Consider the following 56,387-nt stretch of genomic DNA (forward strand, 5'->3'; position numbering starts at 1 on the left):
ATCACACTGGTCTCCGCCCTGGCGCTGCGCGAACGCGGGCGCCGCTACGAACTACCCGAGGAGCGCCCCATTGTCGGATAGGCAGGCCAACCGGGTGGTCGTGATCGGCCTCGGCCGATTCGGCAGCTCGCTCGCGCTGGAACTCGTCAGCCACGGCACCGAGGTCATGGCGATCGACCAGGACCCCAAGCTGGTCCAGCGCCACGCCGACGACCTCACGCACGTCGTGGTCGCCGACAGCACCGACGCCGAGGTGATGCGGCAGCTGGGCGTGGACGAGTTCCAGCTCGCCGTGGTCGGCATCGGCACGAACCTGGAGGCGAGCATCCTGACGACCGCCGTCCTGGTGGACTTCGGCGTCACGACCATCTGGGCCAAGGCGATCAGCCGCGAGCACGGACGCATCCTGGAGCGCATCGGCGCGCACCACGTCGTCCTGCCGGAGCACGAGATGGGCGAACGCGTGGCCCACCTCGTCAACGGTCGCATGCTCGACTTCATCGAGTTCGAGGACGACTACGCGATCATCAAGACCCGCGCGCCGAAGGAGGCCGTCGGTCACACGTTGGGTGAGAGCAGGTTGCGCAAGAAGTACGGCGTGACCGTGGTCGGCGTGAAGCGTCCTGGCGAGGGCTTCACCTATGCCACCGCGGAGACCTTGGTGCACTCCGGCGACGTGCTCATCGTGGCGGGCCGGACGGCGGAGGTGGAACGGCTCGCGGAGCTCTCCTAGTCCCCGAGCCGGGCCGGTTCCTCCGCGCTCGGCGTGAGTTCCGCCGCCTGGGCCGACGCGGTGATCGAGGCCGGGCGGCTCGCTCCCGGAATCGGGATCACGGCTCGCGGACTCCGTTGCCCGCATCACCGCCGACTGTGTCCCGCGGGCACACCGGCTGACTCAGCCGGGGAGAGGTTCGCCGGATTCCCTGTCCAGGCCGGGTTCGTCCGGACCTGACTCCTCCGGTTCGCTGGTGCGCACGTCGGCGGGTGCCACGTGTTCGTCGGCCTCGCTCAGCAGGGAACGGATCGCGGAGTTGAGCGCCGCCAGCAACGGCACCGCGAGCAGCGCGCCCGCGATGCCCGCGACGAGGAGTCCGGACGCGATGGCGAGCACCACTGCGAGTGGGTGCAGCTTCACCGCCCGTCCCAGCAGGAACGGTTGCAGGACATGGCTTTCCAGCTGGTTCACGGCGATGACGATGATCAGGAGGATCGCGGCGGTCACCGGGCCGTTCGCGACGAGGGCGATGAGCACGGCCACACCACCCGCCACGACGGCACCGAAGATCGGGACGAACGCGCCGATGAACACCAGTGCTGCCAACGGAACCGCCAGCGGGACGCGCAGCACGGCCAGTCCGATGCCGATGCCGAGCGCGTCCACCACGGCGACCGCTCCGGTGGCGCGGACGTAACTGACGAGTGCCGCGAGACTGCGCCTGCCCGCGACGTCGACCCGCCTGCGGGGCCCGCCGGGCACGACGCGGATGAGGAACTGCCAGATCTTCGGGCCGTCGTAGAGGAAGAACGCGAGCGCGAACAGCACCAGCAGCATCTCGACGAGGGTCTCGCCGACCGTCGCGGCGGTGGTGATGGCGCTGGAGGTGATGCCGGACTGGTTGTCCTGCAAGGTCTTCACGATCCGGTCGACGAAGTCGCGCAGCTGTGACTCACTGAGCTGCAACGGGCCGTTGACGAGCCAGCCGGACACCGCGTCGATGCTGCGGGCGAGCTGTGCCGCCAGGTCCGGCAGGCCGTTGACGAAGGTCATCACGACGAACGTGAGCAGCCCGCCGAGCACGGCCAGTCCGCCGATGAGCACCACCACGGTGGCGACACCTCGGGGAAACCGGTGCCGCATCAGGAAACCGACGGCGGGAGCGAGCAACGCGGCCAGCAGCAACGCGATCGCCAGCGGCACGACGAGTGACGCCAGCCTGCCGAAGATGACGCCGATCACGTACAGCGAGGCCACCACGACGAGAAAGCGCCAGCCCAGCGCCGCGCTCACGCGCAGGCCGAGGGGAACCGAGTCCCGCGTGGGTGGGATGTCGCCGCGGTCGATGCTCACGACGTTCGTACCTCCGGTGTCGGTCTCCGACGCCGGGGTCCGGGGTCATCGGTGAGATGCGCGTTTCGTGCCCGCACACCTCTGCCCGGGATTCCCCGCCGACAGGGCCGCAAACGTGGCGTGGCCGATGGTTGAGGTTCTCCGTCAGGGGCACCCGATGGTCGACGTCCCATCTGAGATTCGGGTGGAGGAGAGGAAGACATGGGCACCGACGACAAGATCGACGCCAAGGCCGACCAGGTCAAGGGCAAGGTCAAGGAGGGCGTCGGCGACGCCACCGGCGACCGGGAGCTTCAGGGCGAGGGCAAGGTGGACCAGGCGAAGGGCCACCTCAAGGAGGCGGCGGAGAAGGTGAAGGACGCCTTCAAGAAGGACTGACCGGCCTTCTGCCCTTCGATGGGAGCGTGCATCCCCCGGTGCGCGCTCCCATCGGCGTCTCGCCAGGTCGATCGTCTCCAGCTCGATCGTCTCCAGGTCGATCGTCTCCAGGTCGATCGTCTCCAGGTCGATCGTCTCCAGGTCGATCGTCTCCAGGTCGATCATCCCCAGCTCGATCCTCCACTGTGGAGCGTGGCGGGAGAGCCGTCACCAGCGGGGTCGTGGTTTGTCGACCCTCGTCAGCCCGGCGGCCTCCGGTGACCGTTCGTTGACCAGGCGGGCGACGTCGGACAGCAGCTTGCCGGTGTTGCGCGCGTAGTTCCGCATGAGCGAGAAGGCGTCCGCGACGTCGATCTCCAGGCGTTCGGTCAGCACGCCCTTGGCCTGCTCGATCACGACGCGGTTGCTCAGCGCCGCCTGGAGTCGCTCGGCGACCGCCTGACTCTGTTCGGTCGCGCTCACCTGGAGCAGGCTGATGGTCGCCACGTTCGCGAAGGACTGCGCCAGCGCCGTGGCGTCGGCGGGCAGTGCTCCTGGTGACATGCGGAACAGGTTCAGCGAACCGATGACCGCGTCCCGCGATCGCATCGGCACCGCGTCGACCGCGGCGAACCCCTGCTCCACGGCCGCGGAGGTGAACCGCGGCCACCGCGGCGGTTGCGCGAGCAGATCAGGGCATCGCACCGTTCGTCCGGAGCGGACGCATTCCTCGGACGGGCCGTCTTCGCTCTGCAGCAGCAAGTTCTCCAGCGGCCGCATGAGGTGGTTGGACGTCGCCATCAGCTTGAGCGCGCCCTGATCGTCGGCCAGCAGGATTCCCGCCGCGTCCACGGGCAGCAGCTCGACGCTGCGCTCGGCCAGGACGTGCAGGAATTCGATGGTGTCGAACCGGTCCACGAGTGCGTCGGCCAGTTCGGCGAACGTCTGTGCCACCCGCTGGTCCGACACGCCAGGTCACCTCTCGCTCGTTGTTGTGGCAGCCGCGAGGTCTGGGCGGTTCGCTTCAGACTAGCGCCGTGACGGCAGGCCGCACACGTTTCCGAAATTCAGCCTCCGAACGGCCGAGCCCCTCTGACGTGCACCTAGCAGCGCAGACGGGGAATTGCCGCTTCCGGAAATGGTGAGTTCCTAATCGGTGGAACGCGCCCAAAAGAGTGTAGTATTAATTTGTCGAGAACATTTCGCACCTGGGCGTTCAAGCTCCTGTCGTGCTCGATGAAACGTGAACCGGTCGTTTCGACCGAAGTCGGGAGTTCCCGCATGACTGAATCCACCTACACGTCCGCCTACGACCGCAGGCTCAAGATGGTGGAGGACGTGCTGACCGACCGCACGAAGCTCGGCGGCAAGGACGCGCGGGCTGTGGCGGTGCAGGTGTTGCGCGCGCTGGACCACATCCCGGAGCGGGTGCGGTGACCTGGCGCCACAGCGGCGGGGCGCCGGCCTGGCGATGAGCGGGCCGGAGGCTACGAACGGGCGGACGTCAGCGCGGTCATGTCGATCGTGCCGGCGATGACGTCCTCCGCCACCTTGCTCAGGTGAAGGCGGTTGTTCCTCGAGTACTGCCGCAGGGTGTGGAAGGCCGCGCTCATGTCGACCTGCAGCCGTTCGGCGAGCACCCCTTTCGCCTGTTCGATCAGGACCCTGCTGTGCAACGCGTGCTGCAACTGGTCGGCGAGCAGGTCGCGGTGACTGATGACCTGCGCCTGGAGCAGGCCGATGGTGGCGACGTCCGCCATGGCCCGCGCCACCCTGACCCGCGTCTCGCTGAGCGCGTCTTCGCCGACGGTGAACAGGTTCAGTGCCCCGATGGTCTGTTCGCGCAGCCGCATCGGCAGTGCGTGCACCGCGCCGAAACCCGCGGCCGCCGCCACCGAGGAGAACTCCGGCCACCGCTGGGGTGGTTCGGTGAAGCCGGTGACCGTCACCGGCCGGCTGGTCAGATAGCACTCCATGCACGGCCCCTGCCGGTGCTGGAGTTCGAAGAGTTCCAGCAGCCGGGCGCGGTCGCTGGAGGCACCGACCACCTGGAGCTCACCGAAGTGGTCGACGAGCAGGATGCCTGCCGCGTCCACCCCCAGGGTGTCGACGCAGCGGTTGGCGAGCAGATGCATGAACTCGACCGGGTCGAAGTCGGCGACCAGGGTGTCGGCCAGTTCGACGAACGTCTCCGCCAGGTTCTCCACGGACATGACAGTCACCTCTGTTGGTTCTCGTCGGGGCCGGCACGATCAACGGAGATCGAACCGGTCGTCCGGACTCAGTCTCAGACGCCGGGTGACGACGTCGCGGGCGACCTCGACGACCGGCTTGTCGTGCGCGAACGAGTGCGCGCGCAGTCGCACCAGCGCCTCGTCCATGCTCACTCCCAATTGGACGGACAACATCCCGGTGGCCTGGTGCACCTCGGCACGCCGGAGCGGCATTCCCTCCGGCGGAGGACCTTCGGCGTGGACGCGGGTCAGCTCGTCCAGCACCAGCGACATGACGATGTCGGTCACGACGTGCGCGTCGGCCACCTGTTCTGAAGTCAACGGTCCTGGGCTCGTCCTGTGCAGCACGAGCGCGCCCAGGTGGATCGCGCCGCTGCGCAACGGGAACGCGAACACCGCCCGCGCCCCGGTGGCGCGGGCGGACAGCGCGAACAGCGGCCACCTCTGATGGTTGTCCCAGGAGTCCAGGTCTCTAACCAGGACAGGGACACCGGACCGCAGGGAGTGCTCGCACGGCCCCTCACCGAGCACGAACCGCATGCTCTCGAGGAGCGTGCCGATCTGGTTCGTGGCGTAGCTGTACGCGTTCCGGCCGGTGCCGCGCCTCAAGGTCAACTGAGCTCCGCTCACCCCGAGCAACGCCACGCTCGCTTCGCACGCCGCCTCGCTGGGCGTCGCGACACCGCGATAGGCCGCGTGGTCGGTGAGACGCGCCAGCACCTCGGCATGGCGCTCACCGCTCACGGCGCGTCCACGGGTGTTGTGCGCGCCTCTATCCGCTCGGCGAGGTCGAGCGCGCCGGGGTGGGCGTGATGTCCGCGTGCCTGGACGGCGAGCGGGCGGAAGCGGTCGCGCACGCGGGCCGAACCCACGGCGGCGGCCGCGTCGAGTGCTCGCAGCCCGGTGCCGACCCCGACGTCGACGTCTCCCTCGATCAACTGGTCGGTGGACAGCAGGACCAGGCTGAGGATCCGGCTGCGGACCATGTCCTCGTCGTAGCCGTTGACCGCCGTGTGGAGCAACGGAACCGCAGTTCGCGCGTGGTGCCGCCCCGCGGTGCCCGCCAGGGTCGTGTGCACCGCTCCCGCCATGGCCGACAGATCGGACTCGGTGAAGAACCTCGCCCACCCGGCCACATCGGCGCGGTTCGCGGCGGTGAACTGGTCACGACCGCGGTCGAGCAACGTGAGTGCGCCGTACTCGTCGCCCTTGCTCGCGCACGCCCACGCCGAGTTGACCGAAATGAGGCCTGCGGCGAGCCGGTCGCCGGATCGGGAGGCCGCGAGCCGGCCGAGGTCGAAGTACCGCAGCGCCTCGTCCAGGTGCCCGTGGTGCAGGTAGACCCGCCCGAGGCGATAGCAGACGTTGGCGATCAACCCGTCGTCACCGGCGATCCCGGCCAGCGCGAGCGCGTGCGAGAAGTGGTTGTGCGCGTTGGTGACCAGTCCGGCGTCGAAGCAGACCCACCCGGCCAGGTTCCGCAGGTCGGCCATGGCGACGTGCAGCCGTTGCCGCACCTGCACGGACGCGGGAGCGGTGAGCAACGGGAGGTTGTCGCGGATCCGCCGCCGCACCCGGTCCAGGCAGGGCTCACCGCCGTGGCGGTAGTCCAGTTCGCGCAACGCGCGGATTTCCTCTTCCAGACGCGTGACGTCGCCGAGACCGATCATGACAGGCAGCACCCCAGACCAGTGTGGTGGAAGTGGCACCGCCAGGGGCCGGGGCGGGTGTCGCTTTCTCACCTGACTCGGGCCAGGCGCACCGTTGATCTTAGTGCGCGGCGATCCCGAGTTACGCCGCCGTTCGGACGTCGCCGGACGCCTTGAGCTTGCGCGCCATCCGCTCCGGCCGAGGCCAGCGGACGGCGGTGGCCCAGCCGAAGATCTCGAACACCCGGATCAGCCGCGCGGAGATGTCGATCTGACCGCGGCGAACGCCGTGCCGTGCGCAGGTGGGGTCGGCGTGGTGGGAGTTGTGCCAGGACTCGCCCATGGACACGATCGCGAGCGGCCAGAAGTTGGCGGACTTGTCGCGCGCCTCGAACGGCCGGTCGCCGATCATGTGGCAGATGGAGTTGACCGACCACGTGATGTGGTGCAGCACGGCTACCCGCACGAGACTCGCCCAGAAGAACGCGGTGAGCGCACCCCACCAGCTCCAGCTGATCAGCCCGCCCGCCACGGCGGGCGCGAGGAGCGTGGTGGCCGTCAGCACGGGGAACAGGCGGTTGACGCGCTGGATGTCGGGATCGGCGAGCAGGTCGGGCGCGAAGCGGGCGGCGTTGGTCAGTTCGCGGCGGAACATCCAGCCCATGTGCGCGTGCCAGAAGCCCTTGGCCAGTGCGCCGATCGACGTGCCGAACAACCAGGGGGAGTGCGGATCACCCTCGCGGTCGGCGAAGGCGTGGTGCCGGCGGTGGTCGGCGACCCAGCCGATGATCGGACCCTGCATCGACATGCTGCCGGCCACCGCCAGTGAGATCCGCAGCGCGCGGTTGGCCTTGAACGCGCCGTGGGTGAAGTAGCGGTGGAACCCGATCGTCACGCCGAGGCACGTCAGGCTGTAGAAGAAGACGGCGAGACCGACGTCGGTCCAGCCCAGGCCCCAGCCCCATGCGAGCGGGACCGCGGCGGCCACCGCCAGCGCCGGCACCACGGTGAAGAGCTTGATCAGGAATCTCTCGAACGGGGAGTTCTCACCCGCCAGCAGCGGCTGTGGTGCGGCCTGCACGCTGGACGGTGTGGTGCTCGATGTCGTGCTCACGTCGCGAACCTCCGGGACGGCGATCTCGTCGGTGCCGCCGGGGTCTCGGGCGAACGGGAATGGCCGGCGCGGGCAACGATGCCGAAGCGCCGGCACCTGGTGTCTACCCGGAGTCGCGGTGGCGAAACCCCGCTGAGCCGGTGCGCTGCTACAAAGGTCGTGCGGCGCGCAGCCACAGGTCGAGGTTGAGGGCGAAGTCGATGCCGGAACGGGTGGCGTGGTCGGTGACGGGCCGCTCGAGGCGGTGTCGCAGCCGCGCGGGCTCCAGCAGCGTCCACACCGGAGCCGACGGGGTGGCGAGCAGGTCGTGCGCCTGCGCGGAGATCTTGCGGTGGTACGCCGGGTCGTGCGTGATCGGATAGGGCGCCTTGGTGCGGCCGATCACGCTCGCGGGCAGCAGAGGGGCCACCGCGGCCCGCAGCAGCGACTTCTCGCGGCCGTCCGAGGTGTGGTGCGTCCACGGCGCGTTGAACGCGTACTCGACGAGCCGATGGTCGCAGAACGGCACGCGCACCTCCAGCCCCACGGCCATGCTGAGCCTGTCCTTGCGGTCCAGCAGGTGTGGCAGCCAGCGGGTGAGATGCAGGTACATCACCTCGCGCATCCTGCCCCCGCTCTCTCCCGCGAGCCGGGGCACCTCGGCGAGGGCCTGGCGGTAGAGCGCCTCGCGGTGCGCGGCGATCCCGAGCTCGGTCGTGACGTCGTCGCGCAGCAACGCCCGGTAGGTGCCGCTGTGCCCGGTGAAGTACCGCCACGGGTAGTCGTGGGCGCCGACGCGCTCGGTCTCGTGGAACCACGGGTAGCCACCGAAGACCTCGTCCGCGCTCTCGCCGGAGATCACCACGGTGGTGTGCTCGCGCACTGCCCGGAACAGCAGGTAGAGCGAGACGTCCAGGTCGCCGAGCGCGGGCGCGTCCTTGGCGGACACCACGGCCTGCCGGTGCTGCGGATCGGTCAGGTCGGCGGCGCCGAGAACGATGTCGCGGTGGGTGGTACCGCAGTGCGCCACGACATCTCGCACGAACGGACCGTCCGGAGTGGACCGCAGGCCGGTGCCGGTGAAGTGGTCGCCCGCGAAGTCGACGGAGAACGTCCGCAACGGCGGCATTCCACCCCGTCGCGACGCGCGCTGGCCGAGCGCGACGAGTGCGCTGGAGTCCAGTCCGCCGGAGAGCAGGGCGCCGAGCGGGACGTCGGCCTGGATGTGGCGCGTGGTGATGTCGTCCAGAAGATCGGCGACGTTCGCGACCGTCTCGCCGAGGTCGTCGTGGTGCGGACGTGCTTCCAGCTGCCAGTAGCGCTGCTCGTGCACCCCGTTCGCGTCGAGGATCACGACGGTGCCCGGCCGGACCTCGTGCACGCCCTGGAAGAGGCTCGTTCCCGGAGTGTGCACGGACGCGAGGAAGTCACGCAGCCCGTCGGCGCTCGCGGAAGGGGTGACGAGACCGCTGGCGAACAGGCTCTTGGGCTCGGAGGCGAAGAGCAGACCGGCGCCGTGCCGCGTGTAGTGCAGGGGTTTGACGCCGAGCCGGTCGCGGACCAGGACGAGCCGGCCGCGCAGGTGGTCCCAGACGGCGAAGGCGTACATGCCGTTGAGGCGGGAGGCCGCGTCCGTGCCCCACTCCAGGTAGGCGTGGAGGACGACCTCGGTGTCGGTGCCGGTGCGGAACTTGTGACCGCGCCGCTCCAGTTCGTCGCGCAGTTCGCGGTGGTTGTAGACCTCACCGCTGTAGGTCAGCGCCACGACCGGTTCGTCGCCGTCGTCGGTGAAGACCATGGGCTGCTGTCCGTGTGCCGGGTCCAGCACGGCTAACCGGCGGTGACCGAGCACCGCGTGCGAGCCGGCCCAGACGCCGTCTCCGTCAGGTCCGCGTGACGCCATGGCGTCGTTCATCCGCTGGACGCGTAAGCGCATCCCGGGGGAGGGGTGGACGAGATCGGCCCAGCCTGCGATGCCGCACATCGGCTCACGGTTCTTTCGATCGGTGATCAGGAACGGGCCAATGAGAGCAGCAAGATCGACTGGTGGTCCAATTAGGACACCCGAAGTGATGACGGAGAGATCTTGATGAACACCTGCGAGCCGATCGCGATCGTCGGCATGGGCTGCCGCTTCCCCGGCGCGGACAGTCCCCGGCGGCTCTGGGAGCTGGTGCTCGGCGAGGTCGACGCGGTGACCACCGGCCGGTCCGACGGCGACGCGCCGGAGTTCGCTCCGGAGGACTACTTCGTCACCGAACGGGAGAACGCCACCCTCGACCCGCAGCACCGGGTGCTGCTGGCGTGCGCGCGCGACGCGCTGGCCGACGCCGGGCTGTGCGACGAGGCGATCGCGGGCCAGGACGTCGGCGTGTTCATGGGGCAGAGCACCGGTGAGCACTGGGATCGCCTGCGCGGTGAGACCACTGTGGACATGTACGCGATCGCGACGGCCGCCGCACGGGGCATGGCGTCCGGCCGCGTCAGCTACGCCTGGGACCTGCGCGGTCCCTGCGCCACCGTCGACGCGGCCTGCTCGTCCGGCACGCTCGCCGTCCACCTGGCCTGCCAGAGCCTGCGCACCGGCGAGTGCGACACGGCATTGGCCGGCGGTGTCAGCCTCGTGCTCGGCACCGACCACACCGACGGCTACTCCGCCGCCGGAATGCTGTCCTCCTCGGGCCGCTGCCGCTTCGGGCACGAGGACGCCGACGGTTTCGTGCGCGCCGACGGAGCCGGAGTCGTCGTCCTCAAACGGCTTTCGCGAGCGCAGGCGGACGGCGACACGATCCACGCGCTCATCCTCGGCAGCGCTCAGGCCAGCAAGGGCCGCACCGCCAAGGCGATCATCGCGCCGTCCGTGGAGGGCTACGTGCAGGTGATCACCCGCGCCGCGGTCGTCGCGGGCGTCACCCCGGCCGCCATCGGCTACGTCGAGGCGCACGGCAACGCCGCTCCGGCGGGCGATCGGCTGGAACTGCAGGCCATCGGTGCCACCATCGGCGTGCACCGCGACGAACCGTGCCTCGTCGGTTCGGTCAAGACCAACATCGGCCACCCGGAGGCCGCGGGCGGGATGGCGGGGCTGATGAAGGCGGCGTTCGCGGTGCGGGAGCGCACGGTCCCCGCCAGCCTGCACAGCGATCGGCCCACGTCGCAGATCGACTGGCCGGGCCTCAACATCGCGCCGGTGCCCAGCGTGACACCGTGGCCGGGCACCGGACCGGCGATCGCCGGAGTCAGCAGCTACGGCCTGTCGGGCACGTTCGTGCACCTCCTCGTCGGCGAACCACCGTCACCGCTCCATGGCGTCGACCAGAGCGCTCACTGACGTCGTCGCCAGGCCGATGGTCGCGTCGCTCGCGCCGTACGGGATCACCAGGGTGTCGTCGTACAGCAGGCCGCCGCACGAGTAGACGACGTTGGGCACGTAGCCGTCGCGTTCGGTGGAACTGGGCACCAGCAACGGTTCCGGCAGTGTGGCCAGCACCTTCCAGGGCTCGTCGAGGTCGAGCAGCATCGCGCCCATCGAGTAGAGCCGCATCGGGCCGACGCCGTGCGTCAGCACCAGCCAGCCCTCGGGTGTCTCGATCGGTGAACCGCAGTTGCCGACCTGGACGAGGTCCCAGTCCCTGGCCGGCACCGCCACCGGCCGCGGATCGTTCCACGTCCTGATGTCGTCGGTGGTCGTCACGGCCGTGCTCTCGCCGTCTCCGCGGGACAACGCCGCGAACCTGCCGCCGATCCGCCGGGGGAACAGCGCCATGCCCTTGTTGCGTGCCGCGGAACCGGTCGTCTGCGACACCCTGAAGGTGCGGAAGTCGTTGGTCTGCAACAGTTGTGGCGCGACGTCGACCCCGTCGTACGCGGTGTAGGTGGCGTAGTACGTCTGATCGCCGTCGTCGTCGGTGAAGAGGACGAACCTCGCGTCCTCCATGCCGTGGCGTTCGGACGGGCCGATCGGCCAGAGCACCCGCCCGCTCACCACCGAGTCCTCCGGGAACTCGGTGGTGTAGTTGCACGCGGCGATCCACCTGACGAGCTCGACGGTCCGGTGGGCCGCCTGCCTGGCGACCAGCTTCGGGTGCAGGCCTGCCAGCAGTTCGTCCAGTTCGGCACCGGTGAACTTCGCGGGCAGCCACCGGTTCAGCACGGCGGAGACCTCGTCGTCGTGGCCGCGATCGGCCAGCTTGCCCTGGAAGAGGCTCTTCTCGTAGATCGAGTCCCGGTGCAGGCCGGTGCTGATGATGCCCGGCTGCGGATCCACGGTGAGCACACCGCCGGGACCGGCCAGCCCGGTCCGGAAGCCGATCGAGGACAGGTGTCCCTCGCCGATGCCGCGGACGCTCAGCACGAACCGCACTTGTCCCGGCGCCGTCCCGCTCTGGTCCGGGTGCGCGACCATGGACGGGTTGCACAGCGCGGCGCCCTCCACGGCGTACTCGTGGGTGAAGTACGCGCCGATCAGCAACCGGCGGGACTCGGACAGGCCGGCGTCCGCGGACAACCGGTGGCTCACGCTCTCGAAGTTGTCCGCGAACGTCACGCGGACGTCCCGGTGCCGTCCCGCGAACAGGCGGACGGTGCGCTCCAGCGCGGCGCACGCGGTGTCCTCGTCGAGCGCCATCACCCGCCGGATCACGGCCGCGGACCGCGACTCGTGCTCAGGAACCTCTTCTCCCGGCACGAAGAGCTTGGTGATGACCCGTCGCGGGTCCGGTCGCAGCCGCAGCGGGCTGCGCGTGACGCGGGCGTTCATCCGGTGCTCTCCAGGAGCGTGCGCAGGTGTTGCATGGTGGAGATCAGCGCCAGGGTCGACTCGGCGCCCTGGTTGATGTTGGGGCCGTCCGGGGTCAGGCCGTCGTAGCCGCCACCGGTCTGCTCGTCGTGCATCACCGTGCCGAGATCGTTGTCGCCGTTGAACCACGCGATCGAACGACGGACACCCGCGAGCCACCGGGGGTCGGCGGTGATCCGGTAGGCGCGGGCGCAGGCGTCGGCCATCGCGGCGGCCTCGATGGGTTGCTGGTCGAACGCCGGGCGCGACTCGCCGAGCGACCACCCGCCCGCCGGTACCGGTGAGAGGTGGAAGTCCGTGGACTCCACGGCCAGCAGCCAGTCCAGGAGCCGCAGGCCGTCGTCGCGGATCTTGTCGTCCGAGAGGAGGTCGCCTGCGGCGATCAACGCCTCCGGCAGCACGGCGTTGGCGTAGAACAGCCGGTTCTCCGGCCACGGCCAGTTCTCGTCGGGACGTGGTGCGCCGACGTACGACGTGATGTCGCCGAGCAACTCGGCGGCGGGAGCGTGCACGGGGTCGGCGGCCAGCACCTCGGCGGCGCCGAGCGCGGCGAATGCCATGGTACGCACCGATGGCGGACGGTGCCGGGCGCCGCGGTCGAAGCACTCCAGCGCGGCCTGCCGGACCGCGGGCACGGGGGAGCGGGCGGCGGCGGTGCCGAGCCCCCACAGCGCACGTCCCCACCAGTCGCCCAGCCCCGGCTCGTCCAGCCAGACGCGGGCGGGACCGAGCCGGTTGTGGAACCGGCCGTCCTCGCTCTGCGCGTAGGCGACGAAGGCGAGGTACTGCTCCGCCAGGGCGGTCAGCTCGGCGGACAGGTGCGGTTCGCGGCTCAGCACGACCAGGCCCCTGGCGACGTCGTCGAGGCAGTAGCCGTGTTCTATGCGCGGCAGCGGGCCTTCCGCGTGCTCGTACAGGCCGGTGTCGTCGCTGAGCCGGACGAGGTGGGCGAAATCGGGGCCGTTCATGTCGTCACGACGACTCTGGCGGTGAGCTTCTCCGCCACCAGGTTCTCAGCGAGCCGGCGATAGCGGCCCGCCACGGCCGCCCAGCTCAGCGCCGGACCCAGGTCGGCGGAACGGTCGCGCATCCCGGCGGCGAGCCCCGGCTCGGTCAGCACCCGGCGCAACGCCGCGGCGATGGCGGCCGGATCCCGGTGCGGCACCAGGAGACCGGCGCCGTCCGCCAGCAGTTCCACCGCGTGCGGGAACATCGTCGCCACCACCGGTTTCCGTGCCGCCAGCGCCTCGACGAGCACCCCGGACGTGACCTGCTCCGACGAGTCGTACGGCAGCAGGACGACGTCGGCGCGGCCGACCAGGTCCGCCAGCGCCTTCGCCTCGAGGTAGGCGGGGGCGAACTCGACCAGGTTCGCGACACCGGACTTGGCGGCGTGCTCTCGCAGGTGCGTCCGATAGGCCTCGCCCTCGTGGGCGAGCACCTTGGGATGGGTCTGTCCCGCCACCAGGTAGCGCGGTCGCAGGTCGCGCAGCGCGCCGAGCGCCGCGATGCCCCACTCGACGCCTTTGCCGCGACCGAGCAGACCCCAGGTGAGGATCAGCGGCTCGTGTCCTGGCGTGCCGGGCACGGTTCGGTCGGTGGGGACGGCGCCGTGCGGAATCACCACGACCTCGCCGGGTCGTTCGACCGCATAGCCGGCCAGGAGCCGGTCTCGCGCCGCCTCGGACATGGTGACCACGGCGTCGGCGTGGTCGACGACGGCTTCGAGCACCTGACGTTGCCCTGGCGTGGGGGAGGTGAGCACCGTGTGCAGCACGACGATCACCGGGACCCGCAGCCGGGCGAGCACGCTCAGCGCCTCCGCGCCGTCCTGGCCGGCGTAGATCCCGTACTCGTGCTGGACCACCACGACGTCGCAACGGTTGAGCACACGGGCGGCGGAGTCCACCGCACCGGGAAACATGTGGTGCACCGCCGGGGTCGTCGCGACGGCGCCGGCGTCCGCGTCCGTGAGAACGCGGACGACCCGGCTCCTGCTGCCCGGCGTGGCGGCGGTCAGGTGACGCCGGAGGGCGGCGGTGAACGTGGCGAGCCCGCATTGCGTGGGCGGATACGTGCTCATGAAGCCATAGGTGCGAACCATGAAGCGGACGGCCTTTCGGGTCGGCTGCCGAGCAGAAGTCCACAGAGGACTGTCTTGGGGTGGCGGTCAGCCGTGCTGTGTCACGGCCGCGTTCGCCAGGTCGGCGGGTTCAGCGCGGGAACGGTGGTGGCGGGGTCGGTCGCCAGGGGACGCCAGCCGCCGGGGAACTGCCCGTCGGACAGGGCGTCCGGCCTTCTCGTCATCCGCAGGTCGCTGGGTGGGGTGAGTTCGACACCGGTGCTGTTCGGGCCCGAGATCATCTCGGTTCTCCCGCCTCCGTCCGGACCAGCCGGGCGGGGTCGCTGACGCTCCGGAGGAGGCACCTGCTTGGTCGCCGATGCGCGAAATACCCTCGGATTTCTCACTCTACGCCCACGGTTCGCGCGCCCGGTTCGCGTCGGGTGACGGCCGGATGACATCGGCGTAGACCCGCACCAGCTCCGCCGCGACGCGATCCCAGGAGTACCGCGCGCGAATCCTCTCCTGCCCCGCGGCACCGAGCGATTTTCGCCGGGTGGTGTTGCGGAGCAGCGCTCTCAACGCCTCGGCGATCGCCCGCGGGTCCTGTGGCGGAACCCGGACGCCGGTCTGCTCGTCGACCACGGCGTCGACCAGACCTCCCACGGCGGTCACCACCACCGGGACGCCACAGGCCATGGCCTCGATCGCGTTGACGCCCAACGACTCGTACCGCGGCGTGCACGCCACGACATCCGCGGACCGCAGCAGGGCGGGCAACTCGGACTGGCGCAGCGGGCCGGTGAACGTGACCCGGTCCGCGACGCCGCGCGCACGGGCCAGCGTCCGCAGTCGTCTCGCCTCCGGGTCGCCGCGCAGCCGCCCGTTCACGGACCCGCCGGCGATCACCAGTTCGGTGTCCTCCACAGTGGACAGAGAGCGGATCAGGTCGTCGAATCCCTGGTGCGGAACCAGCTGGCCGACCGTCACGATGCGGCGGGTGCGTTCCCGCGGCGCGATCGCACCGTGGGGTGTGAACAGCTTCAAGTCGACACCGTGCGGAATCACGGACACCTTCGATCCGCAGATCCCCATCCTGAGCACGTCGTCCGCCTCGTCCGAGTGGGTGGCCACCACCCGTGCCACCTCCTGGCCGAGCAGTCGTTCGACCGCCAGGCCCCGGTGGGCGGCACCCAGCGTGTGGAACGTCTGCACCACCGGTACCTGCCGGTTGCGTGCTCCCAGCACCGCCGTGATCCCGGACAGCCAGCCTTGCGCGTGCACGACATCGGGCCGCTTCGTGGTCCAGTCGGCGCTGAGGAACCGGGCGAAGTCCGTGACGCGGGCGGTGGACTCGTCCTCGGCGAGCTTTCTGGAGGGGCCGGAGTGCACGTTGACCACCTCGTAACCGGCCTGGGTGCGCACCCGGTTCGGGGCGCGCGGCGCGGTGCGCCGGGTGTAGACGACGACCTCGTGACCGAGGCCGCACAGCGCGGCCGACAGAGCGGCGACGTAGGCGTTCTGGCTTCCCGCGCCGAGCTGACCGGGTGCTGTCAGCGGGCTGGCGTGCTCGGACACCAGCGCGATCCTGCCCATCGGTGGATCTCCTCACAGCGAGGTGACGAGTCCGCGGGGGCCAGGCGGTTGAACGGGTTCAGGCTACCGGCTGTCGCGCTGAGGAGCGAGGGTGTTACCTCTCGTGGCGGTACGTCCATCCACAAAGGACAATCGATTGGCTCCCGCCGCGGAGTAGTTCCGCGCCAGGTCGGTGGCTACGCGCTGCCACGAGTACCGCGCGTGCGCCCGGTCGTGCCCGGAGACGCTGAGCAGTTCCCGCTGCGTGGCGTCCGCGAACAGCGTTCTCAGGGCCTTGCCGATCGCGTCCGGTTTCCCCTGCGGGACCAGTACGCCGGTCAGCCCGTCCACCACGGCGTCGATGAGGCCGCCGACCGCGGTGGCGACGACCGGGACGCCGCAGGCCATCGCCTCCAGTGCCACGCCGCCGGACGACTGTTCGCGCGGCGTGCACGCCACCACGTCCGCGGACCGCAGCAGGTCGGGCAGGTCCTCGTACGGCACGTGGCCGACGAACACGACCCGGTCTCCGACCCCTGCCGAACGGGCGAGCGCGAGCAGCCGCTTCGTCTCCGGATCGCCGTAGACGTCACCCTGCGCGCCGGACCCGGCGATCACCAGCTCGGCTCCCTCTACTGTGGACAGAGCGCGGATGATGGCGTCGAATCCCTTGCGTGGCAACAGCCTGCCGACGGAGACGATCTTGCGTGGGCGATCGCGCTGCACGGGCCCGCGTTCCGGTGTGAACAGGTCGAGATCGACACCCCGCGGCACCACGGCGAGCTTCGACCGGTCGATACCCATCCCGAGCACGGCACGTGCCTCGGTCGAACAGAGCGCGACGACGCGGGTGACCTCATGACCGACGAGCCGCTCCACGGCCAGTCGTTTGGTCGAGGCCGGGCCGTTCGCGCGTTGGTCCTGCCGCTGCAGGGTGCCCACCGAGTGATACGTCTGCACCACCGGCACCGCGATGTCCCGTGCGCTCAGCACGGCCGCGATGCCGGACAGCCAGCCGTGGGCGTGCACGACATCAGGACGCCGCGCTTTCCAGGCGAGCTTCAGGAATCCGACGAAGTCCCCGATGTAGGCGAGTACTTCCTCTCCGCTCAGCTTCGTGGCGGGCCCGGCCGGCACGTGCACCACGTCGTAGCCGTGAGCGGTCCGCAGGCGTTGCGGAACGTGGGGGTGATCGCGCCGGGTGTAGACGACCACGTGGTGGCCGAGCGCGGACAACGCTGTCGCGAGCCCCGCCACGTGGAGGTTCAGGCTTCCGGCCCCGGACGCGCCGGGTTCGGTCAGGGGACTGGCGTGCTCGGAGACGAGCGCGATCCTCATCCGCGTGAACGCGACTGGCTCGGCACCGGCGGCCACGGTGATCTCCTCACGACGAGGTGACGAGACCGCGGGGTCCGGGCGGTTGCTGCTTCTGCCAGCGGGTTCAGGCTACCAAGGTCACGCCTCGGTGGGGCGGGGCGATGAAGACAGAAGATCGTCCGGACGAAGCTCTCCGACAACGAGTTCCCGCGCGACGTCCGCCAGGCGGCGACCGCGGTTGCGCGAGTACTCGCGCAACGCCTGGAAAGCCTTCTCCATCTCGAGGTTTCCGGCGAACGCGAGCACGCCCTTGGCCTGTTCGATGACGACTCGGCTGTTCAGCGCCGTCTGCAGTTGCTCGGTGACGATCTCACCGCGCCGGATGGCACGTTCCTGCAGGATCCCGATCGTCGCCGTGTCCGCCAGGGCACGTACGACCAGCAGGTCCTCCTCGCTCAGCAGACCGGTATCGCGGCGGAAAAGGTTCAACGTGCCGATGGTCTCGCGGCGCAACCGCATCGGCATCGCGTGCACCGAGGCGAAACCCTCCTCCATGGCGAGCGGCGCGAACCGGGGCCAGCGCTGGACCTCGGTCGACAGATCGGCGACCAGCACCGGCTCACCACTGTGGACGCAGTCCAGGCACGGACCTTCGCTGGCCTGGAGCTGGAACAGCTCGAGCATCCGCGTCTGCGCGGAGGAGTAGGCCACCACCCGCAGACCGCCGCGCTGGTCGGACAGCATCAACCCGGCCGCCGTCGCGTCCAGCAGCTGAACGCAGTGCTCCACTAGTTGGTGCAGCACGTCCACCACGTCGTAGTCGTCGACGAGGGTGTCCGCCAACTGGACGAACGCCCGGAGCAAGCGAGACTCCCGTTTGGTTCCGGACAGTGCTCTACCGGTCATCACCAGCTCCTGTCATCGTCGTCCGACGGTAGTGCTGCCCGCATCGGGGCGCCATCGACACCTCGTGCGCGGTCATCTGCCGAGTTCCAGCGGGGACAACTTCCGGCTCACCACGTCTTTGGCGACCTCGTCCAGCGATCTGTCCGTGACGAAGGCGTAGCCCCGCAGCCGGGCCAGGGCCTCCTCCGCGGAGATCTCGAGGGCCGCGATGAGCATGCCGGTGGCCTGGTGCACCTGTTCCCGTCCTGGCGACAGCACGTCCTGCAGTCCGTCGCCGTCTTCTCCCAGCAGCAGTCCGAGCAGCACCGCGGTCACCAGGTCGACGACCTCCAGCGCGACAGCGAGCTCGTCACCCGACAACCAGCCCGGCCGGCGGCGGTACAGATCGACCGCGCCGATGCCGATCGCACCCGCCTGCAACGGGAACGCGAAGATCGCGCCGATGGGCAGCGCGGCGATCGCCGCGGCGAACACCGGCCATTCGAGGGCCGATGCCTGGGGCAGGTCGGGAACCAGCACGGGTCTTCGCGTGGAGAACGCCTCGAAGCACGGGCCCTCGCCCAGGTTGAACTGCACGTCCTCGATCTTCGCCGCGATCTCGTCGCTGGCGTAGAGGGTCTCCCGCTCGCGCGGACCGCTCATCACGGAGATGGAGGCGCCGTCGACCGGCAGCACGTCCACGCACGCGCGAATCACGCGCGCCAACGTGTCGAGTTGGCTCTCGCTGTCACGAACGGCGGCCATCACCGTCGCTCGCGCGTGACTCAAAGCCTGACGAGGTCTGTCAGGTACGTGCACCGGTGGTCACACCACCGGAAAACGGTCGATCATCCACGGCTGGCACCGAATTCCTCCACCACGTCGACTGAACTCAGTCGTTCCTGGACGTAGCGAGGTCTAGGCGTACGCCTTGCGGACCGCATCAGGTTCAACTCACCCAGCTTACGGCTCCTGCCCGCGGGCCGTCGTTCAGCCTCCGTCAAGGGTGTGGAACCAGCACGAGGTGCCGATTGTCCTGGACGGGCCGATGTCCGTCGAGGGGCCAATTGCCGCTCAGCCGCCGGTCGCTTCCGGCCAGGCGGCCTGGGCCTGCGCGGCCGTGAGGTGGGTGACGAAGAAGCCGTCCAGACCCACGAGTGCCAGGGTGCGGGTGAGGTGCCGGGGCACGCCCGCCAGGGCGATGCCGGCGTCGGCCGCGTGCGCCAGGTTGTGGACGGCGATCAGCGTGGAGATCCCGCTGGAGTCGCAGAACCGCAGTCCGGTGAGCTCGACGACCACCTGCTGGCCGGCTCGCGGGGTGAGGGCCTCGACCGCTTGGAGCGCAAGGGGAGCGGTGACGGCGTCGAGGTCTCCGGTGAGTTCGAGCACCGGCCCGGCAGGGGTGTCGCGGGTGACGACGGTGAACTCGGTCATGACCGGCCTTCCTCGTCGAGGCGGACGCTCAGCGCGAGCAGCGCGGTGTCGTCGTCGACGCCGAAGCCCGCGAGCAGCTGGGACACGGCGGCCACGGTCTCGGTGGCACTGCTGACGTCGAGGGTGTCGGCGAAGTCGCGCAGTTCCTCCTCGTCGTAGCGGACGCGGTCGTGAGTCCTGGCCTCGGTGAGGCCGTCGGAGTAGAGCAGCAGCGTGTCGCCGGGCCGCAGGTGCACCTGGAGCTCGACGAACCGCGCGTCGGGTAGTGCGCCGATCAACTGGCCGCCCTGGGCGGTGAGCAGTTCGGCCGGGCCGTCGTGGCGGATCAGCAGCGCGGGCGGGTGTCCGCCGCTGGCGAGCGTGATCGTGGCGCCGCCCTCGGCGGGTTCCAACAGGCCGTGGATGGCAGTGCAGAAGCGCGGCGTGGTGCTGATCTGCTCCTGGATGAGCACCGTGTTGAGGTGCTCCAGCACGGCGACCGGATGCGGGTCGTACACGGCGGCCGCGCGCAGCGTGTAGCGGGCCAGCGACGTGACCACGGCGGCCTCCGCGCCCTTGCCGGACACGTCACCGAGGAAGAACGCCCAGGTGCCGTCGGCCAGCGGGAAGAGGTCGTAGAAGTCACCGCCGACCTCGTCGGCCGAGGCCGGGTGGTAGTAGGCGGCGACGTCCATGCCGGGGATGTGGGGCAACGAGGGCGGCAACAGGGTGCGTTGCAACGTCGTGGCCAGCAACTGCACCCGATCGCGTTCCTGTTCGGCCTCCTGCAGGGCGCGCAGCAGCTCCTGCTCGTAGGAACGGCGGTCGTGCGCGTCGAAGACTGTGGTGCGGATCAGCTCGGCGTCTCCGTTCGCGCTGGTCTTGACTGTCGAGCTCACCAGCACCGGCAACCGGGTGCCGTCGGCGCGCACCAGTTCCAGCGCGATGCCGCCGGCTTCACCGTGCATGCGCAGCATCGGCGCGAAGTGCGTCTCGTGGTAGATGCGACCGCCGACGGAGAGCAGGTCGGCGAACCGGCGCCGCCCGACCAGTTCGTCACGCCCGATGCCGAGCCATCCCAGCAGCGTTCCGTTGACCTTGGTGATCGTGCCGTCCATCGACGTGGACAGGTAGCCGCACGGCGCGTGCTCGTAGAGGTCCGCGAAGTTCTCGCCTTCGCGGGGGTCGCCGGCCTGGCGGATCACCGGGCACCCGCGAACCCGGCGATCGCCGCGGCGGTCTGCTCCGGGGCGCTCAGCTGCGGGCAGTGCCCGGTCGCGTCCAGCGTCACCAGGACACTGCCCTTGATCTGGTCGTGCACGAACTGGCCGACCTCGGGTGGCGCGATCGCGTCCGCCGAGCACTGCACCACGGCGGTGGGAACGGTGACGTCCGCGAGGTCCGCACGGTTGTCGGACAGGAACGTGGTGCGCGCGAACACCCGCGCGATCGCCGGATCGGTGCGGCAGAACGAGGCCTCCAGCTCGCCGGCGACCTCGGGACGGTCCGGGTTGCCGGCGATGACCGGCGCCATCGCCGCGGACCAGCCGAGGTAGTTCGACTCCAGCGAGTCGAGCAGTTCGTCGATGTCGGCGCGGGAGAACCCACCGCGGTAGTCGCCGTCGTCGAGGTAGCAGGGCGACGGCGTCAGCAGCACGAGCTTGGCGAACCGCGCGGGTTCGCGGTTGGCGGCGAGCACGGCGATCATCGCGCTGACCGAGTGCCCGACCAGCACGACGTCGCGCAGGTCGAGTTCCGCGCAGATGTCCAGAACGTCCTCGGCGTAGCCGGCGAGGGTGGAGTAGCGCTGCGGCGACCAGGCCGCGAGGTCGGACCTGCCGGAGCCGACGTGGTCGAACAGCACGACGCGGAACCGTTCGGCCAGTGCCGGTGCCACCAGCCTCCACAGGTTCTGGTCGCAGCCGAACCCGTGGGCGAGCAACACGGTCGGGTCGTCCTCGCGACCGATGTCGGTCACGTTGTTCCTGCGCCGCGCGTCCATGACCGCATCCTGTCACCCCGGTGCGGGTCCGGCGCCGGGCCTGCGCCGAACGGTTCGCGGCCGCACCTCACCTGATCCGGTGAAAGTCGTTGGCAGACGCCGAGATTCGGGCGTTCACACGGTCAGGTGAACGATTTGATCTTGGCGCCCGCTGTGCCTCACTCTGCCGCAATCCCACTACGTGCGAGCGAGAGGTGCCATGGAGCACGAGGCGAACTGGTTCAAGGGCGCGGTCTTCTACGAGGTTCTGGTCCGGGCGTTCAGCGACTCCAACGGCGACGGCACCGGCGACCTCCGCGGGCTCGCGTCCAAACTGGACTATCTGGAGTGGCTCGGCGTCGACTGCCTGTGGCTGCCGCCGTTCTACGCGTCGCCGTTGCGCGATGGCGGGTACGACATCAGCGACTTCCGTGCGGTGCTGCCGGAGTTCGGCACTGTCGAGGACTTCGTGTACCTGCTGGAGGAGGCGCACCGGCGCGGGATCCGGGTGATCACGGACCTGGTGCTCAACCACACCAGCGACGCACACCCGTGGTTCCAGCAGTCGCGGCAGGACCCGACGGGCCCGTACGGCGACTACTACGTGTGGAGCGACGACGACTCGCGCTACAGCGACGCGCGGATCATCTTCGTCGACACGGAGTCGTCGAACTGGACCTACGACCCGGTGCGCGGGCAGTTCTTCTGGCACCGCTTCTTCAGCCACCAGCCGGACCTCAACTACGAGAACCCGGACGTGCAGGAGGCGATGCTCGACACCCTGCGCTTCTGGCTCGACCTCGGCATCGACGGGTTCCGTCTGGACGCCGTGCCCTACCTCTTCGAGCAAGAGGGCACCAACTGCGAGAACCTGCCCCACACCCACGACTTCCTGAACAAGTGCCGCAAGGTCGTCGACGACGAGTTCCCCGGCCGCGTCCTGCTGGCCGAGGCGAACCAGTGGCCGTCGGACGTCGTGGAGTACTTCGGTGATCAGGCCGTGGGTGGCGACGAGTGCCACATGGCGTTCCACTTCCCGTTGATGCCGCGGATCTTCATGGCGGTGCGGCGGGAGTCGCGGTTCCCGATCTCGGAGATCCTGGCGCAGACGCCGGCGATCCCGGAGAACGCGCAGTGGGGCATCTTCCTGCGCAACCACGACGAACTGACGCTGGAAATGGTCACGGACGACGAACGTGACTACATGTACACCGAGTACGCCAAAGACCCGCGGATGAAGGCGAACATCGGCATCCGCCGCCGCCTCGCGCCGCTGCTGGAGAACGACCGCAACCAGCACGAGCTGTTCACCGCACTGCTGCTGTCTCTGCCCGGTTCGCCCGTTCTGTACTACGGCGACGAGATCGGCATGGGCGACAACATCTGGCTGCAGGACCGCGACGCCGTCCGCACGCCGATGCAGTGGACCCCGGACCGCAACGCGGGCTTCTCGTCGTGCGACCCCGGCCGGATCTACCTGCCGGTGATCATGGACCCGGTCTACGGCTACCAGGGCCTCAACGTCGAGGCGCAGACCCGCAACCAGTCGTCGCTGCTGAACTGGACCCGCCGGATGATCGAGGTGCGCAAGCAGCACCGCGCGTTCGGTCACGGGGACTTCACCGAGCTCGGGGCGTCCAACCCCACGGTGCTCGCCTACCGCCGCACGCTCGGCGCCGACGTGGTGCTGTGCGTGAACAACCTCTCGCGCTTCCCGCAGCCCGTCGAGCTCGACCTGTCCGAGCACGCCGGCGCCGTGCCGCTGGAGCTCACCGGCGGGGTGCGGTTCCCCGCGGTCGGTGAGCTGCCGTACCAGCTGACCCTGCCCGGTCACGGTTTCTACTGGTTCCAGCTGAGCTCCGACGTGGAAGGCGGCGACAAGAAGTGACGACGAGCGAGGCCGTCGAGGTCGTCCCGGCGCCCGAGCAGCTGGACCGCTGGCTGCACGCGCAGCCCTGGTTCCGCGCCCGCGGGCCGGTGGTGTGCGAACGAGTGACCGTCCTGCGCGACGGCGATCCGTCGCTGGTCCACGTCGTGCTGGCGTGCGCCGGGCGTCGGTACCAGCTGCTGCTGGGCGTGCGGGACGAGCTGCCCGAGCGTCTGGTGCACGCCCGGATCGGCAGCGCGGGCGGGCGCCAGGGGTACGAGGCGGTGTACGACCCGGAGCTGACGGCCGTGCTGCTCGACCACTTCGAGAAGCCCTCGGACGTGGCGGAGCTGCGGTTTCGCGGCGCGCTCCCGCCCAGGTACACCGCCGCGCCGGTGGGGCGGCCGTTCCCGGGACCGCAGCGCAACTTCTCGATCGTCTACGGCCGGCGGCACGTGCTGAAGTTCTTCCGCGAGCTGGTGCCGGGTGACAACCCGGAACTGGTGCTGCACAACGCACTGCACGGGATCGACGACCCGCACATCGCGCCGCCGCTGGGCGCGCTGGAGTCCGAACTGGACGGAGTGCGCACGACCTTCGCGGTACTGCACGAGTTCGTGCCGCTCGGCGCCCTCGGCTGGCCGATGGCCACCGCCAGCGTCCGGGACTTCCTGGCCGGCCCCGGCGCGGACCCGCAGGACGCGGGCGGCGACTTCGCCGCCGAGGCGCACCGGCTGGGCCGGGCCGTCGCGCGCGTGCACGCCGACCTGCGCGAGACGCTGGGCGAGCAGGTCGCCGGACTGGACGACGAGGCCGAGTTCGTCGCGGCCCTGCACCGCCGCCTGGACGCCGCGCTGACCGAGGTCCCCGCGCTGGCGCCGTTCGAGACGGGCCTGCGCGCCCGGTTCGACGCGGTGCTGACGACCACCGAACCCGTTCGGCTGCAACGGGTGCACGGCGACCTGCACCTGGGGCAGGTGCTGCGGTCGCCGCGCACGTGGGTGCTCGTCGACTTCGAGGGAGATCCGAACGGCAGCGCGGCGGAACGCGCCCGGCCACGCCCCGCCGAGCACGACGTGGCCACCGTCCTGAGGTCGCTGCACTACGCGGCGGCACAGCTGCTGGTCGGCGCGGAGGACGTCGCCACCCTGCTGCCCAGCGCCGCGCGGTGGCTGGAGCGCAACCGGACGGCGTTCTGCGACGGGTACGCGGAGCTGTCGCCGGACCTGCGGCCCGGCGGCGTGCTGCTGACGGCCGTCGAGCTGGACCGGGCGGTGCTGGAGGTGCGGCACGAGCACCGCTTCCGTCCGGAGTGGACGGTCATTCCGCTGTCCGCGATCGCGGAGGCGGTGACCGGAGAGCCCGCCTGGCTGGTGTGAGGGCTAGTGGTTCACGGTGACGACGATCTTGCCGATGTGGCTGCTCGCCTCCAGGTAGCGGTGGGCGTCGGCGATCTCGGCAAGATCGAACGTGCGGTCGACGGCAGGCTTGAACGAGCCGGTGGCGAGTCCCGCGTTGATGAACGCGACGGCGCGGCGCAGGCGTTCGGGGTTCCTGCTGATCGAGTGCATCGAGTACGTGCGGCTGGTCAGCTGCGGGTAGCTGCTCGCGTTGGGCAGGGGAGTGGGACGTGGGTCGAGCGCGCCGTAGACCACCAGGTGGCCGCCGGGAGCGATGGCCTGAGCGATGGTCTCGACGCCGGGGCCCGCGATCGGGTCGAACGCCAGGCGGACGCCCTCGCCGCCGGTGATCTCCTTGACGCGGGCGGGCAGGTCCTCCTCGGCGGTGACGACGACGTCGGCCGCGCCCGCGTCCAGGAGCCGCTGCCTCTTCGAGGCGTCGCGGGTGGTGGCGATCGGGACCGCGCCGATGTGGCGGGCGATCTGGACGGCGGCCTGGCCGACGCTGCTCGCGGCGGCGCTGATCAGCACGTGGTCGCCGGGACGTACCTCGCCGGACTCGAAAAGTGGTCCGTACGCGGTGATGTAGGCCATCCACACGGCCGCGGCCTGGATCGCGCCGACGTTGGCCGGGCGGGGGAAGACGGCGGAGGCGGGCACGATCACGTGGTCGCCGTAGGTGCCGTACCTGGTCAGTGAGAACGCCGGCACCACGGCGATCGGGTCGCCCTCGGCGACGTGTGACACGCCTTCGCCGACCGCCTCGACCACGCCCGCGGCCTCGTAGCCGAGCGTGGCGGGGAAGACCGGCTGTTCGTAGTAGACGCCCTCGCGGAACATGATCTCGGCCCGGTTCAGGCCGATCGCGTCCACGCGGATCCGCACCTCACCCGCGCCGGGATCGCCCACGGCGACGTCGCGGAGCGTCAGCACCTCGGGGCCGCCGAGCCGGTCGAACCGCACGAGCCTCGCCATGGTGGAGCCGTCCTCGGAGGTCGGGAAGCAGTACTGCCACCCTGCCCCAAAGTTTGATGGCCGTCAAACTTTGACGGCGATCGAAGTTACGCCTCGGCCTCCGCCGCGGTCACCACGGCCGGCAGCAGGCCGGGGAACCGGGCCTCCATCTCGGCCGTGCGCAACGAGTTCAGCTTGGTCGTGCCCCGGTAGTGCTGCCGGATCACGCCCGCCTCGCGCAGGACGGTGAAGTGGTGGGTGAGGGTCGAGTCCGACACCGGCGTCTCGAACGTGCCGCAGCCCTTCTCGCCGCCCGCCCGCGCCAGCTGGCACACGACCATGCGCCGGACCGGGTCCGCCAGCGCCTCCAGGGCCTGCTGCAACGTGACCTCGGACAGCTCAGGGTGCTCCACGGTCCGCGGAGTGGTGCGGGGACGTGCCACGGTGAACTCTCCTCACGACTTCGATGACGTTCATAGTACGACCGCCATCGAACCTTCAGCAGGCCCAGACTCGCCGGTAGCCTCCCGTCCATGAGCAGAAAACTGCTGGTCGGGCTTGGAATCGTGTTGCTGCTGGTCGGCGGGGTGTGGACCGCCCAGGGGCTGGGTTACCTGAAGGGCAGCTTCATGACGGGGCAGCAGCTGTGGACGACGATCGGGCTGCTGTGCGCCAGTGCCGGCGTCATGATGCTGATTCCCTGGCCGAAGAAAAGGTGACACAGCGTGCGTCATCAATCACAGCCCCGGTGCTCTGTGAACGGTAATGCCAATCTGTGAATGAACGATCTCGTCGTTGACACGTATTCAGTCAAAGACAGAACAACCATTTGTGTCATGGATTGTCCGACCTTCATCAAGCCGGGGACCGCCATTGCCCAGCACAGCTGAATCCGCCGCTCACGGGGCGGCCGCGGGGATCGTTCGCCGCTTCTGGTGGCGCACCAGCCAGCCCGCGAGGCTCGCGATCGGATGTTTCGGTGTCGTGACCGCACTGGCCGCCACCGGCGCGGTCGCGTTCAACGGCGATGATCTTTCACGAGAACGCGGGAATGGCGGGCTCGAAGCCGGCGGGTTCCGGGGCGACACCCTTCAGGTGACCGTCCAGACGGTGTCCGAGGTGGATCTCTTCGAGGGCGCGGAGCCCATCACCGGGCGCCTCGTCCGCGCGCGCGTCGCCGGGTTGCGGCCGGTGACGGACTGCTGGGTGGCGGAGTCCCGTGCCACCGCGCAGGACCTGTTGCGCGGCAAGGACGTGCGTCTCGTGGTGAGGAGGGACGACGAGTCCGGGAGCGATCGGATCCTGGTCGACGTGGAACTGCCGGACGGGGCCGACTACGCGCGGACCGTCGTGGGCGACGGCGTGGTGCCGGCCGACCTGACGACCCGCGGCGAACTGGCGCCCGACGAGTCCGCCGCGCGGCTGGGACAACTCGGTCTGTGGGCGGCCGGCTGCGCTCTCACCCCGGTCGCGGCGACCGCCTCGAGCACGCCGCCGTCATCGTCCTCCGTGCCGAGTCCGACCACGACGACAACGGTCACGACCACGACGGAGCATTCAGCCCCTCCGCCACCTCCTCCGCCGCCGCCCAGGCCCACCTCGTCGTCGCCGGACGAGGAATGGGACGACTCCAGGCTGGGCAAGGTGTGTCTCATCGAGGGTGCGCGCAGGCCGAGCGGGGACGGCAACGAGATCGTCTGTTCCCGCAACGGGAAGAACCAGCTGAGGTGGCGCCGTGCAGACTGAGGACGACGTCGACCTGTTCAGCAAGCCGGCCCTCACCACCGAGGCAGGGCCCAACCTCAAGGACGGCCGGACACCGCGCGGCCTGACGCCCGGTGGCTGGGTGCGCACGACGGGCTGGCTCCAGGTCGGCGATCACCCCGTGAGTTCGGCGCTTCTCGCCGCGGTGGTGGGCCTGCTGGGAGCCGTGGTCGTCGCGGCCGCGCTGGTGGGCACACATCCCGTCGCCGCCGGAGTCCTGGTGCTCACGACACCCGTGGTGTGCGGCGGGGCGTGGTGGCTGTTCACCACGCGGCTCAAGCCCGCGTCCCCGGCGCGCAACATCGGGACCACGCCGGCGGACGAACTGGCGCCCGGCGACAACGTCCGGCTGTTCGGCTCGATCGGGCCGGTCGGCCGGGTGGCGGCCGTGGCGATCGGCGAGGACGTCGAGGTGGACTTCCACGGCGGAGCGCGCCAGTCGTGGCCTCGCGACCGGACCGTGCACCTCGTGCGGCTCCTCGGCTGACGTCAGGGCGCCGCTCGCCGTCTCCCTGGCCCGTGGGGTCAGGGAGACGGGCGTGACTCGGTCCGCGAGTGGCTGACCACGCGCCGGCGTGACTCGCGAGTCCTTGTCCGGACTACGGTATGCGGAGCACCGCGCCGTCCCCGGACACGTGCAGCGTGCCGTCCGGTGCGACGGCCAGCCCGGCGAAACCACGCGGGCACCCCGGCATCCCGTGCACGACCAGCGCGCGTGGAACCGTCTCCAGTGGACCGAGGGCGAGGTTCTCGGCCTCGGTCCGGATCGCGCCGGTGGTCAGGTCGACGGCCAGCAGCCGATGCCGGCCCGCCTCCACGACGAACAGCTCGTCGTCCCGGACGGCCAGACCCTGAGGTGCCACCAGACCTTCCGCGATCGGCACCGGCCGCCCGTCCTCGACGCGGTGGACGCCCTGCTCGTCGCTGACGTAGCACCGTTGCTCGGCGTCGAACGCCACGTCCACCGGCTCGTGGAACCCGTCCGCCACCACCGTGACCGTGTCGTCGGCGTCGATCGCGATGATCCGCCCGGCACCTGTCTCCGCGATCACGAGCACGTCGTCGCGCACCGCGATGCCGAGCGGACAGCGCAGACCCTTGGTGCGCACCTTCCCGTCCGTGCGCACCTCGCCGTACTGCGAGGTCGTGTGCAGCCGGTCCTGGTCGGCGGCCACGCCGTGCGTGAAGGCGACCGTCTGGTCGCCCGCCACGCGGTAGTGGTCCGCCGCGTGGACGACGCCGCCGGAGTCGACCGCGACGCCGTAAGGCCCGACCAGGCCCTGCGGCACGATCTGCCGGATCCGGCCGTCCGGGTAGACCTCGGCGATGCCGCCGCTGGCGAAGCTGGAGACGTACAGGCGGTTGTCGTCGTCGACCGCGGCGTTGTCGAGTCCGAACACCCCGGTGGTGAGGACGTGCCGTCGCCCGGTGGGGGAGATGCGCGTGATCTCGCCCTCGGCGCCGGTGGTCAGGATCAGCAGAGCGCCTTCGCGGTCGAAGCGCACCGCGACCGGTGAGTGCAGCCCGTCGGCGACGAGCTCGGGCGTTCCGCCGTCGGGTGAGATCCGGTGGACCTCGCCGGTGAGCATGTGCGGGTAGTACAGGTGGCCGTCGGGGCCGGCCTGCATCGCGTTGCCGATGGCCAGATCGGTGGCGAGCACGACGGGCTCGCCACCGTCCGGGAACAGTTCGAACAGCCGGCCGCCGGGCCGCATCTCGTTGACGAACAGCCGGTCGCCCACGCACGTGATGCCGTTCGGCGCCTTCACCTCGTCGCTGACCAGCGTGTACTCGCCGAGCGGGGCGCGGCGCCACACCCGGCCGGGCACGAGGTCGGCTACGTACATCGAGCCGTCCGCGCCGAACGCCAGGTCGTCGGGTGACTGGACGACGCTGTCGATCGGCACGATCACCTCGATCTCGCCGGTGGCGAGGTCGACGGCGCTGATGCGTCCGCTGAGGTACTCGGCGACGTGGAGCCGGCCGTCCGGGCCGAACGCGATGCCGTTGGTACCGCGGAAAGGGCTCATCCGCCCATCACCATGACGTCGTCGATGCCGCCGCCCGACCGCCAGTCCCCGAGCAGGGCGTGGAACGCGGTGGCGCCCGCGCCGTAACCGTGCCGCGGCTGGGGTTTCCCCTCGTTGTTGTAGTAACCGGGCGTGCATTCGAGGTGGAACCGGTAGAGCTCCTCCGCGTTCTGGCCGAGGGCCGACACCCAGGCGTCCACGGCCTCGGCGCTCGGCTCGACCCACCGCGCGCCACGTTTGCCGGCCTCCGCGACGACGGCCGCGATGTGGCTCGCCTGCTCGTCCAGGACGTGCGTGAAGTTCACCGAGGCGGCGTTCTGCAGCGCGCCCATGGTGAACAGGTTGGGGAAACCGTCGCTGTAGAAGCCGTGCAACGTCCGCGGGCCGCGGCTCCAGTGCTGCAACAGGTGGACGCCGTCGCGTCCGTACACCGGCAGCCGTCCGGTGACCATGTCCGACATGCCGACCTGGAAGCCGGTGGCGAAGATGACGCAGTCGACCTCGTACTCGCGGTCGCCGACGACGATCGCGTTCTTCGTGACGCGTTCGACGCCGCCGTGGTCGGCGGTGTCGACCAGGGTGACGTTGGGGCGGTTGAAGGTCTGGAGGTACTCGTCGCTGAACGTCGGCCGCTTGCACGCGTAGCGGTACCAGGGCTTGAGCAGTTCGGCCGTCTCCCGGTCCTGCACGATGCTGTCGACGCGGGCACGGACCTCGTTCATCTTCCGGAAGTCGAGGATCTCCTCGACGCGCTCGCGTTCCTCCGGTGTCAGCGACTCGTGCGCCTGGCCCTGGGTCATCTTCCGCAACAGCTGGGCGCTGGACGTCCACGCGTCTCCCACGTGGTCCTCGTCGACCTCGCCGCCGCTCAGGATGCCGAGGAAGTTCTCCATCCGGTTCCGCTGCCAGCCCGGTGCCAGCGACGCGGCCCAGCCGTCCTCGGTCGGCCGGTTGCCTCGGTAGTCCACAGTGGACGGCGTGCGCTGGAAGACGTACAGCTGCCCGGCGTCACGGCCGAGGTGGGGCACGACCTGGATCGCCGTCGCGCCGGTGCCGATCAGGGCGACGCGCTTGCCGGCCAGTTCGGTGAGGTTCCCGTTCGCGTCACCGCCGGTGTAGCCGTAGTCCCAGCGGCTGGTGTGGAAGGTGTGGCCCTCGAAGGTCTCCATGCCGGGGATGCCGGGCAGCTTGGGCCGGTCCAGGGTCCCGTTGGACATCACCACGTACCGCGCCCGCATCCGGTCGCCGCGGTCGGTGGACACGATCCACTCGGCCGCCTCCTCGTCCCACCGCAGTTCCGTGACGGCGGTCTGGAAACACGCGTCGCGGTAGAGGTCGAAGTGCTCGCCGATGGCACGCGCGTGCAGGCGGATCTCCTCGCCGGGCGAGTACTTCCACTCCGGGACGTAGCCGAGCTCGTCCAGCAACGGCAGGTAGATGTAGGACTCGATGTCGCAGTGGATGCCCGGGTAGCGGTTCCAGTACCAGGTACCGCCGAAGTCCCCGCCCTTCTCGATCACCCGGACGGAGCCGGCACCCGCCTGCCGGAGTCGTGCCCCGGCGAGCAGGCCGCCGAGCCCACCGCCGATGACGATGACCTCGACCTTGTCCTGCAACGGTTCGCGGGTGAACTGCGGATCTACGTGCGGGTCCTCGGCGTAGTAGCCGAACTCGCCGGAGGCGTCGCGGTACTGGGCGGCGCCGTCGGGACGGATGCGGCGCTCCCGCTCGGCCCGGTACTTGGCGCGCAGTTCCTGGGGGTCGAAGCCGATGTCTTCCGGAACGGCGTCGGAAACGGACAGCACAGAAAAAGCCTTTCGCTGAAAAGGAGGGGGTCGTCAGACCGCGGACCAGCCGTTGTCGACCGGGAGGACGACGCCGGTGATGTTGGAGGCGGCGGCGGAGGCGAGGAAGACGATCGCGGCTGCCTGCTCCTCGGCCTCCGCGATGCGGCCGACGTTGGGCATGTACCGGCCGACGACCCGCGGTCCGTGCCCGGCGGGATCGGGGGAGATGGAGATGCCCGTCGCCGTGCCGCCGGGAGCGATCGCGTTGGCCCGGACACCCGACTCCCGGTACATGACCGCGACCGAGCGCATGAGCCCGACGAGCCCCGTCTTCGCTGACGTGTAGGCGAGTCCGGCGGCGCTGCCACGCAGGGCCGCCTCCGACGCGGTGTACACGATGGCGCCCTTGCCCTTGGCGAGCAGGTGCGGCAACGCGGCGCGGGTCAGCCGGAACGGCGCGGTCAGGTTGACGGCGATGAGGCGATCCCACTCCTCGTCGGAGACGTCGGCCGCCGCCGTCATCGAGTCCATGATCCCGGCGTTGCACACCAGCACGTCCAGGCCGCCGAACGCGCTCACCGCCGTCCCGACGACCTCGTCCACCACGGCGGCCTCGGTCAGATCGCCCGCCACGGCCACCGCGGTGCCGCCGTCCGCCGTGATCTCCTCGGCCACGGTCTTGGCGGCGTCGCCGTTGACGTCGGCCACCACCACTTTCGCGCCCAGCCGGGCGAACTGACGGGCCGCGGCCCGTCCGATGCCCGATCCGGCGCCGGTCACGACGACGCTGCTGTCGTTCAGGTCACTGTTTGTGGTCATGCCATCACCGTACCGACTTATTGGCACATTGCGCCACTATGTCACTCAAAGACAAAAAGTAGGATGTGGAGCACACAGGACGGAGGTGGCATGACCGGCCATCAGCAGACCCGCGCGGCGGAGCGGACCGGACGCCCGCCGCTGACCGAGCGGCGCAAGGCCGAGACCAGGCTGGAGGTCGCGCGCGCGGCCGTTCACCTCTTCCTGGCCAAGGGGGTCGCGGACACGTCCGTCGAGGAGATCGCGGCGCTGGCGGGCATCTCCGCGCGCACGCTGTGGCGCTACTTCCCGAGCAAGGAGAGCTGCGTCATGCCGCTGCTGGTCAGCGGGATCGAGCAGACGGCGGCGAGGCTGCGGTCGGGGCGCGGCGATCAGGGCTTGGTGGACCTGGTCGGCATCGTCGCGTCCGGCCACGCCGAGACCCCGGAGGCCGCGGCCGAGATGCTGAACCTGGTCAAGCTGACCCGGACCGATCCCGGCCTGCGCGCCGTCTGGCTGGAGGCGCACCGGGAGGCGGAACCGGCCTTCGCCGAGGCGCTCGCCCACCGCGCGGGGCTGGCCGAGCCCGATCTGGCCACCGCGATCCAGGCGGCGATGCTCAACGGGGCGTTGCGGGTGGCCGTGGAGCACCACGCGTTCAGCGCCGAGACGCCGGCGTCCCTGGCGGCGGCGATCGCCGAGGCGTTGACGATCGCCGCGCGGGGACTGCCGGCGTAGGCCGTGTCCTGTAGGTCCGTTCGATGAGAGTCACCGGCGAGTACCCCGGAGGCGGCGCCGCCCGGGCGTTCGGCGGTGCTGTCTCCGGGGCCCTCGGCCGCGACTGTCGCGGACGAGACTTGCAGGACACGCCAGGGATCAGGGGTTCCAGTCCACGACGAACTGGGCCTGGTCGAAGCGGCACGCGGCCAGGTCGTCGCGGTGGATCGCCCAGAACATGGTCGCGCCACCGCCCGAGCGGTAGACGTTGAGCTCGGCCAGCAGCGCCCAGTGGTCGCTGTCGGTCGCCCGGTCGGACCGCGGTCCTTCCTTCGCCTGCCTGGCGGCCACCTCGGCGGCCCACTCGGCCGGCGTGCGGCTGTCGAACTCGGTGCCGTACCCGCCCAGCAGGAACCGCGCCGCGGGGTCGCCCCACTGCTGCGCGAGAGCCTCGGCCACGGCCTCCGTCTCGTCGACGAACGGCAGGGAGAGGCGGGGCACGAGGTGGATGTCACCTCGTTGGAGTTCCTGGACGATCTCGGGGAAGTCCTCGTCGTACCCGGCGTCGGGATGCAACGCTCGCTCCTGCACCGCCGCGCCTGACGGCACGTACACGACGTCCCCCATGCCGTCCTCCTCCGGATACCCGAAGAACAACAACTGCCCGTCGGACGGCAACGCGAGGTCAGTCACTTCCGGTGGCACGGCAGCGCAGTCGATCGTGGCGACCAGGGGGAACCAGCGGTCGTCGACCTCGGCGGGAACCATGATCGGCCCGCCGAAGTGGCCTGCGCGCTGCCCGTCTTCGCGGTGCACGCCGCACGGCCGGACGAGTGGGGTCCAACGCTCCACTTCGGACTCGGAGAACCCGTGCCCGAGCGCCTCGGCGCGGAACTGGTCGTGAATCGTCATCCTTGTTCTGTTCCTTCGGGCGTGAGGGTGCGGACGAGCCAGGATGTCGTGGTCCTGACGAGTTCGTCGTCCACCGGCCGGCGCAACTGCCTGGGGTAGAAGAGGATCGACGGACGGCCGGGGTCGCGGCGGAGCAGATGGGTCAGGCCGGGAACCCGCCGCACCTCCGTCGCGCCCTGGGCAAGGGCGTGGATCCGTTGCAGGTCATCGGGATCGACCTGGATGTCCTTCTCGCCGGTCACGGCCAGCACCGGAACGCGGATGCGCGCGAGGTCGGACCTCGTGTCGTGGCCCAGCATCTCCCGCGTCCACCGGGCGTTCACCGGCTTTCCGGCGACGCGGACGACGTCCGGGCCGGGCGACTTGAGCCGGATCACCCGCCGGACGGCCAGCCGGGCCAGAGGCCGCAACGGTGCGGGAAGACCGCGGGCGACGGCGTCGGCCTGCCAGCGCAGGGCGTCCTCGCCGGAGCGGGCGAATCCCGCCAGCAGCACCACGGCGGCGACACCGGGGCGGGAGCCGAGCGCCATGGCGTGCAGCGCGCCTTCGCTGTGGCCGACGACGCCGATGCCGTCGCGCCGGATGTCCGGCCGCGCCGCGAGCGCGTCGAGTGCCGCGGCGGCGTCCTCCCGGTTGTCGGCGAATCCGGTCGCCAGCCAGTCGCCGGGGGAGGCCCCGACACCGCGCCGGTCGTAGCGCAGGGACGCGATGCCCTGCCGGGCCAGCGATTCGGCCAGCACCGGACCGAGGTTCTGCTTGAGCCGCCCGGCGTTGCCGTCGCGGTCCAGCCGTCCGGACCCGTAGAGCAGCAGGACGGCCGGGTGTGGTCCGGCGCCGTCAGGAACGGACAGGGTGCCTGCCAACGGTGTGCCGTCGCTCGCGATGATCGTCAGGTCGAAGTTCTGCACAGTCCCAGCTCCGCACGTCTCTCGGCGCCACGAATATTCTCGACTCTGATAACATTACCGTACGTGAGAAGATGGGTTCATGGCGACCGCGGACCTCCTCCTGCATCCCGTGCGGATGCGCATCCTGCAGGCGTTGTTCGAGACCGATCCGCTGACCACGGCCCAGTTGAGGGAACGCCTGCCCGACATCGCCCCCGCGACCATGTACCGGCACATCGCCGTCCTCGCGGAGAGCGGTGTGCTCGAAGTGGCGGACGAACGCCGTGTGCGCGGCACGGTCGAGCGCAGCTACCGGGTGCGCAAGGAGGCGGCCACGGTCGACCAGGACGCACGCGCCGCGATGACCAAGGAAGACCACCTGCGGGCGTACTCGACGTTCGCCGCCTCGCTGATGGGCGACTTCGACCGCTATCTCGCCCATTCCGACGCGGATCCGCACGCGGACGGCGTGGTCTACCAGCAGGCCGCGGTGTGGCTGACCGACGAGGAGTTCGCCGCGATGCTCGAGGAGATCCAGCACGCGGTCCTGTCGCGGACGGGCGGGGAGCGGGACGGCGGACGTCGGCGACGGGTCGTCAGTCTCGTCGTGGTGCCCGACGAGCCGAAGAGTTCTTCGTGACCCACTCGGCGAGCGCGGTGAGCGTGGTCTCCGCGCTGGCCGCCATGTAGTCGCGCAGCGCTTCCACGTCCGCGCGAGTGCTGCCGAGCACCGGATCCATGCGCAGCAACCGCCACGACTGCTCCGCCACGGTTCCTCGGTCGTGGGCCTGGAACGTCCAGCTCCACTCGACGATTCCGTCGACCACAAAGGCGAAAACGGTTCCAGCTTCGGCTTTCACCACCTGCGATCGGGTGGTCCACTCCTTGCCGTCCCTGCGGTTGCGGCCGCTGAACCACGCGCCGGCCTCGGGCCCGGAACCCTCGTCGAACGCCACGTCGCTCGCGTTGGGACTCCAGCGGCTGATCGAGGACACATCGCTGACGAGGCCGTAGACGTCGACGGGATCGGCATCGATCCACGTGCGGCGCGTGAAGGTGAAATCGGACGGGTCCAGCTCGGTGACAGTGCTCATGGAACTCACTTCAGCGGGTGTCCGGCGGGCGGACCACTCCCGGCTCTGCGTATCCCTGGCTGGGAGAGGTAACGCGCGCCGCCCCGGCCCATACTCGAATCCATGAGCGGAACCGCACAGTTCGGGGACTTCCTCCAGACGCGGCGCTCGCAGCTTCGCCCGGAGGACGTCGGCGTCCCGACCTACGGCGAACGGCGACGCGTGCAAGGTCTGCGACGGGAAGAACTGGCGCAGCTGGCCGGCGTGAGCGTGTCCTACTACACGAGGCTCGAACAGGGACACTCCCTCAGCGCCTCACCCGAGGTGCTGGACGCGCTCGCCACCGCTCTGCAGCTGGACGACGCGGAACGCCAGCACCTGCACACGTTGGCGAAACCGGCGAAGCAGGCTCGCCGAGCACGCAGGCCCGCTCCCGAACGCGTGCCGGAGGCGACTGTCCAGTTGCTGCACGCACTGGTGGCCGTTCCCGCGATCGTGCTCGGCCGCCGCAGCGAGGTACTGGCCTGGAACAGGCTGGGACACGCGTTGTTCGCGGGACACCTGGACTTCACCGCGGTGGACCGGGTGGCGGAACGCCCGAACATGGCCCAGCTCGTGTTCCTCGACGCGCACACCCGTGAGCTGTACGCGGACTGGCACAGCAAGGCCAAGGCAGTTGTGGGGAACCTGCGCCTGATGGCGGGGCAGCATCCCGACGACGCCGCGTTGCACGAACTGGTGGGACAGCTGAGCGCGAAGAGCACGGACTTCGCCTCGATGTGGGCCGACCACCGCGTGAAGGCCTGCGCCACGGCCGTGTACGAGATGCGGCATCCACTCGTCGGTCCGCTGGTCGTCACCCAGCAGACCCTGAGCAACGGACCGGGTCCGAGCGTCGTGGTCGCGACCGCTCCGCCGGGCTCGCCGTCGGACGCCGCGCTGTCCCTGCTCGCTCACCTGATCCGGGCGTAGAACGCCCGCACAGCAATCACATCAGAAGGGTGCGGCGCTGCCGCATGCCCGAAAACAGTGAGGAAACCATGTCCGCGAAGCACGTCCGCAAGGCGTTCGTCGCCGCGATTCTGGCCGCGACCACGTTCGCTGCCACGCCGGCGCAGGCCGCCGCGTTGTGCGCCCCGCACATCGTCCAGCACTTCGACCTGGCCAAGGGGCAGACGCCGGAAAGCATTGTGTTGTCTCCCAACGGAACCGCGTACGTGACCTTCGCCAAGGCCCGGCAGATCGCCGAGATCTCGCCCGGTGGCAGGATCCGGATCCTGGCCACGCTGCCCGCACCCGCGGACGGTGGAGCCGGCACTCCTGCTCTGGGCTTCCCGCTGACGGTCGGCATCGACCGGGCGCCCGACGGCACCCTGTACTTCCTGTACGCCACCGGTACCGCGGATCTCACCGGTGTGTGGAGCCTGCGGCCAGGTGGGACTCCGCGCCGAATCGCACCGTTGCCCGCCGGCAGCCTGCCCAACGGCCTCGCGCTGGACCAGCACACCCGCACCCTCTACGTCGCAGACTCCACCGGCGCCGTCTGGAAGGTGCCGACGACCGGTGGCGCGACCGTCTGGGCGTCCGGCGAGGAGCTCAAGCCGACCGGCTTCCTCGGCGCGAACGGCCTCAAGCTGCACGACGGATCGGTGTGGGTGACCAACCTGGACCAGGGGACGATCCTGCGCATCCCGTTGCGCGCCAACGGAAGTGCTGGTCCCGTGCGGGTCGCCGCCGCCGGTCTGACCGGCGTCGACGACTTCGCGTTCACCGGCAGGGGCGGCGAGATCATCGCCGCGCTGGACACGGTGAACGAGGTCGCGCTCGTCAGGGCCGACGGCACGCACGAGGTGGTCCTGACTGCCGCCGACGGGCTCCAGGGCCCGACGTCGATCGCGGTGCGCGGCCGGACCGTCTACGTGCCGAGCGCCGCCTACCTCACCGGAAAGGACCCCAACCTGCTGCTGGCTCATCTCGGGCGCTGAGGGCTCGACATTGCTATCAGTTCTGATAATGTTCGCGAAACTGATAGCAATCGCACCTGAGGAGTAGAGATGAACGACGACGCGCGGGCCGGCAAGGGGAGTGGCCTCGCCACGTTCTTCGCGGTCACCTTCACCACGACGTGGGGGTGCTGGCTCGTCGTCATCGTGCTCGGCGAACCGCCGACGACGTTTCCGGCCGTCATCCCGTTCCTGCTCGGCGGTTTCGGGCCGGTCTTCGGCGCGATGGCGGTCAGGATTCGCCGGCGCCGGCTCGGCGAGCCGGTTCCCGTCCACACCGTCAGGTTCCGGCTGAACGTCCGGCTGTTGTGGGCGTTACCCCTGCTGGTGCCGGCGGTCGCGACGGTGGCCGGAGGCGCGGTGCTCGCGCAGGCACTCGGCGGTCCGGTGCTGAGCCTGGACGCGGGACGGGCGCTGATCGCGACCGCCGGTGGTGCGGTGCCGTTCTTCGTCGGCATGCTCGTCGGCGGCCCGCTCGCCGAAGAGCCGGGGTGGCGCGGCACCGCCTATCCGCGCCTGCTGGCGAGCATGGGGCGCTTCGGCGCCGCGCTGGTTCTCGGTGTGGCGTGGGCGTTCTGGCATCTGCCGCTGTTCTTCATGACCGGAACCGTGCAGGCGGGCTTCGGGCTGGTGAGCTGGAGCGGGTTGCTGTTCACGCTCAGCGTGTTCCCGATGGCGATGCTGACCGGCTGCGCCTACGAGCTCGGCGGGGTTCCCGCGGCCGTCGCCGTCCACTTCGGAGTCAACGCGACGGCGGCCGTGCTGAACGCATTCTCGCCGATGACGCAGGCGGTGGTCCTCGTGGTGCAGCTTCTCGTTGCGGTGGCGGCGATCGCGCTGCGCCGGAACGCGTCGGTCACCGTTGTGGACGGTCCTGGAGTTCGGCTACGGCACGGGTGAGCCACTCCGCCAGTAGGGTTCGCTCGGCCTCGCTGAGCGCCGGAAACTCAGGCAGTGCCGCCTTCAGCGCCACTGCGAGAGCGATGGGTTCGGAGTCGGGTCGCACGGACGCGGAGGTGAGGATCTCGCCGAGAACCGCGTCCAGCATCGCGGTGGCGAGGTCCGGATCGCGACGGTCCTCTGGCTGCGCCAGCAGCGCGAGGGTGGCGCCGGTGCCGGCGGCGTGGAACATGTCGACCGCACGTGCCTGCGAGACCTTCAGCAACCTCGCGGCCGCCACCCGTGCGACCCGTGCCCGCAGCACCTCGGCGCCGTCGGTGGTGGCCGGGGAGTTCCGCAGCCGCCCTGGCGCGACGAGGAGCAGGAACACGTCGGGGTTGGCGAGGTTGAACGCGATGTGGGCGTGCCAGGCGGCTCGCAGGTCCTCGACCGGGTCGCCGTTCTCGCCGGCGGCCTTGGTCGCCTTCGTGGCGACGTAGTCCGCCAGCACGTGCTCGGCGACCGCTTCCAGCAGGCCGTCCTTGTCGCCGAACAGCCGGAAGATCGTCGGCGGCGGCACTCCCGCCTCCTGGGCGACCGCGCGGGTGGTGACCGCTTTGGCGCCGCTCGTGCGGAGCAGGTGTGCGGCGGCGGCGACGATCCCGGAGCGGGTGTCAGCGGTGGTCGACTCCGACATGGATCGATGGTATCAGGAAGTTGATACCATCGATCCGAATCAGTGATATCGTCAAAACGAATCACTGGTTCACGCAGGAGGAAGCCATGATCATCGTTACCGGGGCCACCGGCAGGCTCGGCGCCAAGATCGTCGAGAAGCTGCTCGACCACGTTCCCGCCGACACCGTCGGCGCCAGCGTGCGCGACCCGGGCAAGGCGGCGGCACTGGCCGCTCGCGGTGTTCGCGTGCGTGCCGGCGACTTCACCGATCCGTCCACTTTGGATCACGCCTTCGCGGGTGCGGACCAGGTGCTCGTCGTCTCGGCGTCGATCAGGGGCCCGCAGGCGGCCGGTGCCAACGTGGCCGCGATCGACGCCGCCGTGCGAGCGGGCGCGTCGCGCGTGCACTACACCAGCCATCAGGCGGCCTCGCCTGACTCGTTGTTCGACCTGGGGCGGCAGCACGCGTCGACGGAGCGGCACCTCGCCGCCCAGGATGTCGCGTACACGTCCCTGCGCCACGGCTTCTACACGAGCACCCTGGAGCACTACGTGCCCGCCGCGGTGCAGACCGGCGAGTTCCGGCTGCCGCAGGACGGGCCGTTCTCGTGGACCGCGCACGCCGACCTCGTCGAAGCGGACGTTCTCTCCCTGACGCGCCCCGGCGTGCTCGACGGCCTGACGCCGCCGCTGACCGCGCCCGACCTGCTCGACTTCGCCGACGTGGCGCGCGTTCTCGGCGAGATCACCGGCCGCGAGATCAAGCGGGTCGTGGTGGACGACGAGGAGTGGAAGGAAACGGTGGTGGCGCAGGGCATGCCGGCCGCGGCGGCCGAGTTCACGCTCGGCATGTTCCGCGCGGCGCGGGCCGGTCAGTTCGCGGTCACCGACCCGGCGCTGGAGAACCTGCTCGGGCGACCGGCGATTCCGGTGCGCGCCGTGCTGGAGGACATCGTGCGCCTCCAGCCCTGACGGTCATCGGAAGATCGTGCCCAGGACGTGGGCGAGGACGGCGCCGGGATCGGACGCGGGGGCGACCGTCTGCCGCAGGGCGAGCCCGATGCCCAGGGCGCCGAGCAGGACGACCGCCTGGTCCAGCGGCAGTGCGGGTTCGAGGTCCAACCGCTTGGAGTGCTCGGTGAGCAGGGCGACGACCTCGTCGTCGTGCCGCCGCTGGATGGCGGCGATCAGGGTCGCGGTCTCGGGTTGCTGTGCCGTCGCGGCGAGCACCTCCGCGGCCGCCGCGCTCCACTTCGCGGCGTCCTCGTCCGACGGGTCGGCGGGGGCGAGGGCCGCGAGCACCTGCTCCCGGCTGGTGGCGCGGGCGAGAGCGTCCCGCAGGCCGCTGAGATGGGCGTCCGCGCCGGCCTCGATGATCGCCAGCCACAGCCCTTCCTTGCCGCCGAAGTGCTTGTAGACGGCACCTCGGGTGTAGCCGGCGTCGGCCGCGATCTCCTCGACCGTCGCCGCCAGGAAACCGCGCCGCAGGAACACCTGCCGGCCGGCGTTCAGCAGGTGTTCGTGGGTGCGTCGCTGCTGCTCAGCTCGCGTGAGCCTGGTCATCGCCCGCCATTCAGTAACAGACCGTTTCTGGAAACGCGACGTTACTGTACCGTCGGGCGCATGGAGCTTCTGGGGCCTCTGGCGGCGTTTCTCAGCGTGCCGCTCGGCCTGGCCGGGTTCGTCCTGTACGCGGTGCGGGCCCGGCGCCGTGGCGGCGGCGGGTCGATGCTGTCGCCGATCGAGGAGATCTGGGACCCGATCTCGCACCGGACGAACATCGAGATCCAGGTCGAGGGCGAACGGAGTCCGGAGACTCCGTCGCCCGGCGACCCGCTGCGGCTGCGCGGGCGGTCCAGCGGTGATCGGGGTGTGCCGCGGTAGGCGTCGATCATGCCCGCCGACATGCCGCGGCAGCGCGGTCTGAAGGGTTCTGTGCGGCGAGTCAGTAGACCGTCACGCCGTAGGCGTTGAGCGCCTCGGTGACGGGCTGGTAGAAGGACCGCCCACCGCTGGTGCAGTTACCGCTGCCGCCGGAGGTGAGGCCGAGCGCGGTGTTGTTCGCGAACAACGGCCCTCCGCTGTCGCCGCCCTGGACGCACACCGTCGTCGCGATCATGCCGGTGACCGTCGTGCCGTCCACGTAGTTCACCGTGACGTTGAGGCCGGTGACCTTGCCCCGGTGGAACCCGGTGGTGCTGCCGCTGCGACCGACCGTCTGGCCCACCACGGGGTTGCCCGCGCTGTCGATGGAACGCCGGGTGCCGTCGTAGAGGTTGACCTCGCCGGGCCTGCTGATGTTGCTCGTGTACTGGAACAGCGCGTAGTCGTTGCCGGGGAAGCTGGTACCGGTCCTGGACGCGATGACCTGGCCGCCGGAGGTGGACCAGGTGGACGTGACGTTGCCGCAGTGGCCGGCGGTGAGCAGGTAGGCGGTGCTGGTGCCGGGCCGCTTGACGTTGAACCCGAGCGAGCAGCGCACGCCGCCGCCGAGGATGGCGTCACCGCCCGCGATGGTGGTGGTGAACGAGCCGGGGACCTGCTCCAGCCGTGCGGTGTCGCCCAGACCTGCCACCACGGCCTTCAACCGGGCGAGCCGCACACCGGTCACTGTCGTGTCGGCGGACACCACGACCTGGTTGGTGGCCGGGTCGGTGCCCCAGGACGTGCCGGGGATCTTCGCCGTGCGGTCCAGCACGGCGGTGCTCGCTTCGAGCGTGGCGGCGCTGTGCCGGACGAGCCGGGCTCGTGCGCCGGACGCGGTCACGGTCGCCAGCGCGGCCTGGTCGGTCACGGTGACGACGAGCTTGCCGGAGTCGTCCAGATAGGACCCGGCGGCGGACGTGCCGAGCCGCGTTTCCAGAGTGGAGACGTCGGCCTGTGCCGCGGGTGCGGCGACGAAACCGGCCGCCAGCGCGGCAATCGACACCAACTTGAGTGCGGCAGGGAAACTGCGCATCGAGAACTCCCGACTGTGCAACGAGAATCGCCCCGGCAGGGTTGCGGGCGCACAGCCAGAGTGCTGCGTTTCGCGAAAACGGTCCAGATGCCTAATAAAAATTTGAGCGGCGAACGGCCGATAATAGTATTAAGGGAATTCGGCGATGTGCTGAACGGTTCGGCGCGGACGGGCATCCACGCCGAACCGTTCACCCGTCAGACCGTGAAGGTGTAGTCACCGGCGGGAACGTGGAACGACGCCACACCCGAACCGGTGCCGAGCGGGACCGCCCCGGCCGGAGCCGTCACCGCGGTGGTCGCCGGCACGCGCACGACGGCCGAGGTTCCGGTGGGCACGACCACGTGGAGGGTGAAGCGCCCTCCGGTCGTGTTCCACTCGCTGACCGCTTCCCCGTACGGCGTCCGGTGCGACGACCTGGCCGAAGTGAGTCCACCGCCCGGTTTCGGGGCGATGAGCAACGACCGGTAGCCGGGCGAGGCGGAGCTCAGTCCTCCGACGGTGCGGTAGAGGAAGTCGCCGACCGAGCCCATCGCGTAGTGGTTGAACGAGTTCATCCCCGGATCCTGGAACGAACCGTCCGGGCGGATGCTGTCCCACCGCTCCCACACCGTCGTGCCTCCCTTGTTCATCATGTAGCCCCAGCCGGGGTAGTCCGGCTGCGTCAGCACCTGGTACGCGACATCGGCCCGGCCGTGGTCGGCCAGCACCGGCAGCAGGTGCGACACACCGACGAACCCGACGGTGAGGTGGTTGCCGGCGGCGCGGATCCTGGCCACGAGCTTGTCCACCAGGGACTGGACGCGGTTCGCCGGCACCAGCCCGAACGCCAGCGCGAGCGCGTAACCCGTCTGCGTGTTGCCGGAGACGGTGCCGTCCGCCGCCACGAGCCGCTGGGTGAACGCGGCCGAGACCTGGTCGGCGAGCGAACCGTAGGTCGCCGCTTCGGCCGACTTCCCGATGGCCTGCGCCATCTTGGACACCAGGCGCGCGGACCACGCGAAGTACGCCGTCGAGATGACGTTGCGAGGCGTGTCGTCGTTGACGTTGAGCCAGTCGCCGAACCCGCCGCGATCACGGATGAGATCGGCCTCCGCGGTCGAGCGCAGGTAGTCGACCCACTTCGTCATGGCGGCGAAGTTGTCCTGCACCACGCGCAGGTCGCCGTACCGCTGCCAGAGCGTGAAGGGCACGATCACGCCCGCGTCGCCCCACGCCGCGGTGCCGCCGCCCATGCCGCCGACGTTGGGGGCGACGTCCGTGAACGCGCCGTCGGAGCGTTGGGCGTCGACCATGTCGTCGGTGAACTTGTCGAGGAACGCGGACACGTCCATGTTGTGCGTGGCGGTGGGAACGAACGACGCGATGTCTCCGGTCCAGCCCAGCCGCTCGTCGCGCTGGGGGCAGTCGGTCGGGACGTAGAGCATGTTCGACCGTTGTCCCCACACGATGGCGTTCTGCAGTTTGTCGAGCATCGGGTCGGAGGTGTCGAACCCGCCGATCTCCTCACCGTTCGTCCACGCCGCCCGGCCGGTGATCGTGTCGAGCGTCGGCGCGCTGGGCAGACCGGTCAGTTCGACGTAGCGGTAGCCGTGGACGGTGAACCTCGGCTCGAAGGTCTCGGCCTGGCCGGTGCCCGCCAGCACGAACTGGTCGGTGACCTGCGCGGCCCGCAGGTTGGTGGTGTAGAGCGTGCCGTCGGGGTTGAGGACCTCCGCGTGCCGCAACGTGACGGTGGTGCCGGCGGGACCCTGCACCCGGAGCCGGTTCCAGCCGGAGAAGTTCTGACCGAGGTCGAAGACCCACACGCCTGGCTTGGGCTGGGTCAGCGCGACCGGCCGCAGATCCCGCTGCACCTTCGTGCCCGCGTCCACCTGGGCCACCAGGTTCGGCAGCGCGCCCTGCCGGACCTGGGCGGACCGCCAGCCGCTGTCGTCGAAACCGGCGCCGTCCCATCCCGGGACCGCGAGCCGGGCGTCCTGGTGTTCACCGTGGTAGAGGTCGTCGGCGATGATCGGACTGGCCCGGTACTTCCAGGAGCCGTCCGTCGCCACGGTTTCCGTCGTACCGTCCACATAGGTCAGAACGAGCTGCGCCGAATACCACGGTTGGGTTCCGTAGAACCTGTTGCCGCCGATGCCGAGGCTGCCGGAGTACCAGCCGTTGCCCAGCCACGCGCCGAGAGCGTTGGTGCCCTGGCGGATGTGGCTGGTGACGTCGTGCACCTTGTACTGCACGCGTTTGTTGTAGTCGGTCCACGCGGGTGCCAGCACGTCCTCGCCGACCTTGGCACCGTTGAGCTGCGTTTCGTGAATGCCGAGCGCGGTGGTGAGCAACCGGGCGCTGCGCACGGGCTTGTTCACCGCGAAACCCTTGCGCAGCAACGGAGCGGGCTGCGGAACTACGACCTCGTTGCCCCACGGTGCTCCGCCGATGCCGACCAGCGCCCTCGCCTGAACCCAGGCGCCGTCGTCGAAGCCCGGCTGCTCCCAGCCGGTGGGGGACTGGGTCGACGCCTTCCAGCTCCCGTCGGACTGCACCACGAGGGCGTCCGCGGTCAGCTTGGCCACGAGACCGGCGGGGGAGTCCGACGTGTTGGCGCTCGACACCGCGATGGTGTTGGCACCGGCCCGCAGCCTGCCGGTCAGGTCGATCACGCCTGCCCGCCGCCAGGAGTGCTCCACCTGCGGACTGGAGTAGATCTTCACGCCGTTGACCCACACGGTCGCCGTGTCGTCGGCGGTGACCGCGAGCGTCGCGGCGGCCGGCACCGAGGCGAGCGTGAAGTTCTTGCGGAAGTACCTCGTCATCGGCGGCAGACCGGCCGTCGGCGACCCCTCCGGGTACCAGATCCAGGTGGCGCCGTCCAAGCCCTGGCCGACCGGCCCTCCGACGAACGCGCCGCGCCACTCCGAGGCGGCGTTGTAGAGCCCTGTCTCGAACGACGAGACCGCGCTCCAGCCGCCTGCTCTGCCTTGCGTGTCCCAGACGCGGACCCGCCAGTGGTAGGCGGTCATCGAGGTCAGTGCGGCACCGCCGTAGATGACGTCGACGGACTGCTCGTCGTGCACCCGGCCGCTGTCCCAGAGATCACCGGTCCCGGCCTCGGCCAGGGCCTTCGTGCTGGCGACGATCACCTGGTACGAGCCCTGCCGTTGAGCGGAGGCCGTGGAGGCGAGCGCCCAGCCCAGCCTCGGTCGCTTCGCGTCCACGCCGAGCGGGGCGATGCGCCGTTCCGTTGTCATGGAGGCGACGGACAACGGCGACGTCGCATTCGGATCGGTAGCGGTTACACCGCTGCCCCACGGCTCGATCCCGTACGAGCCGAGGTCCGCGGCCTGGGGCCAGGCGCCGTCGGCGAACGCAGGCTTCTCCCAGCCTTCGCCCGCGCCCCGGCCCGCCTTCCACGCCCCGTCGGTGACCAGGTCGACGGCCGTGCCGCCCGTGACGATCCGCGCGCGGGCGACGAGGCCCGCCGGGCCGGCAGTGGTGTTGCGCACCGCGACCGCCAGCGTGTTGGTGCCGGTGACGAGGGCGGAGCGCAGGTCGACGGTGACCGCGCGCTGCCAGGAACTGGTGTAGCGGGCGGACGCGGCGAGAGGTTCGCCGTTGAGCCACACGTCCACCGTGTCGTCGCCGGTGACGATCAGCCGGGCATCGCCGACCTGTCCCGCGGGCTGGGTGAAGGTGCGGCGGAAGTAGCGGTGCTCGGCAGGGGCGGAGACCGCGGGGTTCCCCTCGGGGTACCAGATCCAGTGCGCCCCGGCGAGATCGGCGGGCGCCGCCGCGGCAGGGACCGCGATGATCGCGGACATGGCTAGGAGTGCTGACAATATTACGCAGAGTAACCGACTCGGAGCGTGCGGCAGGGATCGACTTCGCATCGCGTTTCTCCTGGGCTAGGGGAGTGCTGGTAACGCTGGCGGCCGATTGAAACGTTTCAATTTGGTGCTGCACCGACCCTAGGACCTGCGCGGTCACACCGTCAACCGAGTCAGAGCTCGGCCAGGGGTGCCGGCCTCCCGAGGTGGTAGCCCTGAGCCTGGTCGCACCCGAGCGCCCGCAGGATCTCCAGCTGTTCCGGCTGCTCGACCCCCTCGGCGATCACGGTCAGGTCGACCGCGTGGGCCATGGCGATGATGCTGGTGACGATCGCCGTCGCCTCGTCGGAACGGCCGAGGCCCGCCGTGAAGGAGCGGTCGATCTTGAGCGTGTCCAGTGGCAGCGTGAGCAGCTGGGCGAGCGAGGAGTGACCGGTGCCGAAGTCGTCGATCGCGAGCCGCACACCCAGGTCGCGCAACGAGGAGAGGGTGCGTGCGGCCAGCGCAGGGTCGCGCATGAGAGCGCTTTCGGTGATCTCCAGGCACAGCGAGCCCGGAGTCAGCCCGGCCTTGTACGTGGCGTTGCGGATGGCGGACACGAGCCACGGGTCGTCGAGCTCGCGGGCCGACAGGTTCACCGTCAGCTGGAGATCCGGGGCCTGCTCGGCGATCTCGCGAGCCGCGGTGTGCAGCATGTGCGCGCCGACGATGTTGATGAGATCGCTCTCTTCGGCGAGCGTGATGAACTCGCCGGGGAAGATGAGGCCGTAGCGGGGATGCGTCCAGCGCAGCAGACCCTCGACGGCGGTGCGCCGGTCCGTGCGGAGGTCGACGATCGGCTGGTAGGCGAGCCACAGCTCGTCGTTGAGCGGCGCCATCCGCAGGTCCTGCTCCAGCTGGAGACGGCGCTGGATGCGGTCGCGGAGCTCGACGTCGAAGAACGCGATGCGCCCGCGTCCCCTGGTCTTGGCCTGGTACATCGCGAGGTCGGCGTCGCGGAGCAGGTCGGCGCCGTCGCGGGGGTCGCCGGGTTCGGCGAGCACGATGCCCACGCTCGCATCGACGTGCAGCTGCCGTCCGTCCACGGTGATCGGCCGGTTCATCTCGGCGCGGATGTGGTCCGCTAGGGAGGTCGCCTCGTCCTGGCCGGTCACGCCGTACGCGATGACGGTGAACTCGTCGCCGCCGAGCCTGCCCACGACGTCGCCGCGGCGGGCGCTCAGGCTCAGCCGCGAGCCGACGATCCGCAGCACCTCGTCGCCCGCGCTGTGGCCGAGGGAGTCGTTGATGACCTTGAACTTGTCCAGGTCGATGAACAGCACGGCGGTGAGCCCCGACCGGTGGGACCTGGCAGGCGGGCTGAGCCGGTTGATGGTCACGGTGCGGTTGCTCAGGCCGGTCAGCGCGTCGTGCGTCGCCTCGTGCTCCAGCCGGGTGTCGATCATGCGCCGTTCGGTGATGTCGGTGAAGGACAACACCGTCGCCGTCGGCAGCGTGCCGTCCTGGCTGAGCGCGCGGACGCTGAGCGACAGCCAGACGTGGCCGCCGTCCGGCCGGGGCGCCCGGACGATCCGCCCGTGCTGCGGTCTGCCGGTCGCACGGGTGATGGCCGACGGGAAGAGATCGAGCGGGATGGGCCGGCCTGCCTCGTCGTGCAGTTCGGTCGACGACGCGAACTCGCCGATCGCCTCGCGCGCGTTCACGCCGAGGATCCGTTCGGCGGCCGGGTTGACGGACTCGACGAGGCCCGTGGCGCCGACGACGAGCACGCCTTCCTCGATGGCGTCGACCACCGCGGTGAAGCGGTGCTCGGCCCTCCTGCGCGCGGTCTCGTCCGCGCAGATCAGCACGTACCCGTCGTCCATCCTGGCGACCGACACCCGCACCGCCAGCGTCTCGCCGCCGGATCTGCGGTGCTCCGCCTGGACCACGCCGCCTGCGTCCAGGATCGCCGACGGGTCGAGCGCCGCCCCGACCAGCAGGGCGATGGGGCGCCCGATCGCGTCGGCGGCGAGGTGGCCGTAGACGTTCTCGGCGCTGGGGTTCCAGCTGGTCACGACGCCACTGGCGGTGGTCGCGATGAGCGCGTCGCTCACGTGCGCGGCGAGGGCGGCCTGGTAGCGCAACGCCGCCGCGGCCGCCTTCTGCTCGGTGACGTCCCGCATGATCACCTGGAACGCGGGGCGGCCCTCCCAGGTGGTGCGCACCGACACCGACTCGATGTCGGTCGTGCCCCCGTCGAACCGGACGAGTACCGCCTCCGCCGGGTCGCTCGTGGCGCCGGGCTCGCTCAGCTTCGCGATCCGGCGCAGCATCTCCTGTTGCGAGGCGGGATGGACGAAGTCGGTGATCAGCCTGCCGAGGATCTCGCCGTCGGAAAGCGCTCGCACGAACCGCACGGCCGCCGGGTTCGCGTACACGATCCGGCCCGATTCGTGCACCACGATCGCGTCAGGGGAGAGGTCCACCAGGAGCCGGTAGCGATCCGCGAGGTCGGTGAGCTGCTGTTGCTGGGTGTGCCGCCGGGTTACGTCGGCGACGACGCCGACCAGCGCCGGCGCGGAGCCGCGGGTCGACACGCGGGCGCGGAACTGGAGCCGGCGCGTGCCGGCCGGGGTCTCCAGGGGCTGCTCCAGCTCGAAGTCCTGCCAGGCGGGCGCCGACCTCGCGGCCACGGTCAGCGGCGCCACCAGGTCGGCCAGCGCGGCGCGCACGGTGCCGGAGTCCGCGCCGGGCACCCCGATCACCACGTCGAGGCCCGGCATCCAGCCGAGCCGGTCCTCGTCCAGGTCGAGCCACCACACCACGGAGGCGCCGATCGAGAGCGCGAGTCCGGCCAGCAGCTCGTGGTCGAACTCCGCGTCACCGATCAGGCCGCTCACGTCGTGGCTCCCAGGTCCTGCACTCCCTCGGATTCGCGGTGGCGTGGCCATCGTGAAGTCCTACCGCACAGGCGGCCGGAGGCGCATCCGTCTGGCGTAAACATGGTGTGCCGTTATATCGGTACCCGGACACCGACCGATGATCAGGGGGTCGACTTCACTGTCCATTGTGGACAAATAGATCGCTCGCCCGCCGGGCGTTCGGGGCAGTTACCCTGGTAGGAGGTGTCGGCCCTCGGTGGTGGAGCTGGATATGGTCGCGCGAGGTGTGAGCATCTGCGGAATCGGCGTCGTCAGCGCGTACGGCTGGAGCCGCCGGTCTCTGTGGGACGGTCTGGCGAGCGGGAAACCCGCCGCCACCGTTGTTCCCGAGCTGGGCAGGAACCCCGGTGAGACGGTCTGGGCGGCGCGAGTCGGCGACGGCGGTGATCCGCTCGATGGTCCGAGCCGGTTCGCGCAGGCCATGCGGGCCGCCGCCAGAGAGGCCATCGAGGACGCCGGCACCCGCGGCTGGCGTCCCGGTCGCAGGGTCGGTCTCCTGCACGCGGTGGTGCTGGGCGAGGTGGACCTGTGGCGCGATTTCTACGTCACGCGCGGTGGTTCGTTGCCGGTGCACGACTACCTGGCGTTGATGCCGTCCACACCGATGTCGATGCTGATGCAGGAATACGGTTTCCACGGGCCTGCTATGAACGTCTCGGCGATGTGCGCGTCGGGCAACGCCGGCCTGATCACGGCGAAAGCGTGGCTGGACGCGGGAATCGTCGACGACGTCGTGTTCGTCGCGACGGATCTTTCCCTCACACCCGAGAACGTCGCCCACTTCGTCCGGCTCGGCGTGGCCATCGTGGACGCCGAGCCGCTCGACGCGTGCCGTCCGTTCCAACTGGGCAGCCGGGGATTCGTGATGGGCGAGGCGTCGGTGGCGTTCGTCCTTTCCCGGCACGCGTCCCGGCCGTACGCCGTGACGCTCGGCGGTGCGATGTCGCACGACGCGTACCACGTGACGTCGATCGACCCGCAGCTTGACCAGATCACCGCGTGCTTCACCGACGCGCTGGACAACGCCGGGGTGAGCGCCGCCGACGTGCGCTATCTCAACGCGCACGGTCCCGGCACCGCGCAGTGCGACGCGGCCGAGGCGGCCGTGCTGGAGCAGCTGTTCGGTCCGGAGACCGAGGTCTACTCCGTGAAGCCGCTGACGGGTCACTGCCAGGGCGCGGCGTCGGCGATCGAGGCCGCGGTGACCGCGATGGCGTACGACACCGGGGTGATCCCGGCGCCGCCCGTGGTCGCGCCGGGACATCCCGCGTTGCTGGACGGGGTCACGCCGCTCGCCGACGGTCTCACGATCAAGTCGTCGCTCGGCATGGGCGGCCACAACTCGGCGATCGTGCTGGCGCCGCCTTCGTGACGCGGTGTCCGGAACCGGCCAGATCGGTGTCGACAACGTTGACAGCGTGGTAGGTCTGCGGAAAGTTCCGATCTGTGCGCTTCAGGGGACTGGTGGTGATGGCGGCCGCGGTGGTGCTCGCGGCTCCGGCGGTGGCCGCTGCGGAACCGGCGTCGGCGGTGCCGCCGCTGGTCTCCGATCCCAGCGCGTACGTGGATCCGTTCATCGGCACCGGTTTGGCCAACGCCGCCGCCGGTGAGATCAACAACTTTCCCGGTCCCGCGGTGCCGTTCGGCATGATGCAGTTCTCGCCGGACACGCTGGGCTCGTACGCCGGCTACCAGTACCACAACGAAAAGATCCGAGGTTTCAGCCTCACGCACGCCAGCGTCGGGTGCAGTGCGTTCGGCGACGTGCCGATCCTGCCGATCACCGGTGACCTGGGGGAGAAGCCCTGGGACCGGGTCGAGCGCTACCGGCACGCCAGCGAGCAGGGCGAGCCCGGCTACTACGCGGTGACGTTGGAGGACTCGAAGGTCCGCGCGGAGCTCACCGCCACCACCCGCACCGGCCTGGCCACGTTCACCCTTCCCGCCGACGGCCACGTGCTGGTCAAGGGCGGGGCGACCCTGTCGGGCAACTCGGCCGCCGAGATGACGATCGAGAACGACACGACGGTCACCGGTTCGGCCACCACCGGCGGCTTCTGCGGCAAGTCCAACAAGTACACCGTCTACTACGCCATCACCTTCGACCGGCCGTTCACCGCCAACGGCACCTGGGACGGCAACGCGATCAGCCCGGGCAGCGGCGGCGTCACAGCGCCGAAAGCGGGCGCGTACCTGAGTTTCCCCGCGGGCCAGGTCAAGGCCAAGGTGGCGCTGTCGTTCGTCGGTGTGGACGGTGCGAAGCGGAACATGGCCCAGGAGATCCCGCACTGGGACGCGGGCCAGGTCCGCGCGGACACGAGGGCGAGGTGGCGCACCGAGCTGGGCAAGATCCGGGTCGCCGGCACGGATCCCGGTGAGCTGAAGACCTTCTACACCGCTTTGTACCACTCGTTGATGCACCCCAACACGTTCAACGACGTGGACGGCCGCTACATCGGCTTCGACGACCGGATCCACACCCTGCCCGCCGGACGCACCCAGTACGCGAACTTCTCCGACTGGGACACCTATCGCAGCCTCGCCCCGCTGCACGCCATGCTGTGGCCGCGCGAGGCCAGTGACATGGCGCAGTCGCTCGTCAACGACGCGGTGCAGGGCGGCTGGTGGCCACGCTGGCCGCTGGCCAACGACTACACCGCGCAGATGACGGGCGACAGCTCCGTCCCGTTGATCGCCAACCTGTACGCCTACGGCGCGCGCGACTTCGACCTCAAGACCGCGCTGCAATACCTGGTCAAAGGCGCGACCAGTGTGGACACCACGCCCGGCGCCTACCAGGAACGGCCGGGAATCGGCGAGTACGTCAAGCGCGGTTACCTGCCCAACACCGACGCCGCCCGCGGCGACCACAACCGGGTCGGTGCGTCGATCACCCTGGAGTGGTCGGTCGACGACTTCGCCATCGCCCAGCTCGCGAAGGCAGCGGGTGATCGCAAGACGGCTGCGGAGTTCATCCAGCGCGGCCAGAACTGGCAGAACCTGTTCAACCCCGCCACCTCCCACGTCCAGCCGCGCGACGGCGACGGGAGGTTCCCGGACGGCCCGGCCTTCAGTCCCGGCGGCGGATTCGGCCAGGACGGGTTCGACGAGGGCAACTCGGTGCAGTACAGCTGGATGGTGCCGCACAACCCGGCGGGCCTGATCACCGCGATGGGCGGCAAGGACGCCGCGGCGGCACGGCTCGACACGTTCACCACCAAGCTCAACGCCGGCCCGCTGGAGCCGTACATGTGGGCGGGCAACGAACCGGCGTTCGGCATTCCCTGGCTGTACAACCACACCGGGCGGCCGTGGCGCACCCAGCAGGTGGTCCGGCAGATCATGACCACCCTGTTCAGCCCCACCCCGGACGGCGAACCCGGCAACGACGACCTCGGCGCCCAGTCCTCGTGGTACGTCTGGGCCGCACTGGGTCTCTACCCCGCGACGCCCGGCACGTCCGACCTGGCGCTGCACAGCCCGTTGTTCCCCCGCGTCGTCCTCGACCTGCCCGGCCGCGACCTGACCATCAACGCGCCCAAGGCCTCGGCCACCGCGATGTACGTGCGGGACCTGAACCTCGACGGCCGCGACCACGAGCGCACCGGTCTGCCCCGCGACATCGTCAGCACCGGCGGCCGGCTCGACTTCGAGCTCGGCACCACACCGGACCGCCACTGGGCGACGGACGCCGACGAGGCACCACCGTCCTATCGCGACGGTGAGCACGATTTCCTGGCCAGCGCCACCAGCATGATCACGGTGCGGCCCGGCGGCACCGCGGAGTTCACGGTGTCCGCGCGCAAACTGGCGGGCAAGGACCGGACTCTCACCGTGACGAGCACCCCGCCCGCCGGGATCACCGTCGGCGGCCCGCAGCGGTTCCGCCTGGAGGACGGCCAGGCGAAGTTCCAGGTGAGCGCGACCGCGGCCGAGGGCTACTACGACATCCCGGTGACCATCAAGGGCGACCACCGCACGGTCACCACGACCGTGACCGTGCTGGTAGCACCGGAAGGCAGCCTGGTCACCCGCTACAACAACGCCGGAATCTCGGACGACGACGCCAAGTCGCTGGCGAACCTCGACGGAGCCGGCAACAGCTACTCCCGCCAGGCGCTGGCCGAGGCAGGCCTGACCGGGGGCAAGCGGGTCGAGGTCGCGGGCACCACGTTCACCTGGCCCGCCCCTCCGGCCGGTCGCCCCGACAACGTCGCCGCCGAAGGCCAGACCGTCACCGTGGCGGGACAGCCCCGGCGCCTGGTGTTCGTCGGCGCGGCGAGCAACGGCGACCACCGGGGGACCGCGACCGTCACCTTCACCGACGGCAGCACCGCCCAGACCGACCTGTCGTTCGGCGACTGGGTGCTGCCCGGCGGCAGCGCGAACGACCCGGTCTTCGGCAACACCGTGGTGGCGCATCCCCGCTACCGCAACGTGAACCGGGGCGGCACCGGGCCCGCGTTCATCTTCGCCACCGCGCCGTTCGACGCGCCCGAGGGCAAGACGATCGCCGCCGTGACCCTGCCGTCCGACAAGCAGATCCACCTGTTCGCTCTCGGTACCGGCTGAGGTTTGCCGGGCGCCCGGCAACGTCGGGAGCCTGCCCGACATCACCCCGCTCGGCCGTCAGGAGGAGTGGGAGGGCTATCCGCAGGAAGGTGGTGGCGTCGCCACGACGAGTACGGCACCCCCGAGGTCGCCGGTTGACTCAGTCGGTTTTCCCGTGGCGCTCCAGCAGAGCGCGCAGCGGGGACATCTCGACGGCGAGAGCGTTGCGTTCGTCCCGAAATAGGATGCGGCGACGGAAACCCGCTCTTACGCTCCGGCACGATGAACTCCGAAGAAATCGCACGCCTCATGGCGACGTACTCCGTCAGTCCGGGCATCCAGGTCACGCAGACCGGTTACCGCCTCGAGCTGGCGCGAACCTGGCAGATCCCCGCCGGCGCGAGAGTGCTGGAGATCGGCTGCGGCCAGGGCGACATGACCGCCGTGCTCGCGGACCTCGTCGGTCCGGACGGGAGGGTCGTCGGCACCGACATCGCCCCGCCCGGCTACGGCGCACCGGTCACCGTCGGCGACTCCGCGCGGCACCTGCTCGACGGCCCGCTCGGCGACCGCATCGAGATGCGCTACGAGACCGACGCGCTGACCGACGACGTCGGCACCGGCTACGACGTCGTCGTGCTGGCCCACTGCTCCTGGTACTTCGCGTCGGCCGACCTGCTCGAACGAACCCTGGCGAAGGCCCGTGAACTCGGTTCGCGACTCTGCTTCGCCGAGTGGGACCCGGAACCCCGGCGCGCCGACCAGGTGCCGCACCTGCTGGCCGTGCTCGCCCAGGACCGCATGGACGAGACCGACGGCAACGTCCGCGCTCCGCTGACCCGCGCCACCCTGCTCGCCGCGCTCGGCACCGCCGGCTGGCAGGTCGAGCAGGTCGGCGACGTCGACACGAGCGCGTTGCAGGACGCGGACTGGGAGATCGCCATCGCGCTGAAGGAGGCGCCGGACGGGCTGGCCAAGGAGCTGCTCCGCCAGACCGCGCGGGAGAGCGGCAACGTGCCGTTGCCCGCCTACGCCCTCACCGCGCGCTAGGCGATCCGACCGCGGCCCGCTGGTGAACAGCGGCTGGACCAGGACGCGCCGCTGCCGCCCGTGGAGTCGCGGGCCCGGCGTTTGCCACGTGTGCTGCTCCGGCTCACCGATGCCGAGCCCCCGGACCACGCCCGCGGCTCGATCAGCGAGGGAAGGAAATGCACTCCCGGAAGACCGTTCCCCTGTTCACAGCGTGAAGTGTCGCAGGGAGCCGGGGACCACGGCTCTACTTGGAGTTCTTGCCGTGCTCCTGCTGGACGATCTTCATCTGGTCCGGCCTGAGGCGCTCCGGGCCCCACCAGACGGTGACCAGGTCCGCGGTCCTCACCGTGTTCGCCTGACCGGTCAGCACCCAGTACCTGCCGTAGGCGGTCTTCACCTCGACACCGGGGGTGGCGGCGGGTGGCTTGGCCGAGATGAGCGGGGCGATCAGCACGGCGTCCTCGTCGCCGATGCTCAGGCCCGTCTTCAGGATCACGACCTTCTTGTGCGCGTACGTCCTGACGAACCCGGTTTGCGGTGCCGCCATTGGGTTGCTCCTCCAGACATGAGGTCGACGTGACCGTGACAGGGGATGCACGGTGCGTGGCGGCGGTCGAACGTTTGTTGATCGGATGTGGACGGGGTTCGCCGGTCAAGGAAAAAGTTGGCCGATATGTGCCACCTCGACCATCTTGCCCGCGTGCGAACCGGCTCTTAGGTTTGCTGTGCTCCAGATGGAATTTCCTTCCGGCACAACGGCTGCCGGGGCCCGGAGGACTCAATGGTGAGCTCGCCCGCGCGTTGCCGCGCGCCTTTTCGGCCGTGGACCGGAGTGACGGGATGACGGCCGCAGCACTGCTGTCGGTGCAGGGACTGGTGAAGCGCTTTCCTGGCGTGATGGCCCTGCAGGGCGTGGACTTCGACGTCCGCGCGGGTGAGGTGCACTGCCTGCTCGGGCAGAACGGCGCGGGCAAGTCGACGCTGATCAAGGTGCTGTCCGGCGCGCACCGGCCCGACGAGGGCGAGATCCGCTGGCGGGGCGAGGTCGTGTCGTTCGGCAACCCGACCGCCGCGATGCGCAGCGGTGTGGCCGCCATCTACCAGGAGCTGGACCTCGTGGCGGGCCTGTCGGTGGCCGACAACGTGTTCCTCGGCCACGAACTGTCCACTGTGGGCTTCACCCGGCGGGCGGACGCACGTCGCCGGACCCGCGCGCTGCTCGCCCGGCTGGGGCACCCGGAGATCGCGCCCGACCGCGACGTCGGCCGGTTGTCCGTGGCGCACCAGCAGGTCGTGAGCATGGCGCGGGCGTTGTCGCTGGACGGGCAGCTGCTGATCATGGACGAGCCGTCGGCCGTGCTGGACCCGGACGAGGTGCGGGTGCTGTTCGGGGTGATCCGTGAGCTCACCGCGCAGGGCGTGGCCGTCGTCTACATCTCGCACCGCCTGGCGGAGATCCGGGAGATCGGCGACCGGGTCACCGTGCTCAAGGACGGCCGCACCGTCGCCACGGGCCTGCCCGCACGCGAGGTGAAGACCTCGGAGCTGATCGGGTTGATGACCGGGCGCGTGCTGGACAACGTGTTCCCGCAACGGAAACCGGTCGACCCGGCGGCGCCGGACGTGCTGAACGTGCGCGGGCTGGCCGACAAGAAGCGGTTCCGCGACGTCGATCTCACGGTCCGCGCGGGTGAGGTGGTCGGGCTCGCGGGGCTGGTCGGGTCAGGCCGTTCGGAGATCCTAGAGACGATCTACGGCGCGCGCAAGGCCGCCGAAGGCACCGTCGAGGTCGACGGCAGACGGCTCCGGCGGGGGAGTGTCGGCGTGGCCGTGCGCGCGGGGATGGGGTTGTGCCCGGAGGAGCGCAAGAGCCAGGGGCTGCTGCTGGACCAGGCCGTGTACCGCAACATCACCGTCTC

54 protein-coding genes (2 of these 54 cut by a window edge) are annotated in these 56,387 nt (G+C 70.2%); 21 read left to right on the top strand and 33 right to left on the bottom strand.

All coding sequences use genetic code 11. From position 1 onward, the window contains the following. Positions 1–81: the 3' end of a TrkH family potassium uptake protein gene (locus tag BM417_RS35290; RefSeq protein ID WP_245822400.1), read on the top strand. The gene continues 1,248 nt to the left of window position 1, outside the view; 81 of the gene's 1,329 nt are visible here — the last part of the coding sequence; its start codon lies beyond the left edge, outside the window; it ends in the stop codon at positions 79–81. Next, the gene (locus BM417_RS35295) at positions 71–733 is read left to right on the top strand and encodes a potassium channel family protein (protein WP_245822402.1); all 663 of its coding nucleotides are present in this window, start codon (positions 71–73) and stop codon (positions 731–733) included. The genes BM417_RS35290 and BM417_RS35295 overlap by 11 nt, the downstream gene beginning before the upstream one ends. On the opposite strand, the gene BM417_RS47190 is transcribed toward BM417_RS35295, so the two are convergent. Then, entirely contained in the window at positions 730–834 is a 105-nt protein-coding gene (locus tag BM417_RS47190) for an aldo/keto reductase (protein ID WP_218164667.1), read from the bottom strand. The two genes, BM417_RS35295 and BM417_RS47190, sit on opposite strands and share 4 nt — an antisense overlap. Before the next feature lie 61 nt (positions 835–895). Beyond that, a complete protein-coding gene (locus tag BM417_RS35300) occupies positions 896–2,068 on the bottom strand; it encodes an AI-2E family transporter (protein ID WP_093603530.1) in 1,173 nt (390 codons plus the stop codon). Positions 2,069–2,269: 201 nt separating this feature from the next. Here BM417_RS35300 and BM417_RS35305 point away from each other — a divergent pair, with 201 nt between their 5' ends. Continuing rightward, positions 2,270–2,446, top strand: a complete 177-nt coding sequence (locus BM417_RS35305) for a CsbD family protein (protein WP_093603532.1) — start codon at positions 2,270–2,272, stop codon at positions 2,444–2,446. Between the two features lie 207 nt (positions 2,447–2,653). Here the strand turns inward: BM417_RS35305 and BM417_RS35315 are convergent, their stop codons facing one another. Then, positions 2,654–3,394, bottom strand: a complete 741-nt coding sequence (locus BM417_RS35315) for a GAF and ANTAR domain-containing protein (protein ID WP_093603536.1) — start codon at positions 3,392–3,394, stop codon at positions 2,654–2,656. A gap of 312 nt (positions 3,395–3,706) precedes the next feature. Here BM417_RS35315 and BM417_RS48175 point away from each other — a divergent pair, with 312 nt between their 5' ends. Continuing rightward, positions 3,707–3,862, top strand: coding sequence for a DUF6307 family protein (locus BM417_RS48175; protein ID WP_093603538.1), 156 nt, complete (start codon positions 3,707–3,709; stop codon positions 3,860–3,862). Between the two features lie 50 nt (positions 3,863–3,912). On the opposite strand, the gene BM417_RS35325 is transcribed toward BM417_RS48175, so the two are convergent. The 5 genes from BM417_RS35325 to asnB all read right to left on the bottom strand — a co-directional run bounded on the left by BM417_RS35325 (position 3,913) and on the right by asnB (position 9,385). Then, entirely contained in the window at positions 3,913–4,638 is a 726-nt protein-coding gene (locus BM417_RS35325; protein WP_093603540.1) for a GAF and ANTAR domain-containing protein, read from the bottom strand. Positions 4,639–4,677: 39 nt separating this feature from the next. Then, on the bottom strand, positions 4,678–5,403 hold the full coding sequence (locus tag BM417_RS48180) for a GAF and ANTAR domain-containing protein (protein WP_177320779.1): 726 nt from the start codon (positions 5,401–5,403) through the stop codon (positions 4,678–4,680). Beyond that, positions 5,400–6,341 (bottom strand): hypothetical protein, encoded by a 942-nt coding sequence (locus BM417_RS48185; protein ID WP_177320780.1) that lies wholly within the window; start codon positions 6,339–6,341, stop codon positions 5,400–5,402. The genes BM417_RS48180 and BM417_RS48185 overlap by 4 nt, the downstream gene beginning before the upstream one ends. A gap of 109 nt (positions 6,342–6,450) precedes the next feature. Beyond that, positions 6,451–7,422 carry an acyl-CoA desaturase gene (locus BM417_RS35340; protein WP_245822404.1) on the bottom strand — a complete coding sequence of 324 codons (972 nt, stop codon included), beginning with the start codon at positions 7,420–7,422 and terminating at the stop codon, positions 6,451–6,453. Positions 7,423–7,570: 148 nt separating this feature from the next. After that, positions 7,571–9,385: an asparagine synthase (glutamine-hydrolyzing) gene (asnB, locus tag BM417_RS35345; protein WP_093603542.1), complete on the bottom strand. Its 1,815-nt coding sequence runs from the start codon at positions 9,383–9,385 to the stop codon at positions 7,571–7,573. Positions 9,386–9,490: 105 nt separating this feature from the next. On the opposite strand from asnB, the gene BM417_RS35350 reads away from it, so the two are divergent. Continuing rightward, entirely contained in the window at positions 9,491–10,732 is a 1,242-nt protein-coding gene (locus BM417_RS35350; protein ID WP_093603544.1) for a beta-ketoacyl [acyl carrier protein] synthase domain-containing protein, read from the top strand. On the opposite strand, the gene BM417_RS35355 is transcribed toward BM417_RS35350, so the two are convergent. The 11 genes from BM417_RS35355 to BM417_RS35405 form a co-directional block, all read right to left on the bottom strand. After that, complete coding sequence (locus BM417_RS35355) at positions 10,697–12,160, bottom strand: glycoside hydrolase family 130 protein (protein WP_093603546.1); 1,464 nt, start codon at positions 12,158–12,160, stop codon at positions 10,697–10,699. The genes BM417_RS35350 and BM417_RS35355 overlap by 36 nt on opposite strands. Beyond that, on the bottom strand, positions 12,157–13,167 hold the full coding sequence (locus tag BM417_RS35360; protein WP_093603548.1) for a glycosyltransferase: 1,011 nt from the start codon (positions 13,165–13,167) through the stop codon (positions 12,157–12,159). The genes BM417_RS35355 and BM417_RS35360 overlap by 4 nt, the downstream gene beginning before the upstream one ends. Further along, on the bottom strand, positions 13,164–14,282 hold the full coding sequence (locus tag BM417_RS35365; protein ID WP_218164668.1) for a glycosyltransferase: 1,119 nt from the start codon (positions 14,280–14,282) through the stop codon (positions 13,164–13,166). The genes BM417_RS35360 and BM417_RS35365 overlap by 4 nt, the downstream gene beginning before the upstream one ends. 101 nt (positions 14,283–14,383) lie before the next feature. Next, complete coding sequence (locus BM417_RS35370) at positions 14,384–14,563, bottom strand: hypothetical protein (RefSeq protein ID WP_093603552.1); 180 nt, start codon at positions 14,561–14,563, stop codon at positions 14,384–14,386. A gap of 106 nt (positions 14,564–14,669) precedes the next feature. Next, on the bottom strand, positions 14,670–15,857 hold the full coding sequence (locus BM417_RS35375; protein ID WP_093603554.1) for a glycosyltransferase: 1,188 nt from the start codon (positions 15,855–15,857) through the stop codon (positions 14,670–14,672). 63 nt (positions 15,858–15,920) lie between these two features. After that, positions 15,921–17,210 (bottom strand): glycosyltransferase, encoded by a 1,290-nt coding sequence (locus BM417_RS35380; RefSeq protein WP_322789009.1) that lies wholly within the window; start codon positions 17,208–17,210, stop codon positions 15,921–15,923. Between the two features lie 81 nt (positions 17,211–17,291). After that, on the bottom strand, positions 17,292–18,059 hold the full coding sequence (locus BM417_RS35385; RefSeq protein WP_093603556.1) for a GAF and ANTAR domain-containing protein: 768 nt from the start codon (positions 18,057–18,059) through the stop codon (positions 17,292–17,294). Between the two features lie 72 nt (positions 18,060–18,131). After that, positions 18,132–18,803 (bottom strand): GAF and ANTAR domain-containing protein, encoded by a 672-nt coding sequence (locus BM417_RS35390; RefSeq protein WP_093603558.1) that lies wholly within the window; start codon positions 18,801–18,803, stop codon positions 18,132–18,134. Between the two features lie 309 nt (positions 18,804–19,112). Further along, the gene (locus BM417_RS35395) at positions 19,113–19,472 is read right to left on the bottom strand and encodes an STAS domain-containing protein (protein ID WP_093603559.1); all 360 of its coding nucleotides are present in this window, start codon (positions 19,470–19,472) and stop codon (positions 19,113–19,115) included. After that, positions 19,469–20,656 carry a PP2C family protein-serine/threonine phosphatase gene (locus BM417_RS35400; protein WP_245822408.1) on the bottom strand — a complete coding sequence of 396 codons (1,188 nt, stop codon included), beginning with the start codon at positions 20,654–20,656 and terminating at the stop codon, positions 19,469–19,471. Before BM417_RS35400 ends, BM417_RS35395 begins: the two co-directional genes overlap by 4 nt. Next, on the bottom strand, positions 20,653–21,453 hold the full coding sequence (locus BM417_RS35405) for an alpha/beta fold hydrolase (RefSeq protein ID WP_093603561.1): 801 nt from the start codon (positions 21,451–21,453) through the stop codon (positions 20,653–20,655). Before BM417_RS35405 ends, BM417_RS35400 begins: the two co-directional genes overlap by 4 nt. Positions 21,454–21,652: 199 nt before the next feature. On the opposite strand from BM417_RS35405, the gene treS reads away from it, so the two are divergent. Beyond that, the gene (gene treS / locus BM417_RS35410; RefSeq protein WP_245822410.1) at positions 21,653–23,320 is read left to right on the top strand and encodes a maltose alpha-D-glucosyltransferase; all 1,668 of its coding nucleotides are present in this window, start codon (positions 21,653–21,655) and stop codon (positions 23,318–23,320) included. Continuing rightward, positions 23,317–24,678 (top strand): maltokinase N-terminal cap-like domain-containing protein, encoded by a 1,362-nt coding sequence (locus tag BM417_RS35415; RefSeq protein ID WP_093603563.1) that lies wholly within the window; start codon positions 23,317–23,319, stop codon positions 24,676–24,678. Before treS ends, BM417_RS35415 begins: the two co-directional genes overlap by 4 nt. A 3-nt stretch (positions 24,679–24,681) precedes the next feature. Here BM417_RS35415 and BM417_RS35420 read toward each other — a convergent pair whose 3' ends face one another. Both BM417_RS35420 and BM417_RS35425 read right to left on the bottom strand, forming a co-directional pair. Continuing rightward, a complete protein-coding gene (locus BM417_RS35420; RefSeq protein WP_093603565.1) occupies positions 24,682–25,674 on the bottom strand; it encodes a zinc-dependent alcohol dehydrogenase family protein in 993 nt (330 codons plus the stop codon). Between the two features lie 86 nt (positions 25,675–25,760). Continuing rightward, entirely contained in the window at positions 25,761–26,096 is a 336-nt protein-coding gene (locus BM417_RS35425; protein ID WP_245822411.1) for an ArsR/SmtB family transcription factor, read from the bottom strand. A 90-nt stretch (positions 26,097–26,186) separates the two neighbouring features. Between BM417_RS35425 and BM417_RS35430 the strand changes: the two genes are divergently transcribed. The 3 genes from BM417_RS35430 (at position 26,187) to BM417_RS35440 (ending at position 27,904) form a co-directional block, all read left to right on the top strand. Beyond that, on the top strand, positions 26,187–26,372 hold the full coding sequence (locus BM417_RS35430; RefSeq protein ID WP_093603567.1) for a hypothetical protein: 186 nt from the start codon (positions 26,187–26,189) through the stop codon (positions 26,370–26,372). A gap of 154 nt (positions 26,373–26,526) precedes the next feature. Then, positions 26,527–27,399 (top strand): hypothetical protein, encoded by an 873-nt coding sequence (locus BM417_RS35435; protein WP_143138932.1) that lies wholly within the window; start codon positions 26,527–26,529, stop codon positions 27,397–27,399. Continuing rightward, complete coding sequence (locus BM417_RS35440; RefSeq protein WP_093603571.1) at positions 27,389–27,904, top strand: hypothetical protein; 516 nt, start codon at positions 27,389–27,391, stop codon at positions 27,902–27,904. The genes BM417_RS35435 and BM417_RS35440 overlap by 11 nt, the downstream gene beginning before the upstream one ends. 112 nt (positions 27,905–28,016) lie before the next feature. Here the strand turns inward: BM417_RS35440 and BM417_RS35445 are convergent, their stop codons facing one another. Genes BM417_RS35445 through BM417_RS35455 form a run of 3 tightly spaced genes read right to left on the bottom strand, consistent with a single transcriptional unit; the run spans position 28,017 to position 32,053 of the window. Next, complete coding sequence (locus BM417_RS35445) at positions 28,017–29,447, bottom strand: virginiamycin B lyase family protein (RefSeq protein WP_093603573.1); 1,431 nt, start codon at positions 29,445–29,447, stop codon at positions 28,017–28,019. Beyond that, positions 29,444–31,252 carry a flavin-containing monooxygenase gene (locus BM417_RS35450; protein WP_093603575.1) on the bottom strand — a complete coding sequence of 603 codons (1,809 nt, stop codon included), beginning with the start codon at positions 31,250–31,252 and terminating at the stop codon, positions 29,444–29,446. The genes BM417_RS35445 and BM417_RS35450 overlap by 4 nt, the downstream gene beginning before the upstream one ends. A gap of 33 nt (positions 31,253–31,285) precedes the next feature. After that, positions 31,286–32,053, bottom strand: coding sequence for an SDR family NAD(P)-dependent oxidoreductase (locus BM417_RS35455; RefSeq protein ID WP_093603577.1), 768 nt, complete (start codon positions 32,051–32,053; stop codon positions 31,286–31,288). 90 nt (positions 32,054–32,143) lie between these two features. Between BM417_RS35455 and BM417_RS35460 the strand changes: the two genes are divergently transcribed. Continuing rightward, positions 32,144–32,770 (top strand): TetR/AcrR family transcriptional regulator, encoded by a 627-nt coding sequence (locus tag BM417_RS35460; protein ID WP_093603579.1) that lies wholly within the window; start codon positions 32,144–32,146, stop codon positions 32,768–32,770. 138 nt (positions 32,771–32,908) lie between these two features. On the opposite strand, the gene BM417_RS35465 is transcribed toward BM417_RS35460, so the two are convergent. Both BM417_RS35465 and BM417_RS35470 read right to left on the bottom strand, forming a co-directional pair. Continuing rightward, entirely contained in the window at positions 32,909–33,661 is a 753-nt protein-coding gene (locus BM417_RS35465) for a DUF1963 domain-containing protein (protein ID WP_093603581.1), read from the bottom strand. Beyond that, positions 33,658–34,569 (bottom strand): alpha/beta hydrolase, encoded by a 912-nt coding sequence (locus tag BM417_RS35470; protein ID WP_093603583.1) that lies wholly within the window; start codon positions 34,567–34,569, stop codon positions 33,658–33,660. The genes BM417_RS35465 and BM417_RS35470 overlap by 4 nt, the downstream gene beginning before the upstream one ends. 79 nt (positions 34,570–34,648) lie before the next feature. Here BM417_RS35470 and BM417_RS35475 point away from each other — a divergent pair, with 79 nt between their 5' ends. After that, on the top strand, positions 34,649–35,188 hold the full coding sequence (locus BM417_RS35475) for a helix-turn-helix domain-containing protein (protein ID WP_093603585.1): 540 nt from the start codon (positions 34,649–34,651) through the stop codon (positions 35,186–35,188). Here the strand turns inward: BM417_RS35475 and BM417_RS35480 are convergent. After that, positions 35,145–35,642, bottom strand: a complete 498-nt coding sequence (locus BM417_RS35480) for an SRPBCC family protein (protein WP_093603587.1) — start codon at positions 35,640–35,642, stop codon at positions 35,145–35,147. The genes BM417_RS35475 and BM417_RS35480 overlap by 44 nt on opposite strands. Before the next feature lie 102 nt (positions 35,643–35,744). Here BM417_RS35480 and BM417_RS35485 point away from each other — a divergent pair, with 102 nt between their 5' ends. From BM417_RS35485 to BM417_RS35495, 3 genes are all read left to right on the top strand, one after another. Further along, on the top strand, positions 35,745–36,593 hold the full coding sequence (locus tag BM417_RS35485) for a helix-turn-helix domain-containing protein (RefSeq protein ID WP_093603589.1): 849 nt from the start codon (positions 35,745–35,747) through the stop codon (positions 36,591–36,593). Positions 36,594–36,661: 68 nt separating this feature from the next. After that, positions 36,662–37,606 carry an SMP-30/gluconolactonase/LRE family protein gene (locus BM417_RS35490; protein WP_093603591.1) on the top strand — a complete coding sequence of 315 codons (945 nt, stop codon included), beginning with the start codon at positions 36,662–36,664 and terminating at the stop codon, positions 37,604–37,606. Between the two features lie 69 nt (positions 37,607–37,675). Beyond that, positions 37,676–38,524, top strand: coding sequence for a CPBP family intramembrane glutamic endopeptidase (locus tag BM417_RS35495; RefSeq protein WP_093603593.1), 849 nt, complete (start codon positions 37,676–37,678; stop codon positions 38,522–38,524). Here BM417_RS35495 and BM417_RS35500 read toward each other — a convergent pair. Next, positions 38,481–39,200, bottom strand: a complete 720-nt coding sequence (locus BM417_RS35500; RefSeq protein WP_093603595.1) for a TetR/AcrR family transcriptional regulator — start codon at positions 39,198–39,200, stop codon at positions 38,481–38,483. The two genes, BM417_RS35495 and BM417_RS35500, sit on opposite strands and share 44 nt — an antisense overlap. Before the next feature lie 86 nt (positions 39,201–39,286). Between BM417_RS35500 and BM417_RS35505 the strand changes: the two genes are divergently transcribed. Next, complete coding sequence (locus BM417_RS35505; protein ID WP_093603597.1) at positions 39,287–40,153, top strand: NAD(P)H-binding protein; 867 nt, start codon at positions 39,287–39,289, stop codon at positions 40,151–40,153. A gap of 3 nt (positions 40,154–40,156) precedes the next feature. On the opposite strand, the gene BM417_RS35510 is transcribed toward BM417_RS35505, so the two are convergent. Beyond that, positions 40,157–40,744, bottom strand: coding sequence for a TetR/AcrR family transcriptional regulator (locus BM417_RS35510; protein ID WP_093603599.1), 588 nt, complete (start codon positions 40,742–40,744; stop codon positions 40,157–40,159). Between the two features lie 60 nt (positions 40,745–40,804). Between BM417_RS35510 and BM417_RS35515 the strand changes: the two genes are divergently transcribed. Further along, positions 40,805–41,065, top strand: a complete 261-nt coding sequence (locus BM417_RS35515; protein ID WP_093603601.1) for a hypothetical protein — start codon at positions 40,805–40,807, stop codon at positions 41,063–41,065. Positions 41,066–41,126: 61 nt separating this feature from the next. On the opposite strand, the gene BM417_RS35520 is transcribed toward BM417_RS35515, so the two are convergent. The 3 genes from BM417_RS35520 to BM417_RS35530 form a co-directional block, all read right to left on the bottom strand. Then, a complete protein-coding gene (locus BM417_RS35520; protein ID WP_093603603.1) occupies positions 41,127–42,140 on the bottom strand; it encodes a S1 family peptidase in 1,014 nt (337 codons plus the stop codon). A 197-nt stretch (positions 42,141–42,337) separates the two neighbouring features. Next, a complete protein-coding gene (locus BM417_RS35525; protein WP_245822413.1) occupies positions 42,338–45,955 on the bottom strand; it encodes a family 78 glycoside hydrolase catalytic domain in 3,618 nt (1,205 codons plus the stop codon). Between the two features lie 179 nt (positions 45,956–46,134). After that, complete coding sequence (locus BM417_RS35530; protein ID WP_093603607.1) at positions 46,135–48,894, bottom strand: sensor domain-containing protein; 2,760 nt, start codon at positions 48,892–48,894, stop codon at positions 46,135–46,137. 202 nt (positions 48,895–49,096) lie between these two features. Between BM417_RS35530 and BM417_RS35535 the strand changes: the two genes are divergently transcribed. From BM417_RS35535 to BM417_RS35545, 3 genes are all read left to right on the top strand, one after another. Further along, positions 49,097–50,257 carry a beta-ketoacyl synthase N-terminal-like domain-containing protein gene (locus tag BM417_RS35535; protein WP_093603609.1) on the top strand — a complete coding sequence of 387 codons (1,161 nt, stop codon included), beginning with the start codon at positions 49,097–49,099 and terminating at the stop codon, positions 50,255–50,257. A 74-nt stretch (positions 50,258–50,331) separates the two neighbouring features. After that, positions 50,332–53,457 carry a GH92 family glycosyl hydrolase gene (locus tag BM417_RS35540; RefSeq protein ID WP_245822417.1) on the top strand — a complete coding sequence of 1,042 codons (3,126 nt, stop codon included), beginning with the start codon at positions 50,332–50,334 and terminating at the stop codon, positions 53,455–53,457. 261 nt (positions 53,458–53,718) lie between these two features. After that, a complete protein-coding gene (locus BM417_RS35545) occupies positions 53,719–54,486 on the top strand; it encodes a class I SAM-dependent methyltransferase (RefSeq protein ID WP_093603611.1) in 768 nt (255 codons plus the stop codon). A 226-nt stretch (positions 54,487–54,712) separates the two neighbouring features. Here BM417_RS35545 and BM417_RS35550 read toward each other — a convergent pair whose 3' ends face one another. After that, positions 54,713–55,015 carry a hypothetical protein gene (locus BM417_RS35550; RefSeq protein ID WP_093603613.1) on the bottom strand — a complete coding sequence of 101 codons (303 nt, stop codon included), beginning with the start codon at positions 55,013–55,015 and terminating at the stop codon, positions 54,713–54,715. Between the two features lie 293 nt (positions 55,016–55,308). Here BM417_RS35550 and BM417_RS35555 point away from each other — a divergent pair, with 293 nt between their 5' ends. Continuing rightward, positions 55,309–56,387, top strand: partial view of a sugar ABC transporter ATP-binding protein gene (locus BM417_RS35555; protein WP_093603615.1) — the 5' portion only. Its footprint extends 430 nt past the window's final position; 1,079 of the gene's 1,509 nt are visible here — the first part of the coding sequence; its start codon is at positions 55,309–55,311; the stop codon falls past the right edge of the window.

The sequence above is a fragment of the Lentzea waywayandensis genome (assembly GCF_900115955.1).
GTDB lineage: Bacteria > Actinomycetota > Actinomycetes > Mycobacteriales > Pseudonocardiaceae > Lentzea > Lentzea waywayandensis.

Excerpts from the sequence above, each read along its gene's own strand:
- BM417_RS35305 (WP_093603532.1), top strand. The coding sequence starts at position 2,270 with ATGGGCACCGACGACAAGATCGACGCCAAGGCCGACCAGGTCAAGGGC.
- BM417_RS48175 (WP_093603538.1), top strand. The coding sequence starts at position 3,707 with ATGACTGAATCCACCTACACGTCCGCCTACGACCGCAGGCTCAAGATG.
- BM417_RS35325 (WP_093603540.1), bottom strand. The coding sequence starts at position 4,638 with ATGTCCGTGGAGAACCTGGCGGAGACGTTCGTCGAACTGGCCGACACC.
- asnB (WP_093603542.1), bottom strand. The coding sequence starts at position 9,385 with ATGTGCGGCATCGCAGGCTGGGCCGATCTCGTCCACCCCTCCCCCGGG.
- BM417_RS35350 (WP_093603544.1), top strand. The coding sequence starts at position 9,491 with ATGAACACCTGCGAGCCGATCGCGATCGTCGGCATGGGCTGCCGCTTC.
- BM417_RS35355 (WP_093603546.1), bottom strand. The coding sequence starts at position 12,160 with ATGAACGCCCGCGTCACGCGCAGCCCGCTGCGGCTGCGACCGGACCCG.
- BM417_RS35360 (WP_093603548.1), bottom strand. The coding sequence starts at position 13,167 with ATGAACGGCCCCGATTTCGCCCACCTCGTCCGGCTCAGCGACGACACC.
- BM417_RS35365 (WP_218164668.1), bottom strand. The coding sequence starts at position 14,282 with ATGAGCACGTATCCGCCCACGCAATGCGGGCTCGCCACGTTCACCGCC.
- BM417_RS35370 (WP_093603552.1), bottom strand. The coding sequence starts at position 14,563 with ATGATCTCGGGCCCGAACAGCACCGGTGTCGAACTCACCCCACCCAGC.
- BM417_RS35375 (WP_093603554.1), bottom strand. The coding sequence starts at position 15,857 with ATGGGCAGGATCGCGCTGGTGTCCGAGCACGCCAGCCCGCTGACAGCA.
- BM417_RS35385 (WP_093603556.1), bottom strand. The coding sequence starts at position 18,059 with ATGACCGGTAGAGCACTGTCCGGAACCAAACGGGAGTCTCGCTTGCTC.
- BM417_RS35390 (WP_093603558.1), bottom strand. The coding sequence starts at position 18,803 with ATGGCCGCCGTTCGTGACAGCGAGAGCCAACTCGACACGTTGGCGCGC.
- BM417_RS35395 (WP_093603559.1), bottom strand. The coding sequence starts at position 19,472 with ATGACCGAGTTCACCGTCGTCACCCGCGACACCCCTGCCGGGCCGGTG.
- BM417_RS35405 (WP_093603561.1), bottom strand. The coding sequence starts at position 21,453 with ATGGACGCGCGGCGCAGGAACAACGTGACCGACATCGGTCGCGAGGAC.
- treS (WP_245822410.1), top strand. The coding sequence starts at position 21,653 with ATGGAGCACGAGGCGAACTGGTTCAAGGGCGCGGTCTTCTACGAGGTT.
- BM417_RS35420 (WP_093603565.1), bottom strand. The coding sequence starts at position 25,674 with ATGGCGAGGCTCGTGCGGTTCGACCGGCTCGGCGGCCCCGAGGTGCTG.
- BM417_RS35430 (WP_093603567.1), top strand. The coding sequence starts at position 26,187 with ATGAGCAGAAAACTGCTGGTCGGGCTTGGAATCGTGTTGCTGCTGGTC.
- BM417_RS35445 (WP_093603573.1), bottom strand. The coding sequence starts at position 29,447 with ATGAGCCCTTTCCGCGGTACCAACGGCATCGCGTTCGGCCCGGACGGC.
- BM417_RS35455 (WP_093603577.1), bottom strand. The coding sequence starts at position 32,053 with ATGACCACAAACAGTGACCTGAACGACAGCAGCGTCGTCGTGACCGGC.
- BM417_RS35460 (WP_093603579.1), top strand. The coding sequence starts at position 32,144 with ATGACCGGCCATCAGCAGACCCGCGCGGCGGAGCGGACCGGACGCCCG.
- BM417_RS35465 (WP_093603581.1), bottom strand. The coding sequence starts at position 33,661 with ATGACGATTCACGACCAGTTCCGCGCCGAGGCGCTCGGGCACGGGTTC.
- BM417_RS35475 (WP_093603585.1), top strand. The coding sequence starts at position 34,649 with ATGGCGACCGCGGACCTCCTCCTGCATCCCGTGCGGATGCGCATCCTG.
- BM417_RS35480 (WP_093603587.1), bottom strand. The coding sequence starts at position 35,642 with ATGAGCACTGTCACCGAGCTGGACCCGTCCGATTTCACCTTCACGCGC.
- BM417_RS35485 (WP_093603589.1), top strand. The coding sequence starts at position 35,745 with ATGAGCGGAACCGCACAGTTCGGGGACTTCCTCCAGACGCGGCGCTCG.
- BM417_RS35490 (WP_093603591.1), top strand. The coding sequence starts at position 36,662 with ATGTCCGCGAAGCACGTCCGCAAGGCGTTCGTCGCCGCGATTCTGGCC.
- BM417_RS35495 (WP_093603593.1), top strand. The coding sequence starts at position 37,676 with ATGAACGACGACGCGCGGGCCGGCAAGGGGAGTGGCCTCGCCACGTTC.
- BM417_RS35500 (WP_093603595.1), bottom strand. The coding sequence starts at position 39,200 with ATGTCGGAGTCGACCACCGCTGACACCCGCTCCGGGATCGTCGCCGCC.
- BM417_RS35505 (WP_093603597.1), top strand. The coding sequence starts at position 39,287 with ATGATCATCGTTACCGGGGCCACCGGCAGGCTCGGCGCCAAGATCGTC.
- BM417_RS35510 (WP_093603599.1), bottom strand. The coding sequence starts at position 40,744 with ATGACCAGGCTCACGCGAGCTGAGCAGCAGCGACGCACCCACGAACAC.
- BM417_RS35515 (WP_093603601.1), top strand. The coding sequence starts at position 40,805 with ATGGAGCTTCTGGGGCCTCTGGCGGCGTTTCTCAGCGTGCCGCTCGGC.
- BM417_RS35520 (WP_093603603.1), bottom strand. The coding sequence starts at position 42,140 with ATGCGCAGTTTCCCTGCCGCACTCAAGTTGGTGTCGATTGCCGCGCTG.
- BM417_RS35525 (WP_245822413.1), bottom strand. The coding sequence starts at position 45,955 with ATGTCCGCGATCATCGCGGTCCCTGCCGCGGCGGCGCCCGCCGATCTC.
- BM417_RS35530 (WP_093603607.1), bottom strand. The coding sequence starts at position 48,894 with ATGGCCACGCCACCGCGAATCCGAGGGAGTGCAGGACCTGGGAGCCAC.
- BM417_RS35535 (WP_093603609.1), top strand. The coding sequence starts at position 49,097 with ATGGTCGCGCGAGGTGTGAGCATCTGCGGAATCGGCGTCGTCAGCGCG.
- BM417_RS35545 (WP_093603611.1), top strand. The coding sequence starts at position 53,719 with ATGAACTCCGAAGAAATCGCACGCCTCATGGCGACGTACTCCGTCAGT.
- BM417_RS35550 (WP_093603613.1), bottom strand. The coding sequence starts at position 55,015 with ATGGCGGCACCGCAAACCGGGTTCGTCAGGACGTACGCGCACAAGAAG.